Annotated in this window: 36 protein-coding genes and 1 pseudogene; 31 read left to right on the forward strand and 6 right to left on the reverse strand. The window is 55.2% G+C overall.

The window, feature by feature from the left end:
• Positions 1 to 305: 305 nt before the first annotated feature.
• Entirely contained in the window at positions 306 to 1,409 is a 1,104-nt protein-coding gene (gene livJ, locus RDN66_RS05345; protein ID WP_115073690.1) for a branched chain amino acid ABC transporter substrate-binding protein LivJ, read from the forward strand.
• 155 nt (positions 1,410 to 1,564) lie between these two features.
• Here livJ and panM read toward each other — a convergent pair whose 3' ends face one another.
• On the reverse strand, positions 1,565 to 1,948 hold the full coding sequence (panM, locus tag RDN66_RS05350) for an aspartate 1-decarboxylase autocleavage activator PanM (RefSeq protein WP_123650892.1): 384 nt from the start codon (positions 1,946 to 1,948) through the stop codon (positions 1,565 to 1,567).
• Positions 1,949 to 2,392: 444 nt separating this feature from the next.
• Here panM and livK point away from each other — a divergent pair, with 444 nt between their 5' ends.
• The 12 genes from livK to ugpQ all read left to right on the forward strand — a co-directional run bounded on the left by livK (position 2,393) and on the right by ugpQ (position 13,179).
• Positions 2,393 to 3,502 (forward strand): high-affinity branched-chain amino acid ABC transporter substrate-binding protein LivK, encoded by a 1,110-nt coding sequence (gene livK, locus RDN66_RS05355; protein WP_035892180.1) that lies wholly within the window; start codon positions 2,393 to 2,395, stop codon positions 3,500 to 3,502.
• 54 nt (positions 3,503 to 3,556) lie between these two features.
• Positions 3,557 to 4,483, forward strand: coding sequence for a high-affinity branched-chain amino acid ABC transporter permease LivH (gene livH / locus RDN66_RS05360; protein WP_035892178.1), 927 nt, complete (start codon positions 3,557 to 3,559; stop codon positions 4,481 to 4,483).
• Entirely contained in the window at positions 4,480 to 5,760 is a 1,281-nt protein-coding gene (gene livM, locus RDN66_RS05365) for a branched chain amino acid ABC transporter permease LivM (protein WP_035892176.1), read from the forward strand. The genes livH and livM overlap by 4 nt, the downstream gene beginning before the upstream one ends.
• Complete coding sequence (gene livG, locus RDN66_RS05370; protein WP_035892174.1) at positions 5,757 to 6,524, forward strand: high-affinity branched-chain amino acid ABC transporter ATP-binding protein LivG; 768 nt, start codon at positions 5,757 to 5,759, stop codon at positions 6,522 to 6,524. The genes livM and livG overlap by 4 nt, the downstream gene beginning before the upstream one ends.
• A gap of 1 nt (position 6,525) precedes the next feature.
• The gene (livF, locus tag RDN66_RS05375) at positions 6,526 to 7,239 is read left to right on the forward strand and encodes a high-affinity branched-chain amino acid ABC transporter ATP-binding protein LivF (RefSeq protein ID WP_081918523.1); all 714 of its coding nucleotides are present in this window, start codon (positions 6,526 to 6,528) and stop codon (positions 7,237 to 7,239) included.
• A 136-nt stretch (positions 7,240 to 7,375) separates the two neighbouring features.
• Positions 7,376 to 7,597 (forward strand): type II toxin-antitoxin system Phd/YefM family antitoxin, encoded by a 222-nt coding sequence (locus RDN66_RS05380; protein WP_202217042.1) that lies wholly within the window; start codon positions 7,376 to 7,378, stop codon positions 7,595 to 7,597.
• Positions 7,594 to 7,962 (forward strand): type II toxin-antitoxin system death-on-curing family toxin, encoded by a 369-nt coding sequence (locus RDN66_RS05385; RefSeq protein WP_035892171.1) that lies wholly within the window; start codon positions 7,594 to 7,596, stop codon positions 7,960 to 7,962. Before RDN66_RS05380 ends, RDN66_RS05385 begins: the two co-directional genes overlap by 4 nt.
• Before the next feature lie 260 nt (positions 7,963 to 8,222).
• Positions 8,223 to 9,539: a sn-glycerol-3-phosphate ABC transporter substrate-binding protein UgpB gene (gene ugpB, locus RDN66_RS05390; RefSeq protein ID WP_035892169.1), complete on the forward strand. Its 1,317-nt coding sequence runs from the start codon at positions 8,223 to 8,225 to the stop codon at positions 9,537 to 9,539.
• Between the two features lie 100 nt (positions 9,540 to 9,639).
• Positions 9,640 to 10,527: a sn-glycerol-3-phosphate ABC transporter permease UgpA gene (gene ugpA / locus RDN66_RS05395; RefSeq protein ID WP_035892166.1), complete on the forward strand. Its 888-nt coding sequence runs from the start codon at positions 9,640 to 9,642 to the stop codon at positions 10,525 to 10,527.
• Positions 10,524 to 11,369 (forward strand): sn-glycerol-3-phosphate ABC transporter permease UgpE, encoded by an 846-nt coding sequence (gene ugpE / locus RDN66_RS05400; protein ID WP_035892165.1) that lies wholly within the window; start codon positions 10,524 to 10,526, stop codon positions 11,367 to 11,369. Before ugpA ends, ugpE begins: the two co-directional genes overlap by 4 nt.
• Before the next feature lie 2 nt (positions 11,370 to 11,371).
• Complete coding sequence (locus tag RDN66_RS05405; protein ID WP_308537648.1) at positions 11,372 to 12,442, forward strand: sn-glycerol-3-phosphate import ATP-binding protein UgpC; 1,071 nt, start codon at positions 11,372 to 11,374, stop codon at positions 12,440 to 12,442.
• Positions 12,439 to 13,179, forward strand: coding sequence for a glycerophosphodiester phosphodiesterase (gene ugpQ / locus RDN66_RS05410; protein ID WP_035892162.1), 741 nt, complete (start codon positions 12,439 to 12,441; stop codon positions 13,177 to 13,179). The genes RDN66_RS05405 and ugpQ overlap by 4 nt, the downstream gene beginning before the upstream one ends.
• A gap of 8 nt (positions 13,180 to 13,187) precedes the next feature.
• Here ugpQ and RDN66_RS05415 read toward each other — a convergent pair.
• Positions 13,188 to 13,496, reverse strand: a pseudogene (locus RDN66_RS05415) (DUF2756 family protein); the annotation flags it as partial.
• Between the two features lie 119 nt (positions 13,497 to 13,615).
• Here RDN66_RS05415 and ggt point away from each other — a divergent pair.
• The 4 genes from ggt to RDN66_RS05435 all read left to right on the forward strand — a co-directional run bounded on the left by ggt (position 13,616) and on the right by RDN66_RS05435 (position 18,944).
• Positions 13,616 to 15,361 (forward strand): gamma-glutamyltransferase, encoded by a 1,746-nt coding sequence (gene ggt, locus RDN66_RS05420; protein ID WP_374043988.1) that lies wholly within the window; start codon positions 13,616 to 13,618, stop codon positions 15,359 to 15,361.
• Positions 15,362 to 15,562: 201 nt separating this feature from the next.
• Positions 15,563 to 17,557 (forward strand): type VI secretion system tube protein TssD, encoded by a 1,995-nt coding sequence (gene tssD / locus RDN66_RS05425; RefSeq protein WP_308537649.1) that lies wholly within the window; start codon positions 15,563 to 15,565, stop codon positions 17,555 to 17,557.
• Positions 17,554 to 18,240, forward strand: coding sequence for a DUF2931 family protein (locus tag RDN66_RS05430; RefSeq protein ID WP_308537650.1), 687 nt, complete (start codon positions 17,554 to 17,556; stop codon positions 18,238 to 18,240). Before tssD ends, RDN66_RS05430 begins: the two co-directional genes overlap by 4 nt.
• Positions 18,240 to 18,944 carry a DUF2931 family protein gene (locus RDN66_RS05435; RefSeq protein ID WP_227675127.1) on the forward strand — a complete coding sequence of 235 codons (705 nt, stop codon included), beginning with the start codon at positions 18,240 to 18,242 and terminating at the stop codon, positions 18,942 to 18,944. Before RDN66_RS05430 ends, RDN66_RS05435 begins: the two co-directional genes overlap by 1 nt.
• A 53-nt stretch (positions 18,945 to 18,997) precedes the next feature.
• Here the strand turns inward: RDN66_RS05435 and yhhY are convergent, their stop codons facing one another.
• Both yhhY and RDN66_RS05445 read right to left on the reverse strand, forming a co-directional pair.
• The gene (yhhY, locus tag RDN66_RS05440; protein ID WP_202217047.1) at positions 18,998 to 19,489 is read right to left on the reverse strand and encodes an N-acetyltransferase; all 492 of its coding nucleotides are present in this window, start codon (positions 19,487 to 19,489) and stop codon (positions 18,998 to 19,000) included.
• Between the two features lie 197 nt (positions 19,490 to 19,686).
• Positions 19,687 to 20,358, reverse strand: a complete 672-nt coding sequence (locus RDN66_RS05445) for a polymer-forming cytoskeletal protein (RefSeq protein WP_202218059.1) — start codon at positions 20,356 to 20,358, stop codon at positions 19,687 to 19,689.
• Between the two features lie 263 nt (positions 20,359 to 20,621).
• Here RDN66_RS05445 and RDN66_RS05450 point away from each other — a divergent pair, with 263 nt between their 5' ends.
• The 5 genes from RDN66_RS05450 (at position 20,622) to gntU (ending at position 25,605) form a co-directional block, all read left to right on the forward strand.
• On the forward strand, positions 20,622 to 21,659 hold the full coding sequence (locus RDN66_RS05450) for an oxidoreductase (RefSeq protein ID WP_308537651.1): 1,038 nt from the start codon (positions 20,622 to 20,624) through the stop codon (positions 21,657 to 21,659).
• Between the two features lie 121 nt (positions 21,660 to 21,780).
• Positions 21,781 to 22,476, forward strand: a complete 696-nt coding sequence (locus RDN66_RS05455; RefSeq protein ID WP_035892157.1) for a pirin family protein — start codon at positions 21,781 to 21,783, stop codon at positions 22,474 to 22,476.
• Positions 22,477 to 22,578: 102 nt separating this feature from the next.
• Entirely contained in the window at positions 22,579 to 23,574 is a 996-nt protein-coding gene (gene gntR / locus RDN66_RS05460; protein WP_123650883.1) for a gluconate operon transcriptional repressor GntR, read from the forward strand.
• A gap of 160 nt (positions 23,575 to 23,734) precedes the next feature.
• Entirely contained in the window at positions 23,735 to 24,268 is a 534-nt protein-coding gene (gene gntK, locus RDN66_RS05465; protein WP_035892154.1) for a gluconokinase, read from the forward strand.
• Positions 24,265 to 25,605 carry a gluconate transporter gene (gene gntU / locus RDN66_RS05470; RefSeq protein ID WP_035892153.1) on the forward strand — a complete coding sequence of 447 codons (1,341 nt, stop codon included), beginning with the start codon at positions 24,265 to 24,267 and terminating at the stop codon, positions 25,603 to 25,605. Before gntK ends, gntU begins: the two co-directional genes overlap by 4 nt.
• 41 nt (positions 25,606 to 25,646) lie before the next feature.
• Here gntU and RDN66_RS05475 read toward each other — a convergent pair whose 3' ends face one another.
• On the reverse strand, positions 25,647 to 26,240 hold the full coding sequence (locus RDN66_RS05475; protein WP_035892151.1) for a YhgN family NAAT transporter: 594 nt from the start codon (positions 26,238 to 26,240) through the stop codon (positions 25,647 to 25,649).
• A gap of 233 nt (positions 26,241 to 26,473) precedes the next feature.
• Between RDN66_RS05475 and asd the strand changes: the two genes are divergently transcribed.
• The 6 genes from asd to glgP all read left to right on the forward strand — a co-directional run bounded on the left by asd (position 26,474) and on the right by glgP (position 37,273).
• Positions 26,474 to 27,580, forward strand: coding sequence for an aspartate-semialdehyde dehydrogenase (asd, locus tag RDN66_RS05480; RefSeq protein ID WP_035892150.1), 1,107 nt, complete (start codon positions 26,474 to 26,476; stop codon positions 27,578 to 27,580).
• 252 nt (positions 27,581 to 27,832) lie between these two features.
• Positions 27,833 to 30,019 (forward strand): 1,4-alpha-glucan branching enzyme, encoded by a 2,187-nt coding sequence (glgB, locus tag RDN66_RS05485; protein ID WP_202217049.1) that lies wholly within the window; start codon positions 27,833 to 27,835, stop codon positions 30,017 to 30,019.
• Positions 30,020 to 30,021: 2 nt separating this feature from the next.
• On the forward strand, positions 30,022 to 31,998 hold the full coding sequence (gene glgX / locus RDN66_RS05490; protein WP_202217050.1) for a glycogen debranching protein GlgX: 1,977 nt from the start codon (positions 30,022 to 30,024) through the stop codon (positions 31,996 to 31,998).
• Positions 31,999 to 32,079: 81 nt separating this feature from the next.
• Positions 32,080 to 33,375 (forward strand): glucose-1-phosphate adenylyltransferase, encoded by a 1,296-nt coding sequence (gene glgC, locus RDN66_RS05495; RefSeq protein ID WP_035892146.1) that lies wholly within the window; start codon positions 32,080 to 32,082, stop codon positions 33,373 to 33,375.
• On the forward strand, positions 33,375 to 34,808 hold the full coding sequence (gene glgA, locus RDN66_RS05500) for a glycogen synthase GlgA (protein ID WP_035892145.1): 1,434 nt from the start codon (positions 33,375 to 33,377) through the stop codon (positions 34,806 to 34,808). The genes glgC and glgA overlap by 1 nt, the downstream gene beginning before the upstream one ends.
• Before the next feature lie 17 nt (positions 34,809 to 34,825).
• Positions 34,826 to 37,273 carry a glycogen phosphorylase gene (glgP, locus tag RDN66_RS05505; RefSeq protein ID WP_123650879.1) on the forward strand — a complete coding sequence of 816 codons (2,448 nt, stop codon included), beginning with the start codon at positions 34,826 to 34,828 and terminating at the stop codon, positions 37,271 to 37,273.
• 50 nt (positions 37,274 to 37,323) lie between these two features.
• Here glgP and glpD read toward each other — a convergent pair whose 3' ends face one another.
• Complete coding sequence (glpD, locus tag RDN66_RS05510; protein ID WP_035892141.1) at positions 37,324 to 38,832, reverse strand: glycerol-3-phosphate dehydrogenase; 1,509 nt, start codon at positions 38,830 to 38,832, stop codon at positions 37,324 to 37,326.
• A gap of 201 nt (positions 38,833 to 39,033) precedes the next feature.
• Here glpD and glpE point away from each other — a divergent pair, with 201 nt between their 5' ends.
• The 3 genes from glpE (at position 39,034) to RDN66_RS05525 (ending at position 41,097) form a co-directional block, all read left to right on the forward strand.
• Positions 39,034 to 39,369 carry a thiosulfate sulfurtransferase GlpE gene (gene glpE / locus RDN66_RS05515; RefSeq protein WP_035892140.1) on the forward strand — a complete coding sequence of 112 codons (336 nt, stop codon included), beginning with the start codon at positions 39,034 to 39,036 and terminating at the stop codon, positions 39,367 to 39,369.
• A gap of 121 nt (positions 39,370 to 39,490) precedes the next feature.
• Positions 39,491 to 40,321 (forward strand): rhomboid family intramembrane serine protease GlpG, encoded by an 831-nt coding sequence (gene glpG / locus RDN66_RS05520; protein WP_035892139.1) that lies wholly within the window; start codon positions 39,491 to 39,493, stop codon positions 40,319 to 40,321.
• A gap of 17 nt (positions 40,322 to 40,338) precedes the next feature.
• Positions 40,339 to 41,097, forward strand: coding sequence for a DeoR/GlpR family transcriptional regulator (locus tag RDN66_RS05525; RefSeq protein WP_035892137.1), 759 nt, complete (start codon positions 40,339 to 40,341; stop codon positions 41,095 to 41,097).
• Positions 41,098 to 41,238: the final 141 nt, after the last annotated feature.

The following is a 41,238-nucleotide window of genomic DNA, read 5'->3' on the forward strand; positions in this document are numbered from 1 at the left end:
GCTTCGCTTGGCCGGGCTACAGGACATGGTAGCCCGGCCAAGCGAAGCGCCGCCGGGGATACACCCTACTCCCAAGCCACTCCGATGAGTGGCTTTTTTTTGTCATTTTTGCGTTACAAATCCGTCAAAATTAACGTTTCAAATTCATAAAAATGGGGTATGTTTTAGCAGAGTATGCTGCAAAAGCACAGGCAGCGTCCCTTAATATTAATATCTTATACTTACCATGCGTCTGATATAAGAATAATGTGCTAAATAACAACATCACAACAAATGCAATAACCATAACAATGGGGAACCTCAGGATGAAAATGAAGGGTAAAGCGTTACTGGCAGGATGTATTGCACTGGCATTCAGCAATATGGCATTAGCAGAAAATATTAAAGTTGCTGTTGTTGGCGCGATGTCCGGCCCGGTTGCGCAGTACGGTGACCAGGAGTTCAGCGGTGCGACTCAGGCGGTTGCCGACATTAACGCCAAGGGCGGTATCAAAGGCAATAAGCTGGAAATCGTAAAATATGATGATGCCTGTGACCCAAAACAAGCGGTTGCGGTAGCGAACAAAGTGGTGAACGACGGGATCAAATACGTCATTGGTCACCTCTGCTCCTCCTCCACGCAGCCAGCGTCTGATATCTATGAAGACGAAGGCATTCTGATGATCACCCCAGCGGCGACCGCACCGGAACTGACGGCGCGTGGCTACAAGCTGATTCTGCGTACTACCGGTCTGGACTCCGACCAGGGCCCAACTGCGGCGAAATACATTCTCGAGAAAGTGAAGCCACAGCGCATCGCCGTTGTTCACGATAAGCAGCAGTACGGTGAAGGTCTGGCACGCGCGGTTCAGGATGGTCTGAAGAAAGGCGGCGCGAACGTGGTCTTCTTCGACGGTATCACTGCTGGTGAGAAAGACTTCTCCACGCTGGTTGCGCGCCTGAAGAAAGAGAACATCGACTTTGTTTACTTCGGTGGTTACCACCCTGAGATGGGTCAGATCCTGCGTCAGGCGCGTGCTGCTGGCCTGAAAACCCAGTTCATGGGGCCGGAAGGCGTGGCAAACGTGTCGCTGTCTAACATCGCGGGTGATTCTGCGGAAGGTCTGTTGGTGACGAAACCTAAGAACTACGACCAGGTTCCAGCGAACAAACCAATCGTAGATGCTATCAAGGCGAAGAAACAGGATCCAAGCGGCGCGTTCGTATGGACCACTTACGCTGCGCTGCAGTCCCTGCAGGCGGGCCTGAACCATTCTGACGATCCGGCTGAGATTGCCAAATACCTGAAAGCCAACACCGTGGATACCGTCATGGGTCCGCTGTCGTGGGATGAGAAAGGTGACCTGAAAGGCTTCGAATTCGGCATCTTTAACTGGCACGCTAACGGTACGGCGACCGACGCGAAGTAAGACGTTATTGCGCTACGAAACCGCATCAAATGTAGGCCGGATAAGGCGTATGCCGCCATCCGGCAATGTGCGCAGCGCTGCCTGATGGCGCTGCGCTTATCTGGCCTACACGAGATGTAGCCCGGCCGAGGCGTTAGCCGACGCCGGGATCGGCACTACCCTCGAACCCAGCCCTCAGCATGCATCGTAAAGCCCAGCGCTTTGGCAAATGCGGCCATTTCCAGGCTCTCTTCCACGCCTGCTTTGCTCAACGTCCAGCGGCTGATCTGTGGGTTATCGCGCATCACTTCTTCAACCAGATACTGCCCCACGCCGCGGCGGCGGGTAACTTCGCGTACGCACAAACCGTTAAGCACGCCCTGGCTATTGCCCAGTGTGACTTCTACCGCTGCCAGCAGGCGCTCGTTAAAACGGGCGGCGTACAGGCGGTGAGTCTCATCAAGGTGCTGCTCGTTGGGGGACTGTGCAGGCCAGATTTTACCGAGGCAGATGTGGTCCTGGTCGCTCAGGGTTTCTAAACGAATGATGGTCAGCTTCATGGGCAGTTTGCTCAAATCTCGAAAATGGTGGTCAGTGTACTCAATTTATTCTGTCGGAAGCTTTCTCTTTTTTGGCTTGTTCAGTAGGGGATTAATTTTTCGTTATCTATGCAGACAGTTTGAAACATCATGGATCGAAAAATACTCAGAGTTTTAACCTAAAAACTAGCATTTTATTCGGCTTATTGTGTCGTTATTTTATGCTGCTGTTCGGGCTTTTTTTTGTTTATCTATGGCAAAAATCAGAATATTATCTTTTCTTAATAGACTGAAAAATAGAGAATTTAGTCTGTATTTCGCTAAAAAGCTGCGCTAACCCATTAAAGATAATGGCAAAAGTAGCGTTGTATATTAAAAGTACAGAATGCTTTTTAACCACCAAACAACAAAATATATACACGCCACGACGTGTAAACACGACATCACGAATGGGGATCCCGAAGTATGAAAAGGAATACAAAAACAGTAATCGCAGGGATGATCGCGCTGGCTATGTCACACGCGGCGATGGCTGAGGATATTAAGGTTGCCGTCGTCGGCGCCATGTCTGGCCCAGTCGCGCAGTGGGGCGATATGGAGTTCAACGGTGCGCGTCAGGCCATTAAAGACATCAACGCCAAGGGCGGCATCAAAGGCGACAAACTGGTGGGCGTTGAGTACGACGACGCCTGTGACCCGAAACAAGCGGTGGCGGTTGCCAACAAAATCGTCAACGACGGCATTAAATATGTGATTGGCCACCTCTGCTCTTCCTCCACGCAGCCGGCTTCTGACATCTATGAGGATGAAGGCATTCTGATGATCTCTCCGGGCGCGACCAACCCAGAGCTGACCCAGCGTGGCTACCACTACATCATGCGTACCGCTGGCCTGGACTCCTCTCAGGGCCCAACCGCCGCCAACTACATCCTGAATAAAGTGAAGCCGCAGCGCATCGCCATTATTCACGACAAGCAGCAGTACGGTGAAGGTCTGGCGCGTTCTGTGCAGGAAGGTCTGAAGGCTGGGAAAGCCAATATCGTTTTCTTCGACGGGATTACTGCCGGTGAAAAAGACTTCTCCGCGCTGATTGCGCGTCTGCAAAAAGAGAATATCGACTTCGTTTACTACGGTGGCTACTACCCGGAAATGGGACAGATGCTGCGCCAGGCGCGTGCGGTTGGCCTGAAAACCCAATTTATGGGCCCAGAAGGCGTAGGTAACGCTTCGCTGTCGAACATCGCGGGTAACGCGGCGGAGGGCATGCTGGTGACCATGCCAAAACGCTATGACCAGGATCCGACAAACAGCGCTATCGTCGATGCCCTGAAAGCGCAGAAGAAAGACCCAACCGGGCCATACGTCTGGATCACCTACGCCGCCGTGCAGTCTCTGGCGACCGCCATGGAGCGTACCGGTAGCGATGACCCGCAGGCGCTGATTAAAGACTTGAAAGCAAACGGTGCGAAAACCGTGATTGGGCCGCTGAGCTGGGATGACAAAGGCGATCTGAAAGGATTTGAGTTCGGGGTCTTCCAGTGGCATGCCGACGGCTCATCCACCGCGGTGAAGTAACCTTCATTTCCCCCTGGCGGGCGTAGATTCGCAGGGGTAGCAAAAGGCTAATATATGTCAGAGCAGGTTCTCTACTTTGTGCAGCAGATGTTTAACGGCGTAACGCTGGGAAGCACCTATGCACTGATCGCCATCGGTTACACCATGGTGTACGGGATTATCGGCATGATCAACTTCGCCCACGGCGAGGTGTACATGATCGGTAGTTATGTCTCCTTTATGATCATCGCCGCGCTGATGATGATGGGCATCGATACCGGCTGGCTGCTGGTCGCTGCCGGCTTCATCGGGGCGATTGTGATTGCCAGCGCCTACGGCTGGAGTATCGAACGGGTGGCTTACCGTCCGGTGCGTAGCTCCAAGCGTCTGATTGCGCTGATCTCCGCCATCGGGATGTCTATCTTCCTGCAAAACTACGTCAGCCTGACCGAAGGTTCGCGCGACATCGCGCTGCCGAGCCTGTTTAACGGTCAGTGGATTGTCGGCAGCAGCGAAAACTTCTCCGCCTCTATCACCACCATGCAGCTGGTTATCTGGATTGTAACCTTCGTTGCTATGCTGGCGCTGACGCTGTTTATCCGCTACTCCCGCATGGGACGCGCCTGCCGTGCCTGCGCGGAAGACCTGAAAATGGCGAGCCTGCTCGGCATTAACACCGACCGTGTGATTGCCCTGACGTTTGTCATTGGCGCAGCGATGGCGGCGGTGGCGGGCGTACTGCTGGGTCAATTCTACGGCGTTATCAACCCGTACATCGGCTTTATGGCCGGGATGAAAGCCTTCACCGCGGCGGTACTCGGCGGTATCGGCAGTATTCCAGGCGCAATGATCGGCGGGCTTATCCTCGGCATTGCGGAAGCGTTGTCCTCAGCGTATCTGAGCACCGAATATAAAGACGTTGTGTCGTTCGCGCTGCTGATCGTGGTGCTGCTGGTGATGCCGACCGGCATCCTGGGCCGCCCGGAGGTAGAGAAAGTATGAAACCGATGCAATTTGCGATGGCGCTGCTCTCTGCCGCCATGTTCTTTGTACTGGCTGGCGTCTTTATGGGCGTTCAGTTGCAACTCGACGGCACTAAACTGGTGGTCGGCAGCGCGGCGGATATCCGCTGGCAGTGGATCTTTATCGGCACCGCGGTAGTCTTTTTCTTCCAGATGCTGCGACCGCTGTTCCAGAAGGGGCTGAAAAGCGTCTCCGGGCCGAAATTTATTCTGCCCGCTATTGATGGCTCGACGGTTAAGCAGAAACTGTTCCTGGTGGCGCTGCTGGTGATTGCCGTGGCGTGGCCGTTTATGGTCTCGCGCGGTACGGTGGATATCGCCACCCTGACCATGATTTACATCATCCTTGGCCTGGGCCTGAACGTGGTGGTGGGGCTTTCCGGCCTGCTGGTACTGGGCTACGGCGGCTTCTATGCCATTGGCGCTTATACCTTCGCGTTGCTGAACCATTATTACGGTCTCGGCTTCTGGACCTGCCTGCCAATCGCGGGGCTGGTCTCAGCGGCGGCGGGCTTCCTGCTCGGCTTCCCGGTACTGCGTCTGCGCGGTGACTATCTGGCGATTGTGACTTTAGGCTTCGGTGAAATCGTCCGTATCCTGCTTCTTAACAACACCGAAATCACCGGTGGCCCGAACGGTATCAGCCAGATCCCTAAACCGACCTTCTTCGGTCTGGAGTTCAGCCGCAGCGCCCGTGAAGGCGGCTGGGATACCTTCAGTAACTTCTTTAACGTTAAGTACGACCCGTCTGACCGCGTTATCTTCCTTTATCTGGTGGCGCTGCTGCTGGTGGTGCTGAGCCTGTTCGTCATCAACCGCCTGCTGCGTATGCCGCTGGGCCGCGCGTGGGAAGCGCTGCGTGAAGACGAAATCGCCTGTCGCTCGCTGGGCCTGAGCCCAACGCGCATCAAGCTGACCGCTTTTACCATCAGCGCCGCGTTCGCCGGTTTTGCCGGTACGCTGTTCGCCGCGCGCCAGGGCTTTGTCAGCCCGGAATCCTTCACCTTTGCCGAGTCGGCCTTCGTGCTGGCGATTGTGGTACTGGGCGGGATGGGCTCGCAGTTTGCGGTGATCCTTGCGGCAATTCTGCTGGTGGTCTCGCGCGAGCTGATGCGTGACTTTAACGAATACAGCATGCTGATGCTCGGCGGCCTGATGGTCCTGATGATGATCTGGCGTCCGCAGGGGCTTCTGCCGATGACCCGTGTACAGATGAAGTTGAAAAACGGGAAAGCGAAAGAAGGAGAGCAGGCATGAGTCAGCCATTATTATCCGTTAACGGCCTGATGATGCGTTTTGGCGGCCTGCTGGCGGTCAACAACGTGGCGCTGGAGCTGCATCCTCAGGAAATCGTCTCCCTGATTGGCCCGAACGGCGCGGGGAAAACCACGGTCTTTAACTGCCTGACCGGCTTCTACAAGCCGACCGGCGGCACCATTATGCTGCGCGACCAGCACCTGGAAGGGCTGCCGGGCCAGCAGATTGCCCGCATGGGCGTGGTGCGTACCTTCCAGCACGTGCGTCTGTTCCGTGAAATGACGGTGATTGAAAACCTGCTGGTGGCACAGCACCAGCAGTTGAAGACCGGGGTCTTCTCCGGCCTGCTGAAAACGCCATCGTTCAAGCGCGCGCAGAGCGAAGCGCTGGACCGCGCCGCCACCTGGCTTGAGCGTATCGGCCTGTTAGAGCATGCCAATCGTCAGGCCAGTAACCTGGCCTACGGCGACCAGCGTCGTCTGGAAATTGCCCGCTGCATGGTGACGCAGCCGGAAATCCTGATGCTCGACGAACCGGCGGCAGGCCTCAACCCGAAAGAGACCAAAGAGCTGGATGAGCTGATTGCCGAGCTGCGTAACCATCACAACACCACTATCCTGCTGATTGAGCATGATATGAAGCTGGTGATGGGCATTTCCGATCGCATCTACGTGGTGAATCAGGGTACGCCGCTGGCGAACGGTACGCCGGAAGAGATCCGCAACAACCCGGACGTGATCCGCGCTTATCTGGGTGAGGCATAATATGGATAAAGTGATGTTATCGTTTGATAAAGTCAGCGCCCACTACGGCAAGATTCAGGCGCTGCACGACGTCAGCCTGCATATTAATCAGGGTGAAATCGTTACCCTGATTGGCGCCAACGGCGCGGGGAAAACCACGCTGCTCGGCACATTATGCGGCGACCCGCGCGCCACCAGCGGACGCATTGTCTTTGATGATAAAGACATTACCGACTGGCAGACGGCAAAAATCATGCGTGAAGCGGTAGCGATTGTTCCGGAAGGGCGCCGCGTCTTCTCGCGCATGACGGTGGAAGAGAACCTGGCGATGGGCGGCTTTTTCGCTGACCGCGACCAGTTCCAGGAGCGCATCAAATGGGTGTACGACCTGTTCCCACGTCTGCTTGAGCGCCGCATCCAGCGTGCGGGAACCATGTCCGGCGGTGAACAGCAGATGCTGGCAATTGGCCGTGCGCTGATGAGCCAGCCGCGCCTGCTGCTGCTTGATGAGCCTTCTCTGGGTCTGGCTCCGATTATCATCCAGCAGATCTTCGACACCATCGAGCAGCTGCGTAAGCAGGGCATGACCATCTTCCTCGTCGAGCAGAACGCCAACCAGGCGCTGAAGCTCGCCGACCGCGGCTACGTACTGGAAAACGGTCACGTGGTGCTGGAAGACACCGGTGATGCACTGCTGGCGAACGAAGCGGTGCGCAGCGCGTACCTTGGCGGTTAATTTCCTGCAACCCCGGGCGAGGCGCTTGCGCCAATCCCGGGGGAACTTTCAGCACGAAGATATTTAAAAGAGCCTGATGGCTCTTTTTTTGTACATATATGTTGTACAATTAAGACGTACAACTATGGAGGTCTCTATGCGTACGATTAACTATAGCGAGGCACGACAGAATCTAGCCGAAGTGCTGGAGATCGCTGTGACGGGCGTACCTGTCACCATCACACGTCGTGGGCATAAACCTGCGGTCATCATTAGCGCTGAAGAGTTTGAGCGCTATCAGGCAGCCAGACTCGACGATGAATTTGCGGCCATCATGGCGATTCACGGCAACGAGATTGAGGAGTTGGCGGATAAATGAACCTTCAGATTATCTCAGCGGAAGAGATAATAGCGTTTCATGACAGGCTGCTCCGCGTTACGCCTGGTGTTGTGGGCATGCCCGATCCCGGACGTGCGGAAGCGTTAATGTATCGGGTGCTTAACCGGATCGAATATGAGGGTGTGACTGACGTGTGGCTACTGGCAGCAATGCATCTGCTGGCCATATCGCGGGGGCATATTTTCAATGATGGTAATAAGCGCACCGCGCTGTTTATCACGCTGCTGTTTTTAAAGCGCAATGGTATTACGCTCGCGGCCAATCCGGATTATGTGGCGATGACGGTTGAGGCTGCTGCGGGCCAGTTGACGCTGGAGCAAATAGCCTCCCGCTTGCGTGGATAACCCCGGAGGCACTTCGGCGGGCAACCCGTAGCCCGGGCGAGGCGCTTGCGCCGACCCCGGGGGCGGTACTTTCTCTATACGTGTCATAGCTCCCACTTTCCCTTCTTAGAACCGTCACCGCCTTGCCATCCCTTTGTCGCCTTACTATCTTTTTTTTGTAATAAAAAAGTTATTTTTCTGTCATTCGAGCATGTCATGTTACCCCCGCGAACATAAAACGCGTGATATCGCGCATCCCGGCACAAAAAGAGAGATAACCGATGATATCGTTACGACATACAGCTTTAGGATTGGCAATGAGTCTGGCATTCGCAGGTCAGGCTATGGCGGTGACCACTATTCCATTCTGGCATTCAATGGAAGGTGAGCTGGGTAAAGAGGTTGACTCTCTGGCGCAGCGCTTTAACGCCGCCAACCCGGATTACAAAATTCAGCCGGTGTACAAAGGCAACTACGAGCAGAGCCTGAGTGCAGGCATTGCTGCGTTCCGTACCGGTAACGCCCCGGCAATTTTGCAGGTGTATGAAGTCGGTACCGCCACCATGATGGCGTCAAAAGCGATTAAGCCGGTATATCAGGTGTTTGACGAAGCCGGTATCAAGTTCGATGAATCTCAGTTTGTGCCGACAGTTTCCGGTTACTACACCGACTCCAAAACCGGGCACCTGCTGTCCCAGCCGTTTAACAGCTCCACCCCGGTGCTGTACTACAACAAAGACGCCTTTAAGAAAGCCGGTTTAGACCCGAACCAGCCGCCGAAAACCTGGCAGGATCTGGCGGCCTACACCGCGAAGCTGAAAGCAGCCGGTATGAAGTGCGGCTACGCCAGCGGTTGGCAGGGCTGGATCCAGATTGAAAACTTCAGCGCCTGGCACGGCCTGCCGGTCGCCACCAAAAACAACGGCTTCGACGGTACCGATGCGGTACTGGAGTTCAACAAGCCAGAGCAGGTGAAACACATCGCGCTGCTGGAAGAACTGAACAAGAAGGGTGATTTCAGCTACTTCGGCCGTAAAGATGAGTCCACCGAGAAGTTCTATAACGGTGACTGCGCCATTACCACCGCCTCTTCCGGCTCGCTGGCCGACATTCGTCAGTACGCCAAATTCAACTACGGCGTGGGCATGATGCCTTACGATGCCGACGTGAAGGGCGCACCGCAGAACGCCATTATCGGCGGGGCAAGCCTGTGGGTGATGCAGGGTAAAGACAAAGAGACCTACACCGGCGTGGCGAAATTCCTCGAGTTCCTGGCTAAGCCGGAAATTGCGGCCGAATGGCACCAGAAAACCGGCTACCTGCCAATCACTACCGCCGCGTATGACCTGACCCGTCAGCAGGGCTTCTATGACAAGAACCCAGGTGCCGACATCGCCACGCGTCAGATGCTGAACAAGCCACCGTTGCCGTTCACTAAAGGTCTGCGTCTGGGCAACATGCCGCAGATTCGTACCATCGTGGATGAAGAACTGGAAAGCGTCTGGACCGGTAAGAAAACGCCTCAGCAGGCGCTGGACTCTGCGGTAGAGCGCGGGAATCAGCTGCTGCGTCGCTTCGAGCAATCGACCAAGTCTTAATGTGAAATGCCGGGTGGCGGCTTCGCCTTACCCGGCCTACATCAACGCGTAGGCCGGATAAGCGTAGCGCCATCCGGCACTGCTCAGGAATAAAACCTTCATGTCATCATCCCGTCCGGTGTTTAAATCGCGCTGGCTGCCTTACGCATTGGTCGCCCCACAGCTGATTATCACCGTTATCTTCTTTATCTGGCCCGCTGGCGAAGCGCTGTGGTACTCACTGCAAAGCGTTGACCCGTTTGGCCTTTCCAGCCAGTTCGTTGGCCTGGACAACTTCGTCACGCTGTTCCACGACAGCTACTACCTCGACTCCTTCTGGACGACTATCAAGTTCAGCGGCCTGGTGACGATAAGCGGCCTGCTGGTATCGCTGTTCTTCGCGGCGCTGGTGGATTATGTGGTGCGTGGCAGCCGTCTTTACCAGACGCTGATGCTGCTGCCTTACGCCGTTGCGCCTGCCGTAGCCGCCGTACTGTGGATCTTCCTGTTTAACCCTGGACGTGGGCTGATTACCCATTTCCTCGGCGAGTTCGGCTACGACTGGAACCACGCGCAGAACAGCGGTCAGGCCATGTTCCTGGTGGTCTTCGCCTCGGTGTGGAAACAGATAAGCTACAACTTCTTGTTCTTCTTCGCCGCGCTTCAATCTATTCCGCGCTCGCTGGTCGAGGCTGCTGCCATCGACGGCGCAGGCCCAATTCGCCGTTTCTTCAAGCTGGCGCTGCCGCTGATTGCGCCGGTGAGCTTCTTCCTGCTGGTGGTCAACTTAGTGTACGCCTTCTTCGATACCTTCCCGGTGATCGACGCCGCGACCGCAGGCGGCCCAGTACAGGCCACTACCACGCTGATTTATAAGATTTACCGCGAAGGGTTTGCCGGGCTGGATCTCTCGGCCTCTGCGGCGCAGTCGGTGGTGCTGATGTTCCTCGTTATCATCCTGACCGTGGTGCAGTTCCGCTACGTGGAAAGTAAGGTGCGCTACCAATGATTGAGAACCGTCGCGGGCTGACGATATTCAGCCACACCATGCTGATCCTCGGGATTATCGTTATCCTGTTCCCGCTGTACGTTGCCTTTACGGCAGCGACGCTGGATAACAAAGCGGTGTTTGAAACGCCGATGACGCTGATTCCCGGCGGCCATCTGTTCGAGAACATGAAGGCGATTTGGGTCAACGGCGTGGGCGTCAACAGCGCGCCGTTCTGGCTGATGATGCTCAACAGCTTCATCATGGCCTTTGCCATTACCGTCGGCAAAATCGCGGTGTCGATGCTCTCGGCCTTCGCCATCGTCTGGTTCCGCTTTCCGCTGCGTAACCTGTTCTTCTGGATGATCTTTATCACCCTGATGCTGCCGGTGGAAGTGCGTATCTTCCCGACGGTTGAGGTGATTGCCAACCTGAAGATGCTCGACAGCTACGCGGGTCTGACGCTGCCGCTGATGGCCTCGGCGACCGCCACCTTCCTGTTCCGCCAGTTCTTTATGACCCTGCCGGACGAGCTGATTGAAGCCGCGCGCATTGATGGCGCGTCGCCGATGCGCTTTTTCCGCGACATCGTGCTGCCGCTGTCGAAAACCAACCTCGCGGCGCTGTTCGTGATCACCTTTATTTACGGCTGGAACCAGTACCTCTGGCCGCTGCTGATTATTACCGACGTGAACCTCGGCACCGCCGTGGCAGGCATCAAAGGGATGATCGCCACCGGTGAAGGCACCACGCAGTGGAATCAGGTGATGGCGGCGATGCTGCTCACCCTTATTCCCCCCGTTGTTATCGTTTTAGCCATGCAGCGTGCCTTTGTGCGTGGTTTAGTGGACAGTGAGAAATAAAAATGGCTGGTTTAAAACTACAGGCAGTAACCAAAAGCTGGGACGGTAAAACCCAGGTCATTCAACCGCTGACGCTGGACGTGGCAGACGGGGAATTTATTGTGATGGTCGGCCCGTCGGGCTGCGGAAAGTCGACGCTGCTGCGCATGGTGGCAGGGCTTGAACGCGTGACCAGCGGTGATATCTGGATTGACCGCAAACGCGTGACCGAGATGGAACCGAAAGATCGCGGCATCGCGATGGTGTTCCAGAACTATGCGCTCTACCCGCACATGAGCGTGGAAGAGAACATGGCCTGGGGGCTGAAAATTCGCGGCATGGGCAAAGCACATATTGCCGAGAAAGTGCAGGAAGCGGCGCGCATTCTTGAGCTGGATGGCCTGCTGAAGCGCCGCCCGCGCGAGCTCTCCGGCGGTCAGCGCCAGCGTGTGGCGATGGGCCGCGCCATTGTGCGTGACCCGGCGGTGTTCCTGTTTGATGAACCGCTCTCCAACCTTGATGCTAAGCTGCGCGTGCAGATGCGCCTGGAATTACAGCAGCTTCACCGCCGCCTGAAAACCACCTCTCTGTACGTCACCCACGATCAGGTAGAAGCAATGACCCTCGCCCAGCGGGTGATGGTGATGAACAAAGGCATTGCCGAGCAGATTGGTACGCCGGTGGAAGTGTATGAGAAGCCGGCCAGCCGCTTTGTGGCGAGCTTTATCGGCAGCCCGGCGATGAACCTGCTGGACGGTCAGATTGATGAGTCCGGCCCGCGCTTCGTGCTGGAAAACGGCATGCAGCTGCCGCTGCCTGCTTCGCAACGTGAATACGCCGGCCGCCGTATGACGCTGGGTATCCGCCCGGAACATATTGCGCTAAGCTCGCAGGCCGAAGGCGGCGTGCCGCTGGTGATGGATACGCTGGAAATTCTCGGCGCCGATAACCTGGCCCACGGCCGCTTTGGTGAGCAGAAAATGGTGGTGCGCTTGCCGCATCAGCAGCGTCCGCCCGCGGGCACCACGCTGTGGCTGCATCTGCCGGACGATCATTTGCACCTCTTTGAAGGTGAGACAGGATTACGCGTATGAGCAATTGGCCTTATCCCCACATCGTCGCCCACCGTGGCGGCGGTAAGTTAGCGCCGGAAAACACCCTGGCGGCAATCGACGTTGGCGCACGCTACGGTCATACCATGATTGAGTTTGACGCCAAGCTGTCGAAAGACGGGCAGATTTTCCTGCTGCACGACGACAACCTCGAACGCACCAGCAACGGCTGGGGCGTCGCCGGAGAACTGAACTGGCAGGAATTGCTGCGTGTGGATGCCGGTAGCTGGTTTAACAGCAGCTTCAAGGATGAACCACTGCCGCTGCTGTCGCAGGTGGCGGAACGCTGCCGTCAGCACGGCATGATGGCGAATATCGAAATTAAACCGACCACCGGCTGCGGAACGCTGACCGGTAAAGTGGTGGCGCTGGCTGCCCGCGAACTGTGGGCTGACATGACCCCACCGCTGCTGTCGTCGTTTGAAATTGATGCGCTGGAAGCCGCCCAGCTTGCCGCACCGGAGCTGCCGCGTGGCTTACTGCTGGATGAGTGGCGTGACGACTGGCGCGAACTGACGACACGCCTGGGATGCGTTTCGATTCACCTCAACCATCGACTGCTGGATGAAGCGCGGGTCGATGCGCTGCGTGAAGCGGGGTTGCGGATTCTGGTGTATACCGTGAATAACCCCCAGCGCGCCGCCGAACTGCTGCGCTGGGGTGTTGACTGCATCTGTACCGATGCGATTGATATTATCGGCCCTGACTTCCAGCCTTAATACGGCTTCAGCATGCCGCCGTTGTTATTGGGCAGCGGCTGCTGTTGCTGATTTAGCATGCCTGGCTGCGACTGCTGCACGCGCTGCTGGTTGGTGTTCAGTTGGTTTTGCAGATGCTGCTGTTGCTGCTGCGTCTGCACCTGGCGCTGCTGGTTCAGCATGCTTTTTTGCTGCTGCTGTTGGTTAAGCATACGGGTCTGCATCCGCTGCTGGCTTGGGATCTCATAGCCCGGCTGGTTCGGGTTGTTGTCGATGTTCAGCGGCGCGGCCAGCGCGGTGAACGGCAGCAACGCCGCCAGAATCAGTAATCGTTTCATCGTCTTTCCTCCTTGTAGGGGATTTCTTAAGTTTACTCCTTTCCCACCGTAACGAGGATTATTTCAGCATTATGAACCAGGCTTAGTGGGGACCTCACCGCACTCTCTGGAGAATGATGATGACAATAATGCCGACGTTTTTACGCCGGGTGGCCCTTGCTGCTCTGCTGTCAGGAAGCTGTTTTAGCGCGATTTCTGCCCCTCCACCGCCGCCGGTTTCCTACGGGGTTGAGGAGGATGTCTTTCATCCCGTACGTGCCCAGCATGGCATGGTGGCTTCGGTTGATGCTACCGCTACGCGCGTGGGCGTAGAGATTCTGCGCCAGGGCGGTAACGCCGTGGATGCGGCGGTGGCCGTGGGTTACGCGCTGGCGGTCACTCATCCGCAGGCGGGGAATATCGGCGGCGGCGGGTTTATGATGCTGCGGACCAAAGAGGGCAAAACCACGGCGATTGATTTCCGTGAAATGGCGCCGGAACAGGCGACCCGCGACATGTTCCTCGACGATCATGGCAACCCAGACAGCAAAAAATCGCTGACCTCACATCTGGCTTCCGGCACGCCGGGCACGGTGGCCGGCTTCTCGCTGGCGCTGGAGAAGTACGGCACGATGCCGCTCAATAAAGTGATACGCCCAGCGATTAAACTCGCCAAAGACGGATTCGTGGTGAATGACGCGCTGGCTGACGATCTCAAAACCTACGGTAGTGAAGTGCTGCCTCATCATACCAATAGCAAAGCTATTTTCTGGAAAGACGGTGAGCCGCTTAAAAAGGGCGATAAGCTGGTGCAGACCAACCTGGCGAAAAGCCTGGAACTGATTGCTGAAAACGGCCCGGATGCCTTCTACAAAGGGACGATTGCCGACCAGATTGCCGAGGAGATGCATAAAAACGGCGGCCTGATGACTAAGGCGGACCTGGCAAACTATAAGGCGGTTGAGCGTACGCCCATTAGCGGCGAGTACCGTGGTTACGAAGTCTTTTCAATGCCGCCACCGTCTTCCGGCGGGATCCACATCGTGCAGATCCTCAATATTCTCGAAAACTTCGACCTGCATAAATACGGCTTCGGCAGCGCCGACGCGATGCAGTTGATGGCAGAAGCTGAAAAGCACGCCTACGCCGATCGCTCGGAATACCTCGGCGACCCGGACTTCGTGAAGGTGCCGTGGCAGGCGCTGACCAATAAAGCCTACGCCAAATCTATTGCCGACCAGATTGATATCAACAAGGCCAAACCGTCCAGCCAGATTAAGCCGGGCAAGCTGGCACCGTACGAAAGTAACCAGACCACGCATTTCTCGGTGGTGGATAAAGACGGTAACGCGGTGGCAGTGACCTACACCCTCAACACCACTTTTGGTACCGGCATCGTGGCGGGCAATACCGGCATTCTGATGAATAACGAGATGGATGACTTCTCCGCCAAGCCGGGCGTACCGAACGTCTACGGGCTGGTGGGCGGCGATGCCAACGCGGTCGGGCCGAAGAAACGTCCGCTTTCGTCGATGTCGCCAACGATTGTGGTGAAAGACGGGAAAACCTGGCTGGTCACCGGTAGCCCGGGCGGCAGTCGGATTATCACCACGGTGCTACAAATGGTGGTGAACTCCATCGATTTCGGCATGAACGTGGCGGAAGCCACCAACGCGCCGCGCTTCCACCACCAGTGGTTGCCGGACGAGCTGCGGGTGGAGAAGGGGTTTAGCCCGGATACGTTGAAGCTGCTGGAAGCCAAGGGGCAGAAGGTGGCGGTGAAAGAGGCGATGGGCAGTACGCAGAGCATCATGGTGGACCCGGATGGCACGCTATATGGCGCGTCGGACCCGCGTTCACCGGATGATTTGACTGCGGGGTATTAATATAAATATGGCCCAATAGCTTATTTTTGGGCCATATTTATCACTTGAATAGTATGAGTGTTATTATTTGTTTAATTTGATCCTTTGTTCTTTTATTTTCTGAAAAGCAATAATTAACCTCTTTGTTTTGACGAATGGCAGGAAAGGACGTCTTTTTTTTCATTACCCTTCGTACTTATCATGGAATGAATGGAGTAGGGTGTGAGTGATATTGTCTATTTAACGCTGAGTGGAGAGCGTCAAGGTAATATATCTACCGGGTGCGGAACCCAAAGATCTGTCGGAAACCGATATCAACTCGGACATGAAGATCAGATCTTCATCTTTAACCTGATGCAAAGCACCATAAGTACCGGTGCTGGCGCAAACCCTCAGGGTATTCGATTTTGTAAAATGCTGGATAAGAGTTCGCCGCTATTATACAGCGCGATTAATAACAATGAATCCCTGAATATGACTTTTGATATTTATCGGATCAATCGTTTTGGGCGAATGGAAAAGTATTATGTCATTGAGGTTCGTGGTGCAAGATTAAACAGTATTCAGCTACAGGTGGAAGAAGATACTATAGACTACGAATATATCTCTGCTGATTATGATTATATTCGTTGCAGCCACCTTGCGGCAGGCACGGAGTTTGACCATCTGGTGACGCCGGAAAACTACCAGCGGCTGTTTCCTCCCGCACCAGCTCTGCCTGAATCCAAACCACCCGAAGAGCCTGTTGTGCGACGCGTGACGCTGGTGTTGGGGATCTTTTTTGATGGGACGGGAAATAATGCGGTGAATACGGGGAATATGCTGGCGGCGTGTTCGGCGGAGCACTTTGATATCCAGAGTCTGGATGCGGAAAGTATTGTTAAGCGAAATGTTTCAGAAAAGATGGGGATTAAGGGAATGGGGGCGACAAGTTACTCAGGGTATTACACAAACATTCATTGGTTGAGTGAGTTGTATCGCCGAGCATTCTCCGTTACTGACAGTTATATTCAACGTGGTATCTATATTGAGGGGATAGGTACTCAAGCAGGTGAACCAGATAGCGTGATTGGTATGGGGCTTGGAATTTCTGATAGTGGCGTAATTGCGAAAACTAATAATGCCGTACAAAAATTAACCTCATCAATAGCTGCGGCACTGGATTCTCTGGATGGAGAATATAGTGTGGAAGCTTTACTTATTGATATATTTGGATTTAGCCGCGGAGCGGCGGCAGCGCGACATTTTGCCAATCGTATCCAGTCTGAGGATAGCGCTATTGTTAACGCGATTAAGGTCGGGATGGGGAGTCATACCTATAGTGGCGCACCCGCAGGGAAAACCCGTTTTATCGGCATCTTTGATACGGTTGCGGCTATTGGTACTCCCACCAATGGACTCAACCCACATAGTGCCGACACGGGGGAGGTCAATCTTTCTCTGCGCCCCGGCGTGGCCCAGAAGGTATTCCATATCACCGCGCAGCACGAGTGCCGCTATAACTTTGCGCTTAATAGTGTCTCCCCTGCCTGGCCGGAGCTCTCGCTGCCGGGTGTGCATTCTGATATTGGCGGCGGCTATCTGCCGCAGACCCGTGAGGATCTCTTCCTCACTCGCCCGCTAGTCGAAACCCTGTCCGCTGACCAGGCGAATGAACACTCGCGAGTCTATCGACAAGCAATGGCGCAACTGCCGATGCTGGAGCGTTCAGTCGCCATCGCACCCATTATTCGCACCAACGACATCACTCCAGAGGTCTGGGAGGATGACTTGACGCCTAACGATCGCTACGGTCAGATGCAAAAGCGCAGCTTTGCGGCTTTAACGCTGCGCAAGCGTATTGTTAAGCATGACTGGTCGATGGTCACGCTGCGAGTGATGATTGATGCTGCGAAAGAGGCGGGCGTTTTATTTGATGATGTTGAGCGTAAAAAAGGGACGGAACTGCCCGCTGTGCTTGATGATTTTTGTCAGAAAGCTATTGCAATGGGTAAAGCTGCCCGAACCCGGACACCAGCTACGCAGTTTAGCTCCGAGGAAATGGACTCCATTGCCGAGTCCTACATCCACTGTTCAGCAAACTGGAATGCCATTGCTGTAAACCAAAATGGAGGGCTAGGAGGAGGAGCTGCAGTCTCCGAGGTAGTGGGCTTCGTTAATCGGCCTGACGAGGAGTGGAGCCGCACGATATATAACATGGATGGAGTAAAACAATGAGTTTATCAAAAGCACTAGTTCTGGTGTTACTTCTTATTACGGGCTGCAGCCAACCAAAAACTCATCCATTACAGTCAAAACAGGCCGCCAGCGGCGACTGGTCATTGCCATATGAAAAGTGGGGGTTTTCTTTTATAACCCCGTGGCAACTTCCTGCAGACGTGACTCATGTAAGAGTACTTGATACCGACGGCTATCTGTACATTTTCCGTATGCTCGATCCTACATCCCGCGATCCTAACTCAGTCACAACCTGGACGAAAAAAGCACATGGTGGTGGTGCCGATTTAAATCTTGTAAAAATGCCGCCTCAGTACATGATTTTCTGCTGGGATTCCTTTATCGACAGGAAAACATACGAAACCAGCGTGCTATTTTCTCCCGCCACGTGGCAGCGTATGAAGACCCCGGCGAACCATACGCGTCCTTCTGGTGAACCTATCTGGTATCACAATATGTTGTTTGGCCTGTCACCCGGCGGCAAGGTGAGAACCTGGTTCCCGGACGTCGGTAGCCATCCCGCCATCCCTTTTACACCCTATAAAATCAGCACCGTTTCAGGCGCTGATCTTACCCTCTGCAAACAGGAAGGTGCAGACGGAGAGTTCCTGCGTAAATACCGCTACTCCCAGGAGATAGAAGATGGGATGAAAGGGAAAACGTATCCCTATGGAGAGTGGTGATGACAAGGATGGAAAATATGGTGGTTATGGCAAGAACGCTGATACTGATGCTGTTCCTGATTGCAGGCTGCAGCCAGCCGAAAATTCACCCTTTACAATCAAAGCAGGCGGCCAGCGGTGACTGGTCGTTACCCTACGGGAAATGGAGTTTCTCTTTTATCACCCCATGGCGGTTACCAGCCCGGGTGAGGCACGTAAGAGTACTCGATACCGACGGCTATCTGTACATTTTCCGTATGCTCGATAAGACTGCTCAGGATCCCAATTCAGTCACAATCTGGACCACAAAACCTCACGGTGGCAGCGTAAACTTCAACCTCGTAAAAATGCCGCCACAGTATATGATTTTCTGCTGGGACTCCTTTATCGACAGGAAAACTTACGAAACCAGCGTGCTGTTTTCCCCCGCCACGTGGCAGCGTATGAAGACACCTGCCGAGCACCTGTTCCGGGGCAAGGTTCTCTGGTACGACAATATGCTGTTTGGTCTTTCACCGGGAGGCCATGTCAGGATCTGGTTCCCGGATGGGGGCTCATACCCAGCCCCCATTGTTACCCCACACAAAATCAGTACCGTTTCAGGCGCAGATCTTACTCTCTGCAAACAGGAAGGTGCAGACGGAGAGTTCCTGCGCAAATACCGCTACTCTCAGGAGATAGAAGATGGGATGAAAGGGAAAACGTATCCCTATGGTGAGTGGTAGTGTCATTGCCAGGGTAGCCTGAGAAAGAGGTATCAGGCCACCCTGCTTTCAGGCTAAGACTTCATCCGCGCCATAAAATACGCATCCACATACTCCCCGTTGCGCAGCCCGTATTTCCGCCCCGTACCTTCAATCTCAAACCCGTGCTTCTGATAAACCGTCACCGCCGGCGCGTTATCGACAAACACCGTCAGCTCAATGCGGTCGACGCGCAGCCAGTTGTCGCACATATCGATCATGGTGCGCATCAGCGCGCTGGCGACGCCGCGGTTTTGCCAACGGGCGTCGACGCAGATACCAAAATCGGCGACATGGCTGCGGCGAGGGCGCTGGGCAACGGCGATGCAGAGGTGCCCAACCACCTGCTCGCCAATACAGGCGACGAGCTGTTTAATACCGGGCTGGTCGGCTAGCCGTTCTTGCCACATATGGTTGGAAGGATGAGGGACCTGTAGCGTGTTGTGATACACCTCTGGCTGGGCATGGATCTGACGGATTGCGTCGTAATCTTCAGGTTCAGCGTGGCGAATCACGATGTCACTCATTCTCTTTTCCTTTGTGGTTTAAAAGTCCCTTTTAACATCATTGATTTTGAAATGTGCGTCAATTAGCTTTTTTTGCAAAAAACGTTGGACAAGTGCGAATGAGAATGATTATTATTGTCCTGCGTTCAGGGCGTCCTTGCGGAGAACCTGAAAGCACGACATTGCTCACATTGCTTCCAGTATTACTTTAGCCAGCTTTAAGCTGGCTTTTTTTTGTCATTTTTTTCTGCTGCCTTGCTGATGCCTACGGATGCTGGGGTCTCATGAGTAAAACCAGGCACATTATTTTTCCCCGTTTCAGTGGGTAGAATTTCGGCCTGGCCGGAGAATTTCCCGCCTTTCTTAATGGCCAGATGGTTGTAAGCGATGGTGCCGAGTACATAACCATTTTCGGCGATTTCCAGCGACTGGCTGCGACATTGCCCCACTACGTTACCGTCGATGATAAGCTCCCTGCAGGTGATGTTGCCCTCGACTAGCCCGCCGTGAATGATTTTTATCAGCCCGTCTCCGGCCTCAATGTTGCCTTTCAACGAGCCATAAATGTAGACATGCCCGCTTGAGGCAATATTCCCCTCAAAGCACACGTTGCTCGCTATCACCGTCGGGTCCTGTTTTTTGGTGCCGGTCGACTCTTTTTCTTCGCAAGGGAGTGGAATGGATGATGGTGATGGGGAAGGGGTAACGTCTGTGGACTTATTCTTTTTAAACATGTGGCTGGCCTGATTTAGTTTGATATGGAGGACAAAAGAGAAGAGGGAACATGCACCGGACAAGCACGCCAGAGAGGAGACGTTGAAAAACCAGGCTATCAGAGCGAGTAGCCAGAAAAAAATGGTGCAGTTAACGGCGAGAAACTCTCTTCCCATGAGCAATTGGTGGTGACTCCATTAGCGGAATTTCGTTGAGAAATACTCCTTATTTCACAGGCACTCTTATCCAGAATTTGCCCGGGGCGGTCAACGTTTTTGCATGGTTTTAGGAATTTAACCCGTTATTTATTATGGAGTTATTTGTGATTCTTATAAGCCGCATTCCACGTATTCCCTTGGCCTATTTTTAGCCCCACGGGGATTCATTTCACTGCAAGGTGCGTTATGGTGTTCAGCAAACATTTCAAAAGGACTGAACCATGACTCTGCACTGTGCCTTTATCGGTTTTGGCAAAAGCGCCACCCGTTATCATCTTCCCTATGTTCTTGAGCGAAAAGCGGACTGGCATGTCGCGCATATCTATCGCCGCAGCCCAAAAGCGGACGAGCAGGCGCCGCAGTACGCACATATTCACTTCACCAGCGAACTGGACGACATTCTGAATGACCCGCAGGTGAAACTGGTGGTGGTGTGTACCCACGCCGATAGCCACTTCGAATACGCAAAAAAGGCGCTGGAAGCGGGCAAGAACGTGCTGGTGGAAAAGCCGTTTACGCCCACGCTTGCCGAAGCTAAAACGCTCTTTGCGCTGGCGAAAAGCAAAGGGTTGACGGTGTCTCCATACCAGAACCGCCGCTTTGACTCCTGCTTCCTGACCGCGAAAAAAGCCATTGAAAGCGGCAAGCTGGGTGAGATTGTGGAAGTGGAAAGCCATTTCGATTACTACCGCCCGGAATCACCAACTCAGCCGGGCCGCCCGCAGGATGGCGCGTTTTATGGCCTGGGCGTGCACACCATGGACCAGATAATCTCGCTGTTCGGCCGCCCGGATCACGCTTCCTACGATATCCGCAGCCTGCGCAACCCGGCCAACCCGGACGACACCTTTGAAGCGCAGCTCTACTACGGCAACCTGAAGGCTATCGTTAAAACCAGCCACCTGGTGAAAATCGACTACCCGAAATTCATCGTTCACGGCACCAAAGGGTCGTTTGTGAAATACGGTATCGACCAGCAGGAAACCAGCCTTAAAGCGGGCATTATGCCGGGCGATGCGAATTTTGCGGCGGACGACTCTGTCTCTTACCTGGAATACGTCAACGACGCGGGCGATACGGTGAAAGAGCAGTGGCAGGCGGAGCGCGGTGACTACGGTCGCGTGTACGATGCGCTGTACCAGACGTTGACAAACGGCACGCCGAATTTTGTCAAGGAAACTGAGGCTCTGACCAATATGGAACTGCTTGAACGGGTCTTTGAACAGCCTGCTCCTGCCACGATAAGCCTCACCAAATAAGCAAACAGGGCTCCTCCGTTCTTATTCATATTTTTTGAACAGAGGAGTCAATTTTCACCCACTATCATCCTGAGCGGTTTACGTCCAAACTTGTTTCATCGAAAACATGAGGGGGTAAAAAATGATTTTCTTACGCAAAGCAAATGAACGTGGTCATGCGAATCATGGTTGGCTGGATTCCTGGCATACCTTCTCGTTTGCCGATTACTACGACCCGAATTACATGGGCTTCTCGGCACTGCGCGTGATTAACGATGACGTGATTGATGCAGGCCAGGGTTTCGGTACTCACCCGCATAAAGACATGGAAATCCTGACCTATGTTCTGGAAGGCGCCGTTGAGCACCAGGACAGCATGGGTAACAAAGAGCAGGTTCCAGCGGGCGAGTTCCAGATTATGAGCGCGGGTACCGGTATTCGTCACTCCGAGTACAACCCAAGCGCCACCGATAAGCTGCACCTGTACCAGATCTGGATCATTCCAGAAAAAACCGGCATCACGCCGCGCTACGAACAGCGCCGCTTCGACGCCCTTCAGGGCAAACAGCTGGTGTTGTCTCCGGATGCTCGTGAAGGCTCGCTGAAGGTGTACCAGGATATGGAGCTGTACCGTTGGGCGCTGGCGAAAGGCGAACAGTCGGTGCATCAGATTGCCGCTGACCGCCGTGTGTGGATTCAGGTAGTAAAAGGCGAAGTGAGCATCAACGGCACCAAAGCCACCACCAGCGATGGTCTGGCCATCTGGGACGAGCAAGCGATTTCTGTTCACGCAGATAGCGAAAGTGAAATTTTACTCTTCGATCTGCCGCCAGTTTGATCCGGCTTAAATAAATCACGCAACCTCCCTAATCTTGCGGGGAGGTTGCGCCATCTCCGTGGTAAACTTCAGCAATATTTCACCTTTGCTTACCTCCGGACGATGAAAAAGAAAAGACCCGTACTTCAGGATGTTGCCGATCGCGTTGGCGTAACCAAAATGACGGTTAGCCGTTTTCTCCGTAACCCGGAACAGGTTTCCGTGGCGTTACGCGGCAAAATTGCGGCGGCTCTTGATGATTTGGGTTACATCCCCAACCGGGCTCCCGATATTCTCTCCAACGCGACCAGCCGCGCTATTGGCGTGCTGCTGCCATCGTTAACCAACCAGGTCTTTGCAGAGGTGCTTCGCGGCGTGGAAAGCGTCACCGACGCCCACGGCTACCAGACTATGCTGGCGCACTACGGTTACAAGCCGGAAATGGAGCAGGAGCGTCTGGAATCGATGCTCTCCTGGAATATTGACGGTCTGATTCTCACCGAACGTAACCACACTCCGCGCACCCTGAAGATGATTGAAGTCGCCGGTATTCCGGTGGTGGAGCTGATGGACAGCCAGTCTCCGTGCCTCGACATCGCCGTGGGTTTTGACAACTTTGAAGCTGCGCGCCAGATGACGGCGGCGATTATTGCCCGTGGCCATCGCCACATTGCCTATTTAGGCGCACGTCTCGACGAACGTACTATCATCAAGCAGAAGGGCTACGAGCAGGCCATGCTTGACGCGGGCCTGACGCCCTACAGCGTGATGGTAGAACAGTCGTCTTCTTATACTTCCGGCATTGAACTGATGCGCCAGGCGCGACGTGAGTTTTCGAACCTGGACGGTATTTTCTGTACCAACGATGACCTGGCGGTCGGCGCGGCGTTTGAATGCCAGCGCCTTGGGCTGAGAATTCCGGACGATATCGCGATTGCCGGTTTCCACGGCCATGACATTGGCCAGGTGATGGAGCCGCGTCTTGCCAGCGTGCTGACCCCGCGTGAACGCATGGGGCGCATCGGCGCAGAGCGCCTGCTGGCGCGTATTCGCGGTGAAGTGGTTACGCCAAAAATGTTAGATTTAGGTTTCACTTTGTCACCGGGCGGATCTATTTAGCCCTAACAAGTTTGAACTAGATCACACATATTCACTTAGAATTCACTTCAGGCACGAATGGTTATTGCTTATCCATTTGCCCCGCAGGACAATGTTACCGATAACTGTTACCCGTAACAATTAACCCGAATGAATTGCCAGTGCCCAACAGGAGGACGCCTTGAGCACGACTAACCACGATCACCACGTCTATGTACTGATGGGCGTATCCGGCAGCGGTAAATCCGCCGTCGCTAGCGAAGTCGCACACCGTCTGAACGCCGCGTTCCTTGACGGCGACTTCCTGCATCCACGTAGCAATATCGTCAAAATGTCCTCCGGCGAACCGCTGAACGACGACGATCGCAAACCGTGGCTGCAGGCGCTGAACGACGCCGCTTTCGCCATGCAGCGTACTAACAAAGTTTCACTGATTGTCTGCTCCGCGTTGAAAAAAACGTACCGCGACATCCTGCGTGAAGGCAACCCGAATCTCTCCTTCGTCTACCTGAAAGGGGACTTCGACGTGATTGAGAGCCGCCTGAAGGCGCGTAAAGGCCACTTCTTCAAAACGCAGATGCTGGTCACTCAGTTCGAAACCCTGCAAGAGCCAGGCGCAGACGAACGCGATGTACTGGTGGTTGATATCGATCAGCCGCTGGAAGGCGTTATCGACAGCACGATTGAAGTGATCAACAAAGGCCGTACCGCGTGACAACTTTAACGCTCGTTTTAACCGCAGTTGGCTCCGTTCTGCTGCTGCTGTTTTTAGTCATGAAGGCGCGTATGCACGCCTTCCTGGCTTTGATGGTGGTTTCTATTGGTGCAGGGCTTTTCTCCGGTATGCCGTTGATTAAAATCGCGGAAACCATGGAGAAAGGGATGGGCGGTACGCTGGGCTTCCTGGCTATCGTGGTCGCGCTGGGCGCGATGTTCGGCAAAGTTCTGCATGAGACCGGCGCGGTCGATCAGATTGCCGTCAAAATGCTGAAATCGTTTGGCCACAGCCGTGCGCACTATGCGATTGGTATTGCCGGTCTTATCTGCGCGCTGCCGCTGTTCTTTGAAGTGGCTATCGTGCTGCTGATTAGCGTCGCGTTCTCAATGGCGCGCCACACCGGGACGAACCTGGTGAAGCTGGTGATCCCTCTGTTTGCGGGCGTTGCCGCCGCTGCGGCGTTCCTGCTGCCGGGGCCAGCGCCGATGCTGCTGGCGTCGCAGATGCACGCTGACTTTGGCTGGATGATTCTGATTGGCCTGTGTGCGGCGATTCCGGGGATGATTATTGCCGGCCCGCTGTGGGGCAACTTTATCAGCCGCTACGTTGAGCTGAACATTCCTGATGACATCACCGAGCCGCACCTTGGCGAAGGCAAAATGCCGTCCTTTGGCTTTAGCCTGGCGCTGATCCTGCTGCCGCTGGTGCTGGTCGGTCTGAAAACCGTCGCCGCGCGTTTCGTGCCGGTGGGGTCAGAAACCTATCAGTGGTTTGAATTTATCGGCCATCCGTTCACCGCGATCCTGATTGCCTGCCTGGTGGCTATCTATGGTCTGGCGTTCCGTCAGGGCATGGAAAAAGACAAAGTGATGGCGATTTGCGGCGCGGCGCTGCAGCCTGCGGGGATTATCCTGCTGGTGATTGGTGCCGGTGGCGTGTTCAAACAGGTGCTGGTGGATTCCGGCGTTGGCCCAGCATTGGGTGAAGCCCTGACCGGTATGGGTCTGCCGATTGCGCTGACCTGCTTCATCCTGGCAGCAGCGGTACGTATTATTCAGGGTTCCGCCACGGTTGCGTGTTTGACCGCGGTTGGCCTGGTGATGCCGGTGATTGAACAGCTGCACTACAGCGGCGCACAGTTAGCGGCGCTTTCTATCTGTATCGGCGGCGGTTCTATCGTGGTGAGCCACGTAAACGACGCGGGCTTCTGGCTGTTCGGTAAATTTACCGGTGCCACCGAAGCACAGACGCTGAAAACCTGGACCATGATGGAAACCATCCTGGGAACGGTTGGTGCCATTATCGGTATGATCGCGTTTACGCTGTTGAGTTAATATCCCGTTTGTTGGCCGGGCAACTGCCCGGCCAAATTATTTTATCCCTTCATCCACATCCGAATACCGTCCAGGAACATCTGGGTGGCCATCATCACCAGAATCAATCCCATCAGACGCTCCAGCGCGTTTACCCCTTTCTCGCCCAGCAGACGCAGGAACAGCGACGACTGCAGCAAAATCACCACCGTACCGCCCCAGGCAATCAGCAGCGCAATCACCAGATGCGACAAATTATTCGGATACTGATGCGAAAGCAGCATTAAGGTCGCCAGCAACGTTGGCCCGGCCACTAATGGAATCGCGAGCGGCACAATAAACGGCTCTTCACCCGCCGGCAGCCCCGAACTATTTCCGGTGGCGCTAGGGAAAATCATCTTGATGGCAATCAGGAACAAAATGATGCCGCCGGAGATGGAAACCGTTTCAGCGCGCAGGTTTAAAAACGCCAGAATCTTCTCGCCCGCGAAGAGAAAAATCAGCATGAGTAGAAGTGCGATTAAAAGCTCACGTATCATGATCGCCTTGCGGCGCTTGGGTTCGGTGTGTTTTAGCACCGACATAAAAATGGGCAAATTTCCCAGTGGATCCATAATCAGGATCAATAAAACTGCGGCGGAAAAGATTTCACTCATCACTCAAATTCCCTGATAATTATTGCGGACTTTCTGCTCTACGCATCACTCTGACCGCGTACTGTGGTAGGAGGAAATGCGTCCCCTATGGACGAGGGGATAAGTTGCACTTCTGATCGCCAGGCAATCATTGATTAATTTTGCTTGCGACTTTAGCTGCATTTTGTAATGTGAGGGGATGCCAGGGGCACTTATTCACATATACAGCACATATATCTGCAGGAAAACACGCTATGAAAAATGTTGGTTTTATCGGTTGGCGCGGAATGGTCGGCTCTGTACTCATGCAACGCATGGTAGAAGAGCGCGATTTTGACGCCATTCGCCCCGTCTTCTTCTCCACCTCCCAATTAGGGCAAGCTGCGCCAACTTTCGGCGGCAGCGCGGGTGGCAAGCTTCAGGATGCTTTCGATCTTGAAGCGCTGAAGGCGCTCGACATTATTGTCACCTGTCAGGGCGGCGATTATACCAACGAAATCTATCCTAAGCTGCGTGAAAGCGGTTGGCAGGGCTACTGGATTGACGCCGCCTCTTCGCTGCGTATGGAAAATGATGCCATCATCATTCTCGACCCGGTAAACCAGCAGGTCATTACCGATGGCCTGAACAACGGCGTGAAAACCTTCGTTGGCGGTAACTGTACCGTCAGCCTGATGCTGATGTCCCTCGGCGGCCTGTTTGCGAACGACCTGGTCGAGTGGGCTTCTGTGGCAACCTATCAAGCGGCCTCCGGCGGCGGTGCGCGCCATATGCGCGAACTGCTGACCCAGATGGGCCAACTGCATCATCACGTTGCCAACGAACTGGCTGACCCGGCTTCCGCTATCCTCGAGATCGAACGTAAGGTCACTACCCTGACCCGCAGTGGCGATCTGGCAGTCGATAACTTCGGCGTTCCGCTGGCAGGCAGCCTGATTCCGTGGATCGACAAACAGCTTGATAACGGCCAGAGCCGCGAAGAGTGGAAAGGCCAGGCTGAGACCAACAAAATTCTCGCCACCTCTTCCGTTATCCCGGTTGATGGCCTTTGCGTGCGCGTCGGTGCGCTGCGCTGCCACAGCCAGGCATTCACGCTGAAATTGAAAAAAGATATTTCCATAAGTTCTGTAGAGGAATTACTGGCCGCGCACAACCCGTGGGCGAAAGTGGTTCCTAACGACCGTGAAATTACCATGCGTGAACTGACGCCAGCTGCGGTCACCGGTACGCTGACCACGCCAGTTGGACGTTTGCGCAAACTGAACATGGGGCCGGAGTATTTGTCAGCGTTTACCGTTGGCGACCAGCTTCTGTGGGGCGCAGCGGAGCCGCTGCGTCGTATGCTACGCCAGTTGGCATAAACATTTGTTAATCGATGAGGGGTGGCGAACCACCCCTTTTTTTTGCGTAATACAAGGAGTAAACGCAGTGATGTTAATTTTTCTCTCAGGAGTCAGGTAAAGCGTTGGCTATGCTTTAATCAAGGTCTGTTACCTTGACTGAAGGTTGAACGGAGCCGAGAGAGCACACGACTTTGTGCTGCGCCGTTCAGGTCACAAAATATCGCCATTTACAGTGGATTGAGGCGATACAAAAACTAAGGATGATGAAGCATGTCTGATCGTGTTGATAGAGACGTGATTAATGCGTTGATCGCAGGCCATTTTGCGGATCCCTTTTCCGTACTGGGTATGCACCAAACGGAAGCGGGACTGGAAGTCCGAGCATTGCTGCCCGACGCGACCGATGTTTGGGTGATTGAACCTAAAACAGGACGTAAAGTCGGTAAACTTGATTGCGTGGACTCACGTGGTTTCTTTTGTGGCGTACTGCCGCGTCGTAAAAATTTCTTCCGTTACCAGTTGGCAGTCGTCTGGCATGGCCAACAGAACCTCATTGACGATCCTTACCGTTTTGGCCCGCTGCTTCCAGAAATGGACGCATGGTTGCTGTCTGAAGGTACCCACTTACGCCCCTATGAAAAGCTGGGCGCGCATGCGGATACCGTGGATGGCGTTACCGGTACGCGCTTTGCCGTTTGGGCGCCTAACGCCCGCCGCGTGTCGGTCGTTGGTCAGTTCAACTACTGGGACGGTCGCCGCCACCCGATGCGCCTGCGTCAGGAAACGGGGATTTGGGAGCTGTTCATTCCGGGAGCGCACAACGGTCAGCTCTATAAATTCGAGATGATCGATGCCCGCGGCGCGCTGCGGATTAAAGCCGACCCCTATGCGTTCGAAGCCCAAATGCGCCCGGAAACGGCCTCGCTGATTTGTGGCTTACCACCAAAGGTTGAACAGAGCGAAGCACGCAAAAAGGCTAACCAGCTTGATGCCCCTATCTCTATCTATGAGGTGCATCTGGGCTCCTGGCGTCGTCATACCGACAACAACTACTGGCTGAGCTATCGCGAACTGGCAGAACAGTTGGTGCCGTACGCCAAATGGATGGGCTTCACCCACCTGGAGCTGCTGCCGGTAAACGAGCACCCGTTTGACGGAAGCTGGGGCTACCAGCCAACCGGGCTTTACGCGCCAACCCGCCGTTTCGGTACCCGCGAAGATTTCCGCTACTTTATCAATGCCGCACACGCTGCGGGCCTGAATGTAATTCTCGACTGGGTGCCAGGTCACTTCCCGTCTGATGATTTCGCGCTGGCCGAGTTTGACGGCACCAACCTGTATGAGCATGGCGACCCGCGCGAAGGCTATCATCAGGACTGGAATACCCTTATCTACAACTATGGCCGCCGCGAAGTGACCAACTTCCTGGTGGGCAACGCCCTGTACTGGGTGGAACGCTTCGGCATTGATGCGCTGCGCGTCGATGCGGTGGCATCAATGATTTACCGCGACTACAGTCGTAAAGAGGGCGAATGGATCCCGAACGAGTTCGGCGGTCGCGAAAACCTCGAAGCGATTGAGTTTCTGCGTCAGACCAACCGCGTGTTGGGTGAGCAGGTTCCCGGCGCGGTAAGCATGGCGGAAGAGTCGACCGACTTTGCGGGCGTATCGCGTCCGTCCGATATGGGCGGACTGGGCTTCTGGTTTAAGTGGAACCTGGGTTGGATGCACGACACCCTGGACTACATGAAGCTCGACCCGGTTCACCGCCAGTACCATCATGACAAAATGACCTTCGGCATGCTCTACAACTACACGGAAAACTTCGTGTTGCCGTTGTCGCATGACGAAGTGGTTCACGGTAAGAAATCTATCCTGGACCGTATGCCGGGCGACGCGTGGCAGAAATTTGCCAACCTGCGTGCCTACTACGGCTGGATGTTCGCTTTCCCGGGCAAAAAGCTGCTGTTTATGGGGGATGAGTTTGCTCAGGGCCGCGAATGGAACTTTGATGGCAGCCTCGACTGGCATCTGCTGGAAGGCGACGACAACTGGCATAACGGGGTGCAGCGCCTGGTGCGTGACCTCAACCATACTTATCGTCACCACAAAGCGATGCACGAGCTGGACTTTGACCCGTACGGCTTCGAGTGGCTGGTGGTCGATGACCACGCCCGCTCGGTGTTTGCCTTTGTCCGTCGTGACAAAGCGGGCAATGAAGTGATTGTGGTCAACAACTTTACGCCGGTACCGCGCCAGGATTACCGCTTCGGCATTAATCAGCCGGGCCGCTGGCGCGAAGTGCTCAACACCGACTCCGCCCACTATCACGGCAGCAATGCCGGGAACGGCGGGCTGGTGCAGAGCGATGCGATTGAAAGCCATGGCCGTGCGCAGTCGCTGAGTTTGACGCTGCCGCCGCTGTCGACCATCTGGTTAGTTCGGGAAGGGGATTAAACATGAGCCAACTCGCCGCAGGGAAGCCCGCGCCGCTCGGCGCAAGCTATGACGGTGAAGGCGTAAACTTTACGCTCTTCTCGGCACATGCGGAGCGGGTAGAACTGTGCGTGTTTGACGCGCAGGGCACGGAGACACGCTATGACTTACCCGCACGCAGCGGCGACGTCTGGCATGGCTATATGCCTCATGCGCGTCCTGGCTTACGTTACGGCTATCGGGTGCACGGCCCGTGGAACCCGCAGCAAGGGCACCGGTTTAACCCGGCAAAGCTGCTGCTGGACCCATGCTGCTTCAGCGCCGAGGGTGAACCGGACGACTCCCTGCATTTTCACGGCGGTTACGACGAGCCGGACGGCCACGATACCGCGGCGATTGCGCCGAAATCGGTCGTCGTCGACCTAACCTACGACTGGCAAGACGATACTGCCCCACGCACCGCGTGGGGCAAAACGGTCCTCTACGAAGCGCACGTCAAAGGGCTGACTTACCGTCACCCCGGGCTGCCGGAACCGATTCGCGGCACCTACAAAGCGCTGGGTCACCCGGTGATGATTGCCTACCTCAAGCGCCTTGGCATTACCGCGCTGGAGCTGATGCCGGTGGCGCATTTCGGCAACGAGCAGCGGCTGCAACGCATGGGGCTGAGAAACTATTGGGGTTACAACCCACTGGCGATGTTTGCGCTGTCGCCGCGTTACGCCAGCGCGCCTGAGCATGCGCTGGATGAGTTTCGCGATGCGGTAAAAGCGCTGCACAAAGCCGGTATTGAAGTGATCCTGGATGTGGTGTTGAACCACAGCGCCGAGCTGGATCTGCATTGCCAGACCTTCTCGCTGCGGGGGATTGATAATCGTAGCTATTATTGGTTACGGGAAGACGGCGATTATCACAACTGGACGGGCTGCGGTAACACTCTGAACCTCAGCCACCCTGGCGTCGTGGAATACGCGCGTCAGTGCCTGCGTTTCTGGGTCGACGTCTGCCACGTTGACGGTTTTCGTTTTGATTTAGCGCCGGTGATGGGCCGTACGCCGGGCTATCGGCAGGATGCGCCGCTGTTCAACGCGCTTCATGACGACCCGGTGCTCTCCACGGTGAAGCTGATTGCCGAACCGTGGGACATCGGTGAAGGCGGCTATCAGGTAGGGAATTTCCCGCCGGCCTTCAGCGAATGGAACGACCATTTCCGGGATGCCATGCGTCGCTTCTGGCTTGAAGAGTCGCTGTCGCTGGGGGATTTTGCCCAGCGCTTTGCCGCTTCTAGCGACGTGTATGCGCATCAGGAGCGTCGCCCTCGCGCGACGATAAATCTGGTGACCGCCCACGATGGATTCACCCTGCGCGACTGTGTCAGCTTTAACGGCAAGCACAACGATGCTAACGGTGAAGAGAATCGTGACGGCACTAGCAATAACCATAGCAATAATCATGGTATCGAAGGATTGGAAGCAAACCTGGAAGTAATGGCACGTCGGCAAAAAAGCGTTCAGGCGCTGCTGACAACGCTGCTGTTATCGCAGGGAACGCCAATGTTGCTGGCCGGTGATGAACACGGTCACAGCCAGCAAGGTAACAACAATGCCTACTGTCAGGACAATACGTTGACCTGGCTCGATTGGGAAAACGCAGATGACGCGCTGACGGACTTTACCGCCGCCCTGATTCACCTGCGCCGGCAGATCCCCGCGTTGACGGACGACCGCTGGTGGCAGGAAGGGGATGGCAATGTCCAGTGGCTCAATCAGGATGCGCAACCGCTGTCTGCCGAGGAATGGCAGCACGGTGCACGCCGAATGCAGATTCTGCTTTCCGATCGTTGGCTCATTACGCTCAATGCGACGCAAGACGCGACAAACTTGACGTTACCCAAGGGGGAATGGCGCGCCGTTCCTCCATTCACCGACGCTGGCACGTCGGTCGTCGTGGCTGTCTGGCATGGGCCCGCGCACGGAGTGTGCGTATTTCAAAGGTCATAGTCTCTGAATTACCCGGAACCCCGCGTTATCGCGTGAGGACACCTCATTACCCGGAAGGACGAGCAACAAAAGGAGTTAATCATGGTTAGGCTAGAAAAAAACGATCCCTTAATGCTGGCTCGCCAGTTACCTATTAAATCCGTCGCCCTGATTCTGGCAGGCGGACGCGGTACGCGACTCAAGGATCTGACCAACAAGCGGGCAAAACCCGCAGTACACTTTGGCGGCAAATTCCGCATTATCGACTTTGCTTTATCTAACTGCTTGAACTCCGGGATTCGCCGTATTGGCGTTATCACCCAATATCAGTCCCACACGCTGGTCCAGCACATCCAGCGCGGATGGTCCTTCTTCAGTGAACAGATGAACGAATTTGTGGATCTGCTGCCCGCTCAGCAGCGGATGCACGGTGAAAACTGGTATCGCGGTACCGCTGATGCGGTGACCCAGAACCTCGATATTATTCGCCGTTACAAGGCGGAGTATGTGGTTATCCTGGCCGGTGACCACATCTACAAACAAGACTACTCGCGCATGCTTATCGACCACGTCGAAAAAGGCGCGCGCTGCACCGTAGCGTGCATTCCGGTGCCCATTGAAGAGGCAACGGCGTTCGGCGTGATGGCGGTTGACGAAAACGACAAGATTATCGATTTCGTGGAAAAACCGGCGAACCCACCGGCCATGCCAAGCGACCCAACCAAGGCGCTGGCGAGCATGGGGATCTATGTCTTTGATGCTGATTACCTTTATGAGCTGCTGGAACGCGACGACGTTAACGAAAACTCCAGTCACGACTTTGGCAAAGATTTAATTCCGCTGATTACCAAAGCTGGCGCGGCTTATGCACATCCATTCCCGCTGTCCTGCGTACAGTCTGACCCGCAAGCGGAACCGTACTGGCGCGATGTGGGTACGCTTGAAGCGTACTGGAAAGCGAACCTTGACCTGGCATCGGTGACGCCTGAGCTGGATATGTACGACCAGGACTGGCCTATTCGCACGCACATGGAGTCTCTGCCGCCAGCGAAGTTCGTCCAGGACCGCTCTGGTAGCCACGGTATGACCCTGAACTCACTGGTTTCCGGTGGCTGTATTATTTCCGGCTCCGTGGTGGTGCAGTCAGTGCTGTTCCCACGCGTGCGCGTGAATTCATTCTGTAACATTGATTCGGCAGTCTTACTGCCAGATGTCTGGGTTGGTCGTTCCTCACGCCTGCGTCGCTGCGTTATTGATAGGGCCTGTGTGATCCCAGAAGGGATGGTGATCGGTGAAGATGCGGAAGAAGATGCACGTCGCTTTTACCGCTCGGACGAAGGGATCGTGCTGGTGACGCGCGAAATGCTGCGTCAGCTTGGCTACAAACAGGAGCGATAATGCAGGTCTTACATGTTTGTTCTGAGATGTTCCCGTTATTAAAAACGGGCGGTCTGGCGGATGTGATTGGCGCGCTGCCGGCGGCACAGATTGCCGAAGGAACCGATGCACGCGTGCTGTTACCTGCATTCCCGGATATCCGTCGCGGTATCCCGGATGCCAAAGTGGTTAGCCGTCGCGATACCTTTGCCGGGCGCATGACGCTGCTGTTTGGACATTATAACGGCGTGGGCATCTACCTGATTGATGCGCCTCACCTCTACGATCGTCCGGGGAGTCCGTATCACGACACCAACCTGAACGCCTACGTGGATAACGTGAAGCGCTTTGCGCTGTTAGGCTGGGTCGGCAGTGAAATGGCCTGCGGTCTGGACCCGTTCTGGCGACCTGATGTTGTACACGCCCACGACTGGCATGCGGGCCTGGCTCCGGCCTATCTGGCGGCGCGCGGGCGTCCGGCGAAGTCGGTCTTTACCGTACACAACCTGGCCTATCAGGGGCTGTTCTACAGCCACCACATGGAAGAGATTCAGCTGCCAGGTGAGTTCTTCAACATGCATGGCCTCGAATTCCACGGACAGATTTCGTTCCTGAAAGCGGGGCTCTACTACGCCGACCACATTACGGCGGTGAGCCCGACCTATGCGCGGGAAATTACCGAACCGCAGTTCGCCTACGGGATGGAAGGACTGCTGCGTCAGCGCCATCAGGAAGGGCGTCTGTCGGGGATCCTCAACGGCGTTGATGACAACGTCTGGAGTCCGGAAAAAGACCTGCTGCTACCGGCAAGCTACAGCCGCGACACGCTGGAGCGGAAAGCGGAAAACAAACGCCAGCTTCAGACGGCGATGGGGCTGAAGGTGGATGACTCCGCGCCGCTGTTTGCGGTGGTGAGTCGACTGACCAGCCAGAAAGGGCTGGATCTGGTGCTCGAAGCGCTGCCGGGCCTGCTTGAACAGGGCGGTCAGTTGGCGCTGCTTGGCGCGGGCGACCCGGTATTGCAGGAAGGTTTTCTCGCCGCCGCCGCGGAACATCCGGGGCAGGTGGGCGTACAGATTGGCTACCATGAAGCGTTCTCGCACCGCATTATCGGCGGCGCAGATGTGATTCTGGTGCCGAGCCGCTTTGAACCGTGTGGCTTAACGCAGCTTTATGGGTTGAAGTACGGCACGTTGCCGCTGGTTCGCCGTACCGGTGGCCTGGCCGACACCGTTGCGGATAGTTCGCTTGAGAACCTTGCCGATGGCATCGCCAGCGGCTTTGTGTTCGAAGACAGCAATGCCTGGTCGCTGCTCCGCGCTATCCGCCGTGCTTTCGTATTATGGTCTCGTCCGTCTCTCTGGCGCTACGTGCAGCGTCAGGCGATGAACATGGATTTTAGCTGGCAGGTTGCTGCGCACGCGTATCGTGAGCTTTATCAACGCCTGATCTAACTACGGGGATCTTAGTTATGAATGCACCTTTTTCGTATGCATCACCGACTCTCAGCGTTGAGGCACTGAAGCACTCTATTGCCTATAAGCTGATGTTTACCATCGGGAAAGATCCGGCTATCGCGAATAAACACGAATGGCTGAACGCCACGCTGTTTGCCGTGCGCGATCGCTTGGTTGAACGCTGGCTGCGCTCTAACCGCGCGCAGCTTTCCCAGGAAACTCGCCAGGTTTACTACCTGTCGATGGAGTTTTTGATTGGCCGCACGCTTTCCAATGCGCTGTTGTCGTTAGGTCTTTATGACGACGTGAAAAACGCGCTGGAAGGAATGGGGTTAGACCTGGAAGAACTGATCGACGAAGAGAATGACCCAGGGCTTGGCAACGGTGGCTTAGGTCGTCTGGCAGCCTGCTTCCTCGACTCGCTGGCAACCCTGGCGCTGCCGGGCCGCGGCTACGGCATTCGCTACGATTACGGCATGTTCAAACAGAACATCGTCGACGGTCGTCAGAAAGAGTCTCCGGACTACTGGCTGGAATACGGTAACCCGTGGGAGTTCCCGCGCCACAACACGCGCTATAAGGTTCGCTTCGGCGGCCGCGTGCAGATGGAAGGCAAAACCAGCCACTGGCTGGAAACAGAAGAGATTCTGGCGGTGGCTTACGACCAGATTATCCCGGGCTACGATACCGACGCGACCAACACGCTGCGTCTGTGGAACGCGCAGGCCAGTAGCGAAATCAACCTCGGTAAGTTTAACCAGGGCGACTATTTCGCGGCGGTGGAAGATAAAAACCACTCCGAGAACGTGTCCCGCGTGCTCTACCCGGATGACTCGACCTACTCTGGGCGCGAACTGCGTCTGCGTCAGGAGTACTTCCTGGTTTCGGCCACGGTGCAGGATATTTTAAGCCGCCACTACATGTTGCATAAAACCTATGACAACCTGGCGGATAAAATTGCCATTCACCTCAACGACACCCACCCGGTGCTGTCGATTCCTGAGTTGATGCGCCTGCTGATTGACGAACACAAGTTTAGCTGGGATGAGGCGTTTACCGTCACCTGTCAGGTCTTCTCGTACACCAACCACACGCTGATGAGCGAGGCGCTGGAAACCTGGCCGGTCGATATGCTCGGCAAGATTCTGCCGCGTCACCTGCAGATTATCTTCGAGATTAACGACTACTTCCTGAAAACGTTGCAGGAGCAGTACCCGAACGATACCGGGCTGCTGAGCCGCACGTCGATCATCGATGAGTCCAACGGTCGTCGCGTGCGTATGGCGTGGCTGGCGGTGGTGGTGAGCAAGAAGGTCAACGGCGTTTCCGAGCTGCACTCGAACCTGATGGTGCAGTCGCTGTTTGCTGACTTCGCCGCCATCTTCCCGATGCGCTTTACCAACGTGACCAACGGCGTGACGCCACGTCGCTGGCTGGCGCTGGCGAACCCGGCGCTCTCTGATGTGCTGGATGAAAATATCGGTCAGACCTGGCGTTCTGACCTGAGCCAGCTGCAAGAGTTAGAGCAGCATATCGACTATCCGAAGGTGAATCAGGCGGTGCATCACGCCAAGCTTGAGAACAAAAAGCGTCTCGCGGCCTTTATCGCCCAGAATCTCAACGTGGTGGTGAACCCGAACGCGCTGTTCGACGTGCAGATAAAGCGTATTCACGAGTACAAGCGTCAGTTGATGAACGTGCTGCATGTGATTACCCGCTACAACCGCATCAAGGCCGATCCGGATGCGAAGTGGGTACCGCGTGTGAACATCTTCGCGGGTAAAGCGGCTTCCGCGTACTACATGGCGAAGCACATTATCCACTTGATCAACGATGTGGCGAATGTGATCAACAACGATCCGCAGATTGGCGACAAGCTGAAAGTGGTCTTTATCCCGAACTACAGCGTGAGCCTGGCGCAGATGATCATCCCGGCGGCGGATCTCTCCGAGCAGATCTCGCTGGCGGGCACCGAGGCATCCGGCACCAGTAACATGAAGTTCGCGCTTAACGGGGCGTTGACGATTGGTACGCTGGACGGGGCCAACGTTGAGATGCAGGAGCACGTTGGGGCGGATAACTTCTTTATCTTCGGTAACACCGCTGAAGAGGTGGAAGCGCTGCGTCGCAAAGGCTATAGCCCTCGCGACTACTACGAGCAGGATGAAGAGCTGCGTCAGGTTCTGACGCAAATCGGCACTGGCGTGTTCAGCCCGAGCGAGCCGGGCCGCTACCGTGACCTGGTGGATTCGCTGATTAACTTCGGTGACCACTACCAGGTGCTGGCGGACTATCGCAGCTATGTGGACTGCCAGGACAAGGTTGACGAGCTGTATCTGGAACCTGAAGAGTGGACCACCAAAGCGATGCTCAACATCGCCAACATGGGCTACTTCTCTTCTGACCGCACGATTAAAGAGTATGCTGAGCATATCTGGTATATCGAGCCGGTGAGGCTGTAAAAATAAAACGGGGCCGATTGGCCCCGTTTTTTTCCCGGCGTCACATTACCTCACGACGCCAACGACATTTCAGGCTTTCCCAGCGTTTTCACCAGCCATTCGCTAATACGCGACTGCTGCTCGGCGTTGAGCCACATCCCCTGTTTGGTCCGACGCCAGATAGCATCGTCCAGACGGCGCACCCACTCGTGTTCGACCAGGTAGCGCAGCTCGGCTTCATAAAACTCATGGCCGAAATCTTCACCCAGCCCGGCAATATCCTTCGCCTCACCAATAATCAGCTCACTGTTGCTGCCGTAGGTACGGGCAAAGTGGCGGGCCAGCGATTCGGTAATGAACGGATAGCGACGGCGCAGCTTCGCCGCGTAGTCATCGCGGTCATTGCCAATCTCACCGCCCGGCAGCACGGCGCCTTTGGTCCACGCTGGGCCAATGCCGCTGTAGTACGGCGCCAGTTTTTCCAGCGCGTGCTCGGCGAGCTTACGATAGGTGGTGAGCTTGCCGCCAAAGACCGACAACAGCGGGGCTTTACCGTGGTCGTCGTGAATATCCAGCGTGTAATCGCGGGTGATGGCCTGTGGCGAATCGGACTCGTCATCGCACAGCGGACGTACGCCGGAGTAAGTCCAGACGATATCTTCACGGGCGAGCTGCTTTTTAAAGTGGCCGTTGTAGACCTTCAGCAGATAGTTAATTTCGCTCTCGTCGATCTCAACGTTTTTCGGATCGCCATGGTACTCCACGTCGGTGGTGCCGATGATCGAGAACTCATCCATCCACGGGATCACGAAGACAATACGCTTATCTTCGTTTTGTAAAATATAGGCCTGCTTCTGGCTATGCACGCGCGGTACCACGATATGGCTGCCTTTAATCAGGCGAATGCCGTACGGCGATGGCAGGTGCATGCCGTCGTCAAAGAACTGTTTCACCCATGGACCGGTGGCGTTCACCAGGCCGCGAGCCTGCCAGCGGAATTTTTCACCGCTGTCGATATCTTCCGCTTCGACGACCCACAGGCCGTTTTCACGTTTTGCCGAGATGGCGCGGGTGCGGGTACGGACTTCACCGCCTTTCTTAACCACCATCTGCGCGTTGGCGAGCACCAGGCGCGCATCGTCGACCCAGCAGTCGGAATATTCGAAACCGCGCACGATCTCCGGCTTCAGTACGGATTCTGCGCCAAAACGCAAACCGGTAGAGGCCGGCAGACTGGTTCGTTTGCCCAGATGATCGTACATAAACAGGCCGGTGCGAATCATCCACGCCGGGCGCAGGTGCGGGCGATGCGGCAGGCGGAAACGCATCGGGATAGCGATATGCGGGGCCATTTTCAGCAGCACTTCACGCTCGGCCAGCGCTTCGCTTACCAGGCGGAATTCGTAGTGTTCAAGGTAGCGCAGACCGCCGTGGATCAGTTTTGAGCTCGCGCTGGAGGTGGCGCAGGCCAGGTCTCTGGCTTCCAGCATCAGTACGGATAACCCGCGTCCTGCTGCATCTGCCGCAATGCCTGCACCGTTAATGCCGCCACCTATCACAATCAGATCTTTGGTTTCCATTATTGCTACCTCTGAGACTTTCGTTATAGCTCATTAATGTTCGTTATCGCTCATAATAGCAAGTAAACGCGCTTTTGGTAACATAGAAAAAACATTTTAGAGTGATGTGCATAACATATTGGCGTTTACGTACCGTGAAGACGTACACTTGGCGGTAAAATGTCGTCAGCAAGACACCTGCCATAACGATAAGAGAGCACCATGGATCAGTTTGAATGTATTAACGTAGAACAGGCGCACCAGAAGCTTCAGCAGAATAATGCGGTGCTGGTGGATATTCGCGACCCGCAGAGCTTTGCCATGGGTCATACCCCAGGCGCATTCCATCTGACCAACGACACGCTTGGCGCGTTTATGCGCGATAACGATTTCGAAACCCCGGTGATGGTGATGTGCTATCACGGCAACAGCAGTAAAGGTGCGGCGCAGTACCTGTTACAGCAGGGCTACGACCAGGTTTACAGCGTCGACGGTGGCTTTGATGCCTGGCATCGCCACTTCCCGGCTGAAGTGGTACACGCCGGTTTCCAGGACTGAACTCGTTTTTCCCTTCCAGATGCCGCCTCTCGTTGGGCGGCCTTTGCACGCCGCTGCAACGCATCCGTAAGGGTTTGGGTATATACTGTCCCCTTTTGTGTGGAATAGAAGCGACCTGCTGATGTTGATGATCACCTCTTTTACCAACCCTCGTGTTGCCCAGGCTTTTGTTGACTATATGGCAACACAGGGCGTTATTCTGACTATCCAGCAGCATGCGCGAAGCGATGTCTGGCTTTCCGATGAATCGCAGGAAACGCGCGTACGCGAAGAGCTGGAACGTTTTCTGGCGAATCCGGCCGACCCGCGTTATCTGGCGGCAAGCTGGCAATCCGGGCAGACCAACAGTGGCCTGCACTACCGTCGTTTCCCTTTCCTGGCCGCGCTAAAGGCCGGTGCTGGTCCGGTGACGATGACCATCATGGCCGCCTGCATTCTGGTGTTTATCCTGATGAGCGTGCTGGGCGATCAGGCGGTGATGATCTGGCTTGCCTGGCCGTACGATGATTCGCTGAAATTTGAGCTCTGGCGCTACTTTACCCACGCGTTAATGCATTTCTCATTCGTCCATATCCTCTTCAACCTGCTATGGTGGTGGTACCTCGGCGGTGCGGTTGAAAAGCGCATTGGCAGCGGCAAACTGGTGGTGATTACCGTGATAAGCGCGTTGCTGAGCGGCTTTATTCAGCACCAGTTCAGTGGCCCGTGGTTTGGTGGCCTTTCCGGTGTGGTGTATGCCTTAATGGGCTATGCCTGGCTGCGCGGCGAGCGTGACCCGCAGAGCGGTATTTTCCTGCCGCGCGGGCTGATTATGTTTTCACTCATCTGGCTGGTTGCCGGATGGTTTAACGTTTTTGGGATGTCCATTGCGAACGGCGCGCACGTCACCGGGCTGGTGATTGGCCTGGCTATGGCCTTCGTCGATACGATTAATGTGCGCAAGCGAGCATAATTTTCCAGGGATTCATCATGAAACAAACACAACGTCATGACGCGATAATCGAGCTGGTAAAACTTCAGGGGTACGTGAGTACCGAAGAGCTGGTGGAGCATTTTTCCGTTAGCCCACAGACCATTCGTCGTGATTTGAATGACCTTGCGGATCAGAAAAAGATCCTGCGTCACCACGGTGGTGCGGCGCTGCCGTCCAGCTCGGTGAACGCCTCCTGGCATGACCGTAAGGCGACCCTGGCGTTAGAAAAAGAGCGTATTGCCCAGAAGGTGGCAAGCCAGATCCCGAACGGCTCCGCGCTGTTTATCGATATCGGCACCACGCCGGAAGCGGTGGCTCATGCGCTGCTCAATCACAGCGATCTGCGTATTGTGACCAACAACCTGAACGTGGCCAACACGCTGATGGTGAAAGAAGATTTCCGCATTATCCTGGCTGGCGGCGAGCTGCGCAGCCGGGACGGTGGGATCATCGGGGAAGCGACGCTCGACTTTATCTCTCAGTTCCGCCTGGATTTTGGCATTCTGGGGATAAGCGGTATCGACAGCGACGGTTCGCTGCTGGAGTTTGACTACCACGAGGTGCGCACCAAGCGCGCGATTATCGACAACTCCCGCCACGTGATTCTGGTCGTCGACCATTCGAAATTTGGTCGTAACGCGATGGTAAACATGGGCAGCATCAGCCTGGTGGACGCCGTCTTTACCGACGTTTTGCCACCGCCGGGCGTGATGCAGGTGATTGCGGAAAATGATGTGCAGCTAGAGCTGTGCTGAATTTTGTAGCCCGGCGTCACGACTGTACGACCGGATACATAGGTAACACTTCAGACCGGGAACATAGGTAACACTTTCCTAGTCTATCCGGATAATACTACGGCTTTTCCGGTCATAGTAAGCAAGCGTTATTCCGTTAAA

This window comes from uncultured Kluyvera sp. (assembly GCF_902485085.1).
GTDB lineage: Bacteria > Pseudomonadota > Gammaproteobacteria > Enterobacterales > Enterobacteriaceae > Kluyvera > Kluyvera ascorbata.

Excerpts from the sequence above, each read along its gene's own strand:
- livJ (WP_115073690.1), top strand. The coding sequence starts at position 306 with ATGAAAATGAAGGGTAAAGCGTTACTGGCAGGATGTATTGCACTGGCA.
- panM (WP_123650892.1), bottom strand. The coding sequence starts at position 1,948 with ATGAAGCTGACCATCATTCGTTTAGAAACCCTGAGCGACCAGGACCAC.
- livK (WP_035892180.1), top strand. The coding sequence starts at position 2,393 with ATGAAAAGGAATACAAAAACAGTAATCGCAGGGATGATCGCGCTGGCT.
- livH (WP_035892178.1), top strand. The coding sequence starts at position 3,557 with ATGTCAGAGCAGGTTCTCTACTTTGTGCAGCAGATGTTTAACGGCGTA.
- livM (WP_035892176.1), top strand. The coding sequence starts at position 4,480 with ATGAAACCGATGCAATTTGCGATGGCGCTGCTCTCTGCCGCCATGTTC.
- livG (WP_035892174.1), top strand. The coding sequence starts at position 5,757 with ATGAGTCAGCCATTATTATCCGTTAACGGCCTGATGATGCGTTTTGGC.
- livF (WP_081918523.1), top strand. The coding sequence starts at position 6,526 with ATGGATAAAGTGATGTTATCGTTTGATAAAGTCAGCGCCCACTACGGC.
- RDN66_RS05380 (WP_202217042.1), top strand. The coding sequence starts at position 7,376 with ATGCGTACGATTAACTATAGCGAGGCACGACAGAATCTAGCCGAAGTG.
- RDN66_RS05385 (WP_035892171.1), top strand. The coding sequence starts at position 7,594 with ATGAACCTTCAGATTATCTCAGCGGAAGAGATAATAGCGTTTCATGAC.
- ugpB (WP_035892169.1), top strand. The coding sequence starts at position 8,223 with ATGATATCGTTACGACATACAGCTTTAGGATTGGCAATGAGTCTGGCA.
- ugpA (WP_035892166.1), top strand. The coding sequence starts at position 9,640 with ATGTCATCATCCCGTCCGGTGTTTAAATCGCGCTGGCTGCCTTACGCA.
- ugpE (WP_035892165.1), top strand. The coding sequence starts at position 10,524 with ATGATTGAGAACCGTCGCGGGCTGACGATATTCAGCCACACCATGCTG.
- RDN66_RS05405 (WP_308537648.1), top strand. The coding sequence starts at position 11,372 with ATGGCTGGTTTAAAACTACAGGCAGTAACCAAAAGCTGGGACGGTAAA.
- ugpQ (WP_035892162.1), top strand. The coding sequence starts at position 12,439 with ATGAGCAATTGGCCTTATCCCCACATCGTCGCCCACCGTGGCGGCGGT.
- ggt (WP_374043988.1), top strand. The coding sequence starts at position 13,616 with ATGACAATAATGCCGACGTTTTTACGCCGGGTGGCCCTTGCTGCTCTG.
- RDN66_RS05430 (WP_308537650.1), top strand. The coding sequence starts at position 17,554 with ATGAGTTTATCAAAAGCACTAGTTCTGGTGTTACTTCTTATTACGGGC.
- RDN66_RS05435 (WP_227675127.1), top strand. The coding sequence starts at position 18,240 with ATGACAAGGATGGAAAATATGGTGGTTATGGCAAGAACGCTGATACTG.
- yhhY (WP_202217047.1), bottom strand. The coding sequence starts at position 19,489 with ATGAGTGACATCGTGATTCGCCACGCTGAACCTGAAGATTACGACGCA.
- RDN66_RS05445 (WP_202218059.1), bottom strand. The coding sequence starts at position 20,358 with ATGGGAAGAGAGTTTCTCGCCGTTAACTGCACCATTTTTTTCTGGCTA.
- RDN66_RS05450 (WP_308537651.1), top strand. The coding sequence starts at position 20,622 with ATGACTCTGCACTGTGCCTTTATCGGTTTTGGCAAAAGCGCCACCCGT.
- RDN66_RS05455 (WP_035892157.1), top strand. The coding sequence starts at position 21,781 with ATGATTTTCTTACGCAAAGCAAATGAACGTGGTCATGCGAATCATGGT.
- gntR (WP_123650883.1), top strand. The coding sequence starts at position 22,579 with ATGAAAAAGAAAAGACCCGTACTTCAGGATGTTGCCGATCGCGTTGGC.
- RDN66_RS05475 (WP_035892151.1), bottom strand. The coding sequence starts at position 26,240 with ATGAGTGAAATCTTTTCCGCCGCAGTTTTATTGATCCTGATTATGGAT.
- asd (WP_035892150.1), top strand. The coding sequence starts at position 26,474 with ATGAAAAATGTTGGTTTTATCGGTTGGCGCGGAATGGTCGGCTCTGTA.
- glgB (WP_202217049.1), top strand. The coding sequence starts at position 27,833 with ATGTCTGATCGTGTTGATAGAGACGTGATTAATGCGTTGATCGCAGGC.
- glgX (WP_202217050.1), top strand. The coding sequence starts at position 30,022 with ATGAGCCAACTCGCCGCAGGGAAGCCCGCGCCGCTCGGCGCAAGCTAT.
- glgC (WP_035892146.1), top strand. The coding sequence starts at position 32,080 with ATGGTTAGGCTAGAAAAAAACGATCCCTTAATGCTGGCTCGCCAGTTA.
- glgA (WP_035892145.1), top strand. The coding sequence starts at position 33,375 with ATGCAGGTCTTACATGTTTGTTCTGAGATGTTCCCGTTATTAAAAACG.
- glgP (WP_123650879.1), top strand. The coding sequence starts at position 34,826 with ATGAATGCACCTTTTTCGTATGCATCACCGACTCTCAGCGTTGAGGCA.
- glpD (WP_035892141.1), bottom strand. The coding sequence starts at position 38,832 with ATGGAAACCAAAGATCTGATTGTGATAGGTGGCGGCATTAACGGTGCA.
- glpE (WP_035892140.1), top strand. The coding sequence starts at position 39,034 with ATGGATCAGTTTGAATGTATTAACGTAGAACAGGCGCACCAGAAGCTT.
- glpG (WP_035892139.1), top strand. The coding sequence starts at position 39,491 with ATGTTGATGATCACCTCTTTTACCAACCCTCGTGTTGCCCAGGCTTTT.
- RDN66_RS05525 (WP_035892137.1), top strand. The coding sequence starts at position 40,339 with ATGAAACAAACACAACGTCATGACGCGATAATCGAGCTGGTAAAACTT.